Origin of the sequence: Streptomyces cavernicola, assembly GCF_029968035.1 — a bacterium.
Lineage (GTDB): Bacteria > Actinomycetota > Actinomycetes > Streptomycetales > Streptomycetaceae > Streptomyces > Streptomyces cavernicola.
The window spans coordinates 1-57,671 of sequence record NZ_JASCIQ010000033.1 but is presented as its reverse complement, the minus strand read 5'-3'; the positions used below and the strand labels follow the sequence as shown (position 1 = coordinate 57,671).

Here is a 57,671-nt window from a genome sequence, read left to right as displayed (position 1 = left end):
CCCGAAGAGGTCCACTTCTGTCGGATTGGCATTGGCCGTGGCCCGCCCCGCAGCCGTAGCGTCGGCGCCATGCGGATTCGAATCGTCGACGCCTTCACCGACCGCCCCTTCGCCGGGAACCCCGCCGGCGTGCTGCTCCTCGACGCCTTCCCGGCCGACGACTGGCTGCAGCACGTGGCTCTTGAGGTCAACCACGCCGAGACCGCCTTCGCCTGCCCGCTCCCCGAGGGCGGCGAGGCGGACTGGGCGCTGCGCTGGTTCACCCCGGCCACCGAGGTCGACATGTGCGGCCACGCCACCCTCGCCACGGCGCACGTACTGCGCTCCACCGGCGCCGCGGACGGGCCCGTCCGCTTCGCCACCCGCTCCGGCGTGCTGATCGCCACCGCCCGGGACGACGGCTCGATCACCCTCGACTTCCCCACCGCACCCCTCGCCGAGGTGCCCGTCGACCCCGCCGTCGGCACGGCGCTCGGCGCGCAGCCCGTCGCGGCCTTCGACACCGGGCCGAACGTCGGGGACCTGCTCGTCGAGCTGGCCGACGAAAAGGCCGTGCACGCCCTGCGCCCCGACCACAAGGCGCTCGTCGCCCACTCCGAGCGCGGCGTCATCGCCACCGCCCGCGCCGAAGACCCCTCCCGCGGCTACGACTTCGTGTCCCGCTGCTTCTTCCCCCGCGTCGGCATCGACGAGGACCCGGTGACCGGCAGCGCCCACACCGCCCTCGCTCCGTACTGGTCCCGGCGCCTCGGCCGGGACGAGCTCACCGGACTGCAGTCCTCCGCGCGCTCCGGCCGCGTACGCACCGCGCTGCGCGGCGACCGGACGCTGCTCACCGGGAATGCCGTCACCGTGATCGAGGGCGAACTGCACGCCTGACCGGCCGAGTCGACGGCCCCGAGCGAAAGGCCCGGCTGCCCACGCCCGTCAGGCCGTGGGCAGCCACCCCACCTTTCCCGCGAGCACCGCGTACCCCACGAACGCCCCCACGTCGAGCAGCGTGTGCGCGACGACGAGCGGGCCGACCCGGCCCCAGCGCCGGTACAGGCAGACGAAGACCACGCCCATCACCATGTTGCCGACGAGGCCGCCGATGCCCTGGTAGAGGTGGTACGAGCCGCGCAGCACCGAGCTCGCCACGAGCGAGGCGTTCGGCGACCAGCCCAACTGGTCGAGTCTGCGCAGCAGATAGCCGACGACGATGACCTCTTCGACGATCGAGTTCTGCGCGGCCGACAGGATCAGGACCGGGAACTTCCACCACACGTCCGGCAGCCCGTCCGGCACCACCGTCAGGTTGAAACCGAGCGCCCTGGTCGCCAGATAGAACGCGATGCCGGTACTGCCGATGCCCGCCGCGATCACCGCACCGCGCCCCAGATCCGGCCCCGGCCGCTGCCGGTCGAAGCCGATCGAGCGCAGCCCGGCCCCTTCCCGTACGAGGAGATGCGCGACGAGCGCGACCGGCACCAGAGCCGTCGTGACGCCGAACAGCTGCCAGGCGAGATCGAGCCAGGGGCGGCCGGGCGCGGCCGAGGAGTTGAGGGTGGCCGCCTGGTCCTTCAGGCCCCCCGGCTTGGTGACCGACCCGACGAAGCTGATCAGCGCCGACACCGCGCTCGCGCCGAGCGACAGCGCCAGCACGAGCACCGTCTCGTCCCGGAAGATCCGTCTTGTCGGTCGTTCCGGACGAAAAGAACCGGCCACCGGCCCTGCCTCCGACTGCACTCTGCCTCCATCTGTTCAATCCCGCCGCATCCCCATCCTCGCCCAGCTAGGGTCTCGAAAGCAGGTACGAAGATCGCGCGCGACCGGCCGAGGGGGAGCGTACGTCGACGCGAGGCGGGCCGCCTCGTTCCGCATCCCCCGCCGGCGCGCTCAAGGAGGGGCACCACCGCCATGGCACGTCACCCATCGCCCGACCCGTACGCGACGGACGCGGCGCGAGCGCGTCGCCGCGGCCGCCGCCGCACCGTGGCCATCGCGACGGCCCTGGTGGTCGGCGTGGCGACGGGCGCCGGGGTCGCCGCCCGCAGCGGCCTGCTCTCCTTCGCCGGCTCCTGCGAGGACGACGCGGTCCGGGTCGACGTCCTCGCCGCGCCCGACATCGCCCCCGCCCTGGACGAGGCCGCCGACCGCGCCCGCGAGCAGGACGTGAAGTCCGACGGCCGCTGTCTCGACGTACGGGTCGAGGCGAAGGAGCCGCACCAGGTCGCCGGGGCCCTGCAGAAGTCCGACGAGGCGCGGTTCGACGTCTGGGTGCCGGACTCCGAGCTGTGGGTGGACCGCGCGAGCCTCGGCGACAGCACGGCCCTGACCCCGGCGGGGAACGTCGCGGCGTCGCCGGTGACCATGGGCATGGTGCCCTCGGCCGCGAAGGCCGTCGGCTGGCCGAAGAAGCGGTACACCTGGGCCGAGTTGACCGAGCTCGCCACCGAGGGCGACAAGCTCCGCCTCGGCGCCGCCGACCCCGCGCGCAGCGCCGGCGGACTGCTCGCGCTCACCAAGATCGGCGCGTCCGCGGCCAAGACGGACGGCCCGGAGAGCGACACCCAGGTCGCCGCCACCGCGAAGCTCCTCGCCCAGCGCACGTCCGACAGCGAGAGCCGCGCCCTGGCGACCGTGGCCCGCGACGACTCCGGCACCGAGCAGGGCGACCCGCGGCGCAATCAGGCCCTCATCGTCTCCGAGCAGGCCGCGTTCAGGCACAACCAGGAGGCGGGCGCGGACGGCCAGTTGGAGCTGTTCTACCCGAAGGACGGCGCGCCCCAGCTGGACTACCCGTACACGCTGGTCGACGAGTCGCACATGAGCACCGACGAGAGCCGGGCCGCGCTGCGCTTCATGACGCTGCTCGGCGAGGAGGACAGCCGCTCCCTCCTGGAGAAGCACGGATTCCGCTCCGGCTCGGAGGAGCCCTCCGAGGAGCTGGTGACGGCGGCGGGCGGCAGCGAGCCCCAGCCGTACGCCACGGCGTCGGCCGAGCCGCCGACCCCCAAGGAGCTCCAGGCGACCCTCGGCATGTGGACCATCACGGTGCAGAGCGCCCGCCTCACCACCGTCGTCGACGTCTCCACCTCCATGGGCCGGATCGTGCCGAACCGCGGCGAGTCCCGCCTGGAGGTCACCAAGTCGTCGCTCGTGCAGGCCCTTTCGCAGTTCACGCCCGAGGACGAGATCGGCGTCTGGGAGTTCGCCACCTACCTCGACGGCACCCGCGACTACCGCAAGCTCGTCGAGACCCGCCGCCTCGGCGCGAGCACCGGCAACGGCGCCACCCAGCGCGAACGCCTCGTCGCCGCGTACGACGCCCTGCACACCAAGCCCGGCTACACCGGCCTGTACGACACCTCCCTCGCCGCGTACAAGGACGCCCAGAAGTCGTACGTGAAGGGCAAGTTCAACGCCCTCGTGATCCTGACCGACGGCGCCAACCAGGACCCGGGGTCCCTCAGCCGCCGCGCCCTGATCGACGAGCTGGAGCGGCTCGCCGACCCGAAGCGGCCCGTCCGGCTGATCGCGATCGCCGTCGGCCCGGACGCCGACCGGAAGGAGGTCAAGCAGATCGCGGCGGCGACGGGCGGCAGCGGCTACCAGATCGACGACCCGGCCCAGATGCAGGAGGTCATCCTCAAGGCGATCATCGCGGCGGGCGGCAACTGACCCTCATTGCGGGTCAGTTCAGGGAGCGGCGGCCGGTGCGGGCAGCAGCCCCACCGGCCACGTGTGCACCGGCTCCCCCAGATGCATCAGCTCGCTGTACCGGCGCGTGGTCGCCGCCAGCGCGTCCGCCCGCGAAAGCCCGCCGCGCACCGCCCGGTGGAACGTCGCCGCCTGCCAGGAGGCGCCGTTCGCGCGCCGTCTGCACCGCCCCTCGATCACCCCGAGGTACAGATCCCGGTCCCTCGGCTCCACCCCCCACGCATCGAGCCCGGCCGCGGCCAACGGCAGCAGCTCGTCCCGTACGAGATCGACCGCGGGCACCCTGTGCGTACCGCCGAAACGGCCCGCCCGCGGCCACTCCAACTCCGCCTCGATGCCGTAGCGGCAGGCCGCGTCGAAGTTCCGCGCGGCCGACGCGAACGGCAGCCTGGTCCACACCGGCCGCGCGTCCTCGGCGAGGGCCCGCACGACGCCGTAGTAGAACGCGGCGTTCGCGATCACGTCGACGACCGTCGGCCCCGCGGGCAGCACCCGGTTCTCCACCCGCAGATGCGGTACGCCGTCCACGACCCCGTACACCGGACGGTTCCACCGGTAGACCGTGCCGTTGTGCAGCGCCAGTTCGGCGAGGCCCGGCACTCCGCCGTCGTCGAGGACCCGCAGCGCGTCCTCGTCGTCGCAGATCGGAAGCAGCGGCGGGAAGTACCGCAGATTCTCCTCGAAGAGGTCGTACGCCGAGGAGATCCACCGCTCCCCGAACCACGTGCGCGGGCGCACCCCTTGGGCCTGCAGCTCGGGCGGCCGGGTGTCCGTCGACTGCAGGAACAGCGGCGGCCGCGACTCCCGCCACAGCTCGTGCCCGAACAGGAACGGCGCGTTCGCGCCCAGCGCTATCTGCACGGCCGCCACCGCCTGCGCGGCGTTCCAGACGTCCGCGAACCGGTCCGGGGTCACCTGCAGATGCAGCTGCACGGACGTGCAGGCCGCCTCCGGCGCGATGGACGTCGACGTGCACACAAGACGTTCCACGCCGTCGATGTCCAGGGTGAAATGCTCGCCGCGCGCGGCCACCATCTGGTCGTTGAGCAGCCGGTAACGCTCCACCGCGGAAAGGTTCGCGATCACCAGATCGTCCTCGCCGAGAGTCGGCAGAATACCGATCATCACTATCCCGGCGGCGACTTCGTTGGCCTTTCGATGGGCGTAGCCGAGACCGGTGCGCAACTCCTCGGCGAGATGATCGAAAACCCGGCGGTGAAGCCGGTGCGGGGCAATGTTGACTTCCAGGTTGAACATGCCGAGTTCGGTCTGGAAATCACCGCTCGCGATACGTTCAAGCACTTGCGCATTCAGCATCCTCGGCAGCCCGTCGGGCCCCGCGAGATTCAGCTCTATCTCCATCCCCATGAGATTCCGCGGCCGGTCGAAACGCTCCTCTTCGAGCAGTCGCCGCAGCGCCGCGAGGCACTGCTGCACCTTCCTGCGGTACCGCTGCCTGTCGGCCAGGTCGAACGCACCGGCCGCGACTTTCTCCCCCATCGAAGTGTCCCTCCTCGATTGGGCAGCCCACCGCATCCCGCTGCGCCACGGAGGATGATGCCCAGGCATGTGATCGACAACGCCCCGCACATGCCCACGGGCCGCTAAGCTCAACCCTGTTGTCGTACGGCACATTCATGGGGCAAGCGGCAAAGCGCAGTTGCACGCCGTACATGCCTGGTGAAAATCTCCGACGACATCAGGCCGACCCCGCACGGGAAAGACCGCGAGGTCAAGCGGACGGCCCCGGCAAAAGCCCGGGACACACCCCGAATTGAGCCGACCGAATAGCGCCTTGCAGGCCCCTGCGGATACGGCTAGACGAAACAACGCAGGAACACACGTCGTATAAACTCCGCGAACGAGACGGAGAGTTGGCGCCTCCGGGACGTCCGATGCCCGCCCCGCCCCTCCGTCCCCCAGAGCCCGACAGCGCCGTCCCGCTCTGCCCCGTGCGCCCGCCGCGTCCCGCGCACCCCAGCCTGTCGAACGAGAGGCGACCCACCATGCCGCTGCACCCCCTCACCGCCCCCGCGCCCGCCCTGCGCAGCGTCCTCGCGGCACTCGCCTCCCCCACGGCCCCGCGCCCCGCCCCGGGATCCGTACGACCTGAACTCCCGCTGCCCGTCCACGTGTTGGACCGGATAAGGCCGCACGCCGGCCCGCCCTCGGGCACGCTCCCTGGTCCGCCCCACACCCGGCTGACAGGATGGCGTTTCCTGCTGCACTCCGGTGAGCGAGCCGTGGCCGCGGCCGACACCGTCCTCACCCCGGACGGCTGGACGTTCTCGCACATCGTCGAGGGGCCGTACGTCGCCGCCGGCGAACGCGCCCTGCGCCAGGCCGAGGCCCTGCCCGCGCCCTACCAGCCGCGGCTCCTGTCCGTGCCCGAGCTGTACATGCTCACGCTCTGGCTGCACGGCGACCTCGACGCCGGACCGGCCGAGGGCTCGCCCCGGCCCACGGACCTCCTCGTGCCGCTCGCACCCGCCCCGCCCGGGATCGCCGCGCACCGGCCGCACCGCGTCGCGGAACTCCTGCCGGTCCTCACCCACCGGATAGCCCCGGCGCCACTCCTCGGCTCGCCCGCCTGACCGGGGGCCGCGAGGGCCGGCCGCGAAAGGCCGCCCGCCAACCGGACTAGCCCCATCCGGCCACCCCGAACCACCCGAAGAGACAACGGAGTTGGCCGAACCAGCCGCACGAGTGACGCGTCCTGCTCCGGTGTGGAGCTCTGCCGTCAAATGCCTGCGGAATCACGCCGGTAGGGCAACACTTGGATCGGACCGACACACAAACGGGGGGCGGAATGAACGCCGCATCGAGTCGCAGGACGCAGATCCCAACCACGACGGACCGAAAGAACACACCCATGTGCCAGCACCAGCCACCCTGCCCCACAGCCGACTCCGCCGACCGGGAGGCCGCGCTGCCCGTGGCGCACCACCCGGAGCAGGGCTGGAGCCTGCTGTGCAACGGAGTCCTGCTCTTCGAGGACACCGGTGAGCTGCTGCCGAACGGACAGATCATCGCCCCGCACCGACCCCTGGGCACCAGCCAGGTGGTGCGCGCCGCATAGAGCCCTGCTCAGGGCCCTGGGAACACCACCCGAGCGGAACGAACACAGCGGGCCGGCCCGGAGATCACTCTCCGAACCGGCCCACTTTTATGCCCAGTTACGCGTTGCTACTGGCCCGCTCAGCCCTCGTACGCGTCGATCGGCGGGCAGGAGCAGACCAGGTTGCGGTCGCCGAAGGCCTGGTCGATGCGGCGCACCGGCGGCCAGTACTTGTCGGCGGCGACGACACCGGCCGGGAACGCGGCCTCCTCGCGGCTGTACGCGTGCTCCCACTCGCCCGCGAGCACGGCGGACGTGTGCGGGGCGTTCCGCAGCGGGTTGTCCTCGGAGCTCCACTCGCCCGTGCCGACCTTCTCGATCTCCGCGCGGATCGCGATCATCGCGTCGCAGAACCGGTCCAGCTCCGCCAGGTCCTCGCTCTCCGTCGGCTCGATCATCAGCGTGCCGGCGACCGGGAACGACATGGTCGGCGCGTGGAAGCCGTAGTCGATCAGGCGCTTGGCGACGTCGTCGATCGAGACGCCCGTGGCCTTGCTGAGCGGCCGGATGTCGATGATGCACTCGTGCGCGACGAGGTTGCCGGGCCCGGTGTAGAGCACCGGGAAGTGCGGCTCCAGACGCTTCGCGATGTAGTTCGCGCCGAGCACCGCGACCTGCGTGGCGCGCTTCAGGCCCTCGCCGCCCATGAGCCGGACGTACGACCACGAGATCGGCAGGATGCCGGCCGAGCCGAACGGCGCCGCCGAGATCGGCCCGACGCCCGTCTCCGGACCGGCCGCCGGCTGCAGCGGGTGGTTCGGCAGGTACGGGGCGAGGTGCTCGCGCACACCGACCGGACCGACGCCGGGGCCACCGCCGCCGTGCGGGATGCAGAACGTCTTGTGCAGGTTCAGGTGCGAGACGTCGCCGCCGAACCGGCCCGGCTTGGCAAGCCCCACAAGGGCGTTGAGGTTCGCGCCGTCCACGTACACCTGGCCGCCCGCGTCGTGCACCTGCGCGCAGATGTCGGCGACGTGCTCCTCGAAGACGCCGTGCGTCGACGGGTACGTGATCATCAGCACGGCGAGCTCGTCGCGGTGCTTCTCGATCTTGGCGCGCAGATCCTCGACGTCGATCTCGCCGTCGTCGGCGGTCTTCACTACGACGACCTTCATGCCGGCCATCACGGCGCTCGCGGCGTTCGTGCCGTGCGCGGAGGACGGGATCAGGCAGATCGTGCGCTGCTCGTCGCCGTTGGCCCGGTGGTAACCGCGCACCGCGAGCAGACCGGCCAGCTCGCCCTGCGAACCGGCGTTGGGCTGCAGCGACACCTTGTCGTAGCCGGTGACCTCCGCGAGCCGCTCCTCCAGCTCACGGATCAGCGTCAGATAGCCCTGCGCCTGCTCGGCGGGCACGAAGGGGTGCAGCGCGCCGAACTCGGGCCAGGTGACAGCCTCCATCTCGGTCGTCGCGTTGAGCTTCATCGTGCAGGAGCCGAGCGGGATCATGCCGCGGTCGAGCGCGTAGTCCCGGTCGGAGAGGCGGCGCAGGTAGCGCAGCATCGCCGTCTCGGAGCGGTACTGGTGGAACACCGGGTGCGTCAGGTACTCGTCGGTGCGCAGCAGCCCCTCGGGCAGCGTGTCGGCGACGGCGGCGTCGAGCGCCTCGATCTCCGCCTCGACGCCGAACGCGGCCCACACGGCGGCCAGTTGGGCCCGTGTGGTGGTCTCGTCGCAGGCGATCGACACCTGATCGGCGTCCACGAGGTGCAGGTTGACGCCCCGCTCACGCGCGGCGGCGACGACCTCCGCGGCCCGCCCGGCCACGCGCACGGTGAGGGTGTCGAAGTACGCGCCGTGCACGATCTCGGCGCCGCCGGCCTTGAGGCCCTCGGCGAGGATCGTGGCGTAACGGTGGGTGCGCAGCGCGATGTCCTTCAGGCCCTGCGGACCGTGGTACACGGCGTACATACCGGCCATCACGGCGAGCAGCACCTGCGCGGTACAGATGTTGCTGGTCGCCTTCTCGCGGCGGATGTGCTGCTCACGGGTCTGCAGCGCCAGGCGGTACGCCTTGTTGCCGTCGGCGTCGACGGAGACGCCGACGAGGCGGCCGGGCAGGCTGCGCGCGAACTTCTCCCGCACCGCCATGTATCCGGCGTGCGGCCCGCCGAAGCCCATCGGCACACCGAAGCGCTGCGTCGTGCCCACCGCGATGTCCGCACCCAGCTCGCCGGGCGAGGTGAGCAGCGTCAGCGCCAGCAGGTCGGCGGCGACGGTCACGACCGCCCCCAGCTCGTGCGCCTGCTCGATCACCGGCTTCAGATCCCGTACGACACCGGAGGCGCCCGGGTACTGCAGCAGCACGCCGAAGACGCCGCGCTCGGCCACCTCGGCCGGAATGCCCTGCGAGAGATCGGCGACGACGACCTCGACACCGGTCGGCTCGGCGCGCGTCTCGATCACGGCGATGGTCTGCGGCAGCGCGTCCGCGTCGATCAGGAAGACGCCGTCCTTGACCTTGCCGATCCGGCGCGACAGCGCCATCGCCTCGGCGGCCGCGGTGCCCTCGTCGAGCAGCGAGGCGCCCGAGGTGGGCAGCCCGGTCAGATCGGCCACGACGGTCTGGAAGTTCAGCAGCGCCTCGAGCCGCCCCTGCGAGATCTCCGGCTGGTACGGGGTGTAGGCCGTGTACCAGGCCGGGTTCTCCATGACGTTGCGGAGGATCACCGGCGGCGTGAACGTGCCGTAGTAGCCGAGGCCGATCATCGGGGCCAGGACCTCGTTGCGGTCGGCGAAGGACCGCAGCTCGGCGAGGACCTCGGCCTCGGTGCGCTCACCGGGGAGGTTCAGGGCCTCGGCGCTCTTGATCACATCCGGGACGGCGGCGGCGGTCAGCTCGTCGAGCGAGCCGTACCCGACCTGGGCGAGCATCTTGGCGCGCGCTTCGGCGTCGGGGCCGATGTGGCGCTGCTCGAAGGGGATGCCGCGCTCCAGCTGGGAGAGCGGAATGCGAGGGGCGTTCATTGCGGAGGCCTCCTGGTCGATTGCGACCTACGAGGGGCACCACGGCGCGGGTACCCGGACGGCCTCCCCCTCTGTCATCTCAACCTGAGAGTTTCACCGGACCGCACATGCGCTGCGACCCGGCTTTCACCGTCGGTGAGAGCGGAAGCCGTCGACACCCGCCCTGCTTTCCAGAGTGACCTCGTCCGTGCGGTACAGGTGCCTGAGAGATTCCGGGGAGGATTTGCTCCTTCGGCGCCTCCGATCAGCGTCTTCGTCGACCGGAGAGCTCTCCCGCACGGGGTCAGCAGCCGTGGCCAGCCTACCAGCGCAGACGTTCGGCCAGTCAGGGTGAGCCCGCCCACTCAGGCCTCGAGTGGCCTTCGCCGGGAAACTGCTCTTTTGTAGTGATGAGGGATGTTTGTGCAGTGCTGACTGATGAGTCGCGACCTGCGGGAGGGACCGTGCAGACCGACATGGATCCGCGGAGCCTGATCGGCCGGAAGGCATTCGACCGCAACGGCTCCAAACTGGGCACGGTGGACGAGGTGTACCTCGACGACGCCACCGGCGCCATGGAGTGGGCGGCGATACGGACGGGCCTGTTCAGCCGGGACGCCTTCGTGCCCCTGGAACCGAGCGAGTTCAAGGAGGGCGCACTCCGCGTCCCCTTCGACCGCTCCCTGATCAAGGACGCCCCCGACTTCGGCGTCGGCCGCCACCTCTCCCCCGAGCAGGAACTGCAGCTCTACCACCACTACGGGATCGACGTCTCCGCCCCCATGGAGACCCCGCCCCCCTACCGCGACTTCGGCCGTATCGCCGGCGCCGACGACCCGGACTCCCCCGCCTGAGCCCCGTACGACGGCTCCTCCTCGCCGTCGTCCGCCCCGGCCACCAGCGGCAGCGGCTCCCCGGGCTCGAGCAGCGGATCGTCGCTCCTGAACGTCCGCACCCGCCCCGGCTCCGACCACGGCGTCTCGAACCGCACCGTGACCCGCCCGAGCCCGCTGCCCTGCACCCAGCCCGGCCCGAACTCCGCATGCCGAACGTCGTGCCCCGCGAGCCAGCTCCGCTCAGCCGGCGGCTCGACGGCCGCCTCCTGAACCGTCGCCGCCTCCGCCGCCTCCCGCACGCCGGCCTCCGCCGCGGGCTCCTCCAGCCCCCGCTCAAGCCGCTCCCGCTCCTCCTTCTCCTCCTTCGCGTGAGCCGCCTGCGCGAACAGGTCCTCCTGCGTGTAGTCGGCGAGCCCGGACACCCCGACCCCGAGCAACCGCACCCCGCCGGTGGTGTCCACCGCCTCCAACAGCCGCGCCGCCGCCTCCCGTACGACGCCGGGGTCGTCGGTGGGCCCGCGCAGCGTCTCGGACCTGGTCAGCGTCGAGAAGTCGTACCGCCTGACCTTCAGGACCACCGTCCGCCCCGAGTGCCCGCCCGCCCGCAGCCGCTGCACACACCGCTCCGCGAGCCGGTCCACCTCCAGACGCACCCGCACCCGGTCGTGAATGTCGACGTCGAACGTGTCCTCCACCGACACCGACTTCGTGTCCCGCTCGGCCACCACGGGCCGCTCGTCGCGCGCCAGCGCCATCTCGTACAGATGCACGCCGTGCGCCTTGCCGAGCAGCCGCACCAGCTCGTCCTGCCCCGCCTCGGCGATCTCGGCGACCGTGGTGATCCCGGCCCGCCGCAGATGGTCCCCGGTCACGGGCCCGACCCCGGGCAGCGTCCGCACCGACATCGGCCCGAGCAGCTCCCGCTCCGTGCCCGGCACGATCAGCCGCAGCCCGTCCGGCTTCGCCTCCTCCGAGGCGATCTTCGCGATCATCTTCGACGCGGCGAGACCCACCGACCCCGTCAGCCCCGTCACCGCCCGTATGTCCGCCCGCAGCCGCTCCCCCACCGCCCGCGCGGACACCGCGTCCGAGGCCACCCCGCCGGCCTCCAGATCGACGAAAGCCTCGTCCAGGCTCAGCGGCTCCACCAGCGGCGAAAGCCCCCGCAGCAACTCCATGACCTGCTCGCTGACGTCCCGGTAGAGCCCGAAGCGCGGCACCAGATACGCGGCGTTCGGCGCGAGCCTGCGCGCCTGCCCCATCGGCATCGCCGAGTGCACCCCGAACCGCCGCGCCTCGTACGACGCCGTGGCCACCACACCACGCGGCCCGAGCCCCCCGACGATCACGGCTTTCCCGCGCAGGCTCGGCTTGGCTGCCTGCTCCGCCGATGCGAAGAAGGCATCCATGTCCAGATGCAGAATCGTGGGCGCCGATCTCACATGACCGATGCTGCCCTACGCCACTGACAATGCGGCGCCCTCAAGACACCGCACCGTCGGCAAGTCCGCCTCAGACGGCGCGATTACGCCGCCGCGCCAGCTCATCCGCCGGGTTGTGGCCGATGAGCGTCTCACCGGTGTCGATGCGCTCGCCGTGCAGCTGCGACAGCGCCGCCTCCACGTCCCGCCACACCACGCCCACGGCGATCCCGAAGACCCCCTGGCCGCCCTGCAGCAGATCCACGACCTCGTCGGGCGAGGAGCACTCGTAGACCGTCGCACCGTCGCTCATCAGCGTCATCCGCTCCAGATCCGCGAACCCGCGGTCCCGCAGATGCTGGACCGTCGTCCGGATGTTCTGCAGCGAGACACCGGTGTCCAGGAAACGCTTCACGATCTTGAGGAGGACCACATCGCGGAAGCTGTAGAGCCGCTGGGTCCCCGACCCGTACGCAGGCCGCACGCTGGGCTCCACAAGGCCCGTACGCGCCCAGTAGTCCAGCTGTCGATAAGTGATGCCGGCCGCCGCGCAAGCTGTGGGCCCCCGGTACCCCACCGACTCCGGCGCGTCCACCCCGCTCAGCGCGGGCCGCTGCGGCCCCTGCCCGACTGCCCTGCCGTGGAGCGGATACGGCCCGCTCTCTCCCGGAATCCGTCCGGAAGCTCCCCCAGCCGTACCGTCGCCGCTGCTTCTCACGCCGACCTCCGTCCTTGACCTGCCTTCTCGACGGTAGGCAGTACCCAAGGGTGCGTCAACGAACGCCACACTCGGCATGCCGAGTGATAATCACCCTGAGAGTGGTTTCCGGTACGCCACCGCCGGGAAAGGCTAGCCGAATGGTCTGACAGGTCCGCCTGCGCGGCGCTTCACTGGCTGTTGGTGCCGAAATCCTCCGGCGAGATCTGGTCGAGGAACTCGCGGAACTTCTCCACCTCGTCCTCCTGCTCGTCCGGAATCGCGATCCCCGCGTCGTCGAGCACACCGTCACTGCCGTAGATCGGCGTACCGGTGCGCAGCGCGAGCGCTATGGCGTCGGACGGACGGGCGGAGACCTCGACCCCGCTGGCGAAGACCAGCTCCGCGTAGAAGACGCCTTCCCGCAGGTCCGTGATGCGCACTTCCGTGAGCTCCTGCCCCACTGCCTCCAGCACGTCCTTGAACAGGTCGTGCGTCAGCGGCCTGGGAGGCGCCATCCCCTGCTGTGCGAAGGCGATCGCGGTCGCCTCCCCTGGACCGATCCAGATGGGGAGGTACCGATCGCCTCCCACTTCACGCAGGAGCACGATCGGTTGGTTGGAGGGCATTTCGACCCGGACACCGACGACGTCGAGCTCATTCACACAGCAACCCTAGGACCTGCCCGGCCGGTTTGGGTAGTCGGGCCGTCTTCTCATCAGTGCAGCCGGACCCGCAACGCGGTCTGAACCAGCGCCGAATGCAGCCGAACCGTCAGCCCCGCCAGCTCTTTCGTACGGGCTTCCGCATGCGCTCTGGTCTGCGGATTACGGTGCCGGCGCAGCGGCGCGACGACCTGCTCGACCAGTCCCGCCTCACGCTCCGCCGAGGCCCGCATGGCCCGCAGATGCCGAGGCTCGATCCCGAAATCGCCCAGCTGCGCGATCAGCCGGGCCACCTGCACGGCCTCGATGTCGTACCCGCCGTCCGCCACCGGCGTGATCAGGCCGTACGACTCCCACTCGTCGAGCTGCTCCTCGCCGACCTCCGCGGCCGCCAGGAACTCCGCACGCCCGACCAGGGCCGCTGCGTGCACCACGACCTCCGCCAGGTCGTCCACGGCGTCTGTCGGGCCCCGCTGCGGCCCCACGGACGGCAACGCCATCTCCTCGCCGCGCTCGGCGGCGTCCAGGTGCTCCTTGATGACCCGCAGCGGCAGGTAGTGGTCGCGCTGCATGCGCAACACCTGAGCGAGCCGCTCGACGTCCTCAGGGCTGAACTTCCGGTATCCGGACGGCGTGCGCTGCGGCTCGACGAGCCCCTCGGACTCCAGGAAGCGAATCTTGGAGATGGTGACCTCGGGGAACTCGGCGCGCAGCTGATGGAGCACCGAGCCGATGCTCACCAGGCGACCGCCCGCGGTGGCGGTGCCGGAATCGGCACCGCCTCTCGGTGATTGACGCATGAACCTTCCCTGGAGTGCTCCCCCGGACGGAGCCAGGGGGTGGGTCAGATACTGCGCTGGCTCGCGTAGAACACCAGCCGGTACTTACCGATCTGCACCTCGTCGCCGTTCGACAGCAGGACCGAGTCGATCCGCTCCCGGTTGACGTACGTGCCGTTGAGGCTGCCCACGTCGGCGACGGTGAACGAGCCGTCGGCACCGCGGCGGAACTCCACATGGCTGCGCGACACCGTCACGTCGTCCAGGAAGATGTCGCTCTGCGGGTGCCGACCCGCCGTCGTCAGCTCGCCGTCCAGAAGGAAGCGGCTGCCCGAGTTCGGACCGCGCCGCACCACCAGGAGGGCGGAGCCGAGCGGCAGCGCGTCCACGGCGGCCTGGGCCTCCGGGGACAGCGCGGGCGACTGCGTCTGTCCCGTCGCCTCCGAGTCGTACGCCTCGATGCCGGAGATCGAGATCGTCGACGTCGTCTCCGAAGGACGCTCCGCGGCCGCGCGCAGCGGCGAACCGCAGTTGGAACAGAACCTGCTGGCCTCGGCGTTCCGATGCCCACACCTGGTACAAACCGGCAAGGCCGACATGGACGGATCCTCCTGCCGCGCGGCATCGGATGCGTACGGGTCGGAGGCAAACTCTCCACCCGTACTTGAGGTTGACGGTTCCCCGAAACCTATGCGGCCGGACGCCGCAGGGTCAACAGAAGACGCGCCAGGGCGGCCCGAAAGGTCACCGCTGCCGCCGGCGACCTCATCGCGGAACAACGGCCGGTCGGCGCCCTGCGCCCCGGCCTGGTGCGGCGCGCGGTCACGAGCGGTGGCGTCGCCACCGTCCTCTCGGCCGCTCTTGCCGAACAACTTCGCAAACAACTTCACGGGCGATTCCCCTTGACCGAAACAGACCCGCCCGTGGGGCAGGACGAACCCTGAATGCTCACACCGGCGTACATCGGGAACACGGACGTACTCATACTCACAACGTCCGTATCCACCCGACAGTTTCCACCACGCACCAAACTTCCGATGCGTCGACCCCCCGCTACTGCTTGTCCCTGCACAACTGCCCTCATGTACCCCCGCCTCCTTAGGAGGACGACCGAGCGTAGTCAGGACGATTCGCCCGTCGCAAGGCATCAACGACGATCTTCTCGGCCTGTGCCACCGCGACCGTGGCCTGCTCCTTCTCGAGCGTCTGCACCACGCCGCCGGGGATGTTGAGCGCCGGCTCCAGATCCTGCGGCTTGCCGATCACCTTGAAGCGGAACGGCGACGTCACCTTGCGCCCGTCCACCCTCACTCCCCCTTCGGCGTCCTCGAGATACGTGCCCGCGACCACCCGTACGTCGTTGATCTGAATCGCCTCTGCACCGGCCGCGCGCAGCTCCTGGATCGCGTCGAGCAGCATGTCCGCCTCGACAGCGCCGGTGGAGTCGGTCACGGTCAGGGTGATGCCCGGTCCCTGTGCCGCCACCGTGCCCGCGAGCACGCCCAGTTGCCGCTCCTTCTCGATCGTCTGCTTACGCGCCTCCTCGGCCTGGTCCGAGCTGTTCTCCAACTCGGTGCGCTGGTCGTCGAGACGCTGCTTCTCGTCCTCAAGACGCTGAGTACGGTCGTCGAGTTCATCGAGAATGCGCACAAGATCTTCCTGCCGCGCACCGCGCAGAGCACTGCTCTCGCTGTTGGACCGCACCTGGATCGCAAGACCGAGCCCGAGCACGAACAGCAGCAGCGCCACGATGAGTTGGGCCCGCGTCACCTTCGGCGGCCACAGGCTCTGCGCCAGGCGCCGCCGCCCGCTCAGCTGCTCCTCGGCACCGCGCTCCTCCGTCCCGCCCGAATCACCGTCCGGCTCGGATCCCGGCTCGGCACCGGCTTCGGCCTTCTTCTCCGCACTCGCGTCCGCGCTCTTGTCCGCGTTCTGCTCCGCATGCGCCTGCGCGCTCTTGGCGGTGGTCTCGCGGGTGCTCTTCTCAGCGCTCGACGGCTCCTGCGCGCTCTCCGCGCCTTCGCCGGACGGCTTCTTGGGCTCCTCGGGAGGCAGTGGGCTGCTCATCGGCCTCACGCCCGGAACACGTGCCGGCGGATCGCGGCAGCGTTGGAGAAGATCCGGATACCGAGCACGACCACGACACCCGTCGAAAGCTGCGCGCCCACGCCCAACTTGTCACCCAGGAACACGATCAGCGCGGCCACGACCACGTTGGACAGGAAGGACACGACGAACACCTTGTCGTCGAAGATCCCGTCGAGCATCGCGCGCAACCCGCCGAACACCGCGTCGAGTGCCGCCACGACAGCGATCGGAAGATACGGCTCGACCACCGCGGGAACCTCTGGCCGGACCAACAGTCCGACCACGACTCCCACGACGAGGCCCAGTACGGCGATCACGATGTGCCCTTTCCTGCTTGCGGCTCGGCATTGCGCACGGTCAGGCTCGGCGCGGCGGGCAGCCGCACCTCGTCCTCCACGTAGATGCGCGCCCTGATGTGGAAGTTCTCCTGCAGCGCGTGCAGATACTGACCGTCGACGCTGTCCTGGAACTCGGTGCTCAACTGCTGTCCGTTCCCCACCGCGAGCACCGTGTACGGGGGCACCAGCGGCTTGTTGTCGACCAGTATGGCGTCGCCCGCCGCACGGATGGCCGACAGCGACGTGAGCCGCTGGCCGTTGATGGAGATGGCCTCCGCACCGGACTGCCAGAGGCCGTTGACGACCCGCTGCATGTCTCGGTCGCGCACCCGGCCGTTGTCGGAGAAGCCGGTGCTCTCGCGGGGCCCGCCGCCGCCCTGCTCGGTGTCGTTCGCGTCGTCGACGACGAGGCGGATGCCCGGCCCGTACACCTCGGTCGCGCCGGCGAGCAGCGCCGTCAACTCCCCCTTGTCGCCGCCGTGCTTCTGCAGTGCGGCACGCTGTCGCCGACCGACGTCCTCGCGCAGCGCGTCCACCTCGGCCTCGATCTTCTCGGCGGCCTCGGTCTCGCGCTCGATGCGGTCGATGAGCTCCTCGCGCTCCTTCGCCACGACCGGCGCCGCGATCCGCGCCTCCGCCGCCCCGACCGTCACGATCAGAGCGGCGAGCACGAGGCCCGCGGCGAGGCCCAACTTGGCGCGCAGGGTGCGCGGAAGGCCTCCGTTGCCCTCCGCCTGCTTGCGCGCCGCGGCCTCCGCGTAACCGTCGTCGAGGCTGTGGTCCATCACGTTGGTGAGCAGCGACATCGAAGCGTCCGGGCGCGCGGGCGGGGAGGGTGTGCTCCGAACGGGGGGCTGCGGCATGCCGCACATCGTCGCACGTCGCGCCGCGTACCTCCGAATGGCCCCACCGAGCGTGGGGGGGGGGGGGGGGGGCGCCCCCCCCCCCCCCCCCCCCCCCCCGACCACGGCCACCTACGCGGACGGCCACCCCACCGGCTTCTCCGGCGGCCGCCGGACGAAGTGCCGCAGCACCCCGCTCCGCGTCTGGAACTCCTCCCGCAGCAGGAACTCCTCGTTCACGACGGTGAGTTTGGCCTGCTCGGTCGCGCTCTTCGGGTCCCACCCCGCGTTCGCCGCGTACGGCTCGGCGAACAGCCACACATGCTCCAGGTCCGCGAGCCGCCGCCGCAGCTCCCCGGCGCCGGTCTCCTCGCCGTACAGCGTTCCCGACGCGGCGGCGGTGCGTGCGAGGGCGATGTCGTTGGTGTTCCGGAACTCGCGCGGGTACGCGAGCGCGGTGCGCCGGCCGGCCGACGGCAGGTACAGCATCGCGTCGCCCTGCCCGATCCGCTCCTCCACGAGCCGGGCGACCGCACCCAGGTCGTCGGGCCGCTGCTCCGCCGTACGGTCGTCGCGGTGCAGCGGCAGCTGCCAGCAGAAGGCGAGGCCGACGACGGCCGCCCCGAAGAGCGCGCCGCCCGTCCGGCGGCCGGCCTTGGAGCGCATCATCCGCACGCCGCGGGCGATCCGCTCGGCGCCCGCGGCGGCACACAGCGGGGCGCCGGCGAGCGCGAAGAACAGATAGCGGTCGTGGTGCAGGGGCGTGTACTGCGAGACGGCCAGGAGGACCGCGGGCGGCAGCACCATCAGCGGCATCGCCACGGCGTTGAGGGAGAGCCGCCCGGTGCGTTCGAGGGGCGAGTTGAGGGAGACGCAGGCGAGCAACAGGGTTGCGGTGAGCACGAGTTCGGTCGGCCCGGCGAAGGCCTTGAGGAGCGAGCCGGAGCCGCCCTCGTCGGAGGCCGCGAGCCAGGCGGCGTGCTCGCTCTGGCCGAGCGTGAGCCGGGCGAGCGGCAGCAGCGCGGTGAGCGCGGCGCAGCCGCAGACGGCCCAGGAGCGCCAGGCCCGCGCGTCGAGCCGCCGCCAGGAGAGCAGCAGCGTGACGGCGTGCGCGAGCAGGATCAGCGCGGCGAGCTGGTGCAGCAGCACGGTCGCGGTGACGACGGCCCCGTACAGGCACCAGTCCTTGACGCGGCCCTGCCGCACGGCGCGGACCAGGAGCAGCGTGGCGCCGGTGACCCCGGCGGCGACGAGGGCGTAACTGCGGCCCTCCTGGGCGTAGTAGCCGGTGAGCGGGGTCGCCGCGTAGAGGAGGCCGGCCCACAGGCCGACGCGGGGACGGGCGAGGCGGACGCCGATGGCGGCGACGAGTCCCGCGGTGGCGGCTCCGGCGAGCACCGACGGCAGCCGCAGGGCGACCTCGCCGGGGTGCACGGAGAGCACGGCGTGCATCAGGAGGTAGTAGAGGCCGTGGACGGCGTCGGCGCTGCCGAGCAATCGCACGATCTCCGGGAGCGAGCGGGTGGCCACCTGGTGGGTGACCCCTTCGTCGCGCCACATCGAGTCGCGGTCCAGGCCCCAGAGGCCGAGGACGAGCATGGCGAAGGCGGGAACGAGCACGGCCGTTGCGGCCGGCCTGGCGGTGAGCGCCGCCCATGCGGTGCGGACGTGGCCCGGCGCGGCGGCCGTGGCGGACGGTCCGGCAGCGAGGGCCGCACGAAGAGTCGTGACCTGCATGCGCCACAGTTTGTGCTATTAACGCACCGATCCTGTGGATTGACGACGCCTCAGGCGGTTCGGGAGACCTACGCTGCTTTCGATGACGACCACACTCCTGCCGCCCCGGCCGGAACTCCCCGGACCCGGCCGCCGCACCGCCGCCCGCACCCGGCTCACGCTGTCCGCCCTGGTCGCGTGCTGGGCGGCGACCCGCGCCGTGATGCTGCTCCTGCTCGCCCGGGACGACAGCCATCCGCTCGGCGTCGGCGGCATCGCCCGCGAGGTGCACGCGCTCTACTTCCACTGGTTCGGAGTACTGGCGGAGGGCGGATTTCCGCTCGACGACCCGCTGTGGCAGTACCCGCCGGCGGCGGGCCCGGTGCTCCTCGCCCCCGCGCTGCTGCCCTGGCTGAGCTACTTCCAGGCCTTCGTGGCTCTCGCCGTCCTCGCGGACGCGGCCGTCGCCTGCGCGCTCGCGCTCGCGGGCCGCCGCCAGGGCCGCAGTCTCGCCGGGGCGGCGTTCTGGGTCGGCGGCCTCCCGCTGCTGCTGCACATCCCGCTCGCCCGGTACGACCTGCACGTCACCGCGCTCGCCGTGCTCGCCCTGCTCTGCCTGGCGCGCAGACCCCGTACGGCCGGGGTGCTCGCCGCGCTCGGGGCGCTCGTGAAGGTCTGGCCCGCCCTCACCCTGCTCGGCGCCCCGCGCGGGCGCGGCACGCGCGCGTCCTGGGGTGCCGGGATCGCCGCCGCCGGGGCGCTGCTGCTGGTCCTCGCGGCCGCCTTCGACCACGCCTTCGCGTTCCTTCGGCAGCAGGGCGGCCGCGGCGTGCAGATCGAGTCGCTCGGCGGCACGGCGCTCGCCCTCGCGCGGCACGCGGGCTGGCCGGGCCGGGTGGAGTACCGCTTCGGGGCGATGGAGTTCACCGGCCCGCAGGTCTCCGCGGTCGCCCACGCCTCGCTGTTCGCGACGGTGCTCGGCTGCGCGGCGCTGCTGCTGTGGCGGGTGCGGGCCCAGCGCTGGACCGAGGCCACGCCCTTCGACGCGGCGCTCTGCGCGGTGCTGCTCTTCACCGTCACGAGCCGGGTGATCAGCCCGCAGTACGTCATCTGGCTCCTCGGCCTCGCCGCGGTCTGCCTCACCTCCCGCGCGACCAGCCAGCGCCCGGCCGCGTTCCTGGTCACGGCCGCGGCGGCGGTCACCACGCTCGGCTATCCGCTGCTCTACGCGGACGTCATGGCCGTCACCTGGACCGGAACGCTCGTCGTGCTCGTACGGAACGCCCTGCTCGTCGGAGCCGTCTTGCTGTCCTGGCGGGGGCTGTGGCGGTCCACCGTGTCCGCCGCCGCGAGGGAGAAGCCGTGATCGACGCTGCCGGAACTGCCACTGGAACCACTAGCAAACCCCACTAGTCGGACAATTCCGCGTAACAGCTAAAATTCCTACCCATGAACAGCGCTCCGCCTCGGCAGCCCCAGGTCTGCATCGTCGTCATCGGCTACAACGACGCGGCGCACGTGGCGGACGCGGTGCGCTCGGCGCTCGACCAGGGCGCCGCCGTCCGCGAAGTGATAGCCGTAGACGACTGCTCCACCGACGAGAGCCCCGAACTCCTCGGCCGCCTGGCCGCCGAGGACAACCGCCTCAAGCTGCTGCTGCGCACCGCCAACAGCGGCGGCTGCGGCACCCCCCGCAACGACGGCATCGACGCCTGCACCTCGCCGTACGTGATGTTCCTCGACAGCGACGACGTGCTGCCGCCCGGCGCGGTCGACGCCCTGCTCGACGCCGCCCGCGCGCACGACGCCGAGGTCGCCGCCGGCCGCTGCGTCCGCCGCGAGCTGCCCTCCGGGCGCGAAGTCCCCTGGCAGCCCGAGCTGTACGAGACCGCCGCGGTCGTCGACCGCCCCGTGCGGCGGCCCCGGCTCGTGCACGACACGCTCTGCGTCAGCAAGCTCTACCGCACCGACTTCCTGCGCGAGCATCACATCCGCTTCCCCGACGGCCGGTTCGTCTACGAGGACTTCGTGTTCACCGCGCGCGTGCTCGCCGCCGCCCCGCGCCTCGCACTCGTCCCCGAGACGGTCTACGTCTGGCACGTCCGCCGCTCCGCCGCGCAGCTCTCCCTCTCCCTCGACCGGGCGGGCATCGCGAACTGGGAGGCCCGCATCGAGGCCCACCGCCAGGTCGTCGGCATCCTGCTCGACGCCGGCGAGAAGAAGCTGGCCCGCGCCGCCCGCGCCAAGTTCCTCGACCACGGCCTGCGCATGTACGCCAAGGAGCTCGACCAGCGCAGCGCCGGCTACCGCCGCGCCTGGTGGGACAGCACGCGCGCGTACCTGCGGACCTTCGACGACGCCGACTTCACGCTCGCGCCCGCGCCCGGCCGGGTCATCGGGCGCGCCGTCCTGGCCTCCCCCGACCCCGTCGACCTGGACCGCCTCAAGCAGATCGCGGCCCGCCCGGCCCGGCTCCTCCCGCCCTACGCACAGGCCGCCGACGGCACGCCGATCTGGTCCGAGGAGCTGCCCGGGGTGACGCTAGACCACCTCCTGGTCCGCCCGATGCGGCTGCTCCCGATCGCCGTCGACGCCGAACTGCACCCGCGCGCGCGTGCCTCCGCACTCCGGCTGCGCCTGCACGACCTGTACGCGAGGGCGAGCGCGGCCGAGCCGACCACGGTCGACGTCGAGCTGCGCCACCGCGACAGCGGCCGCTGCGGACTCCGCCGTACGGCGGCCTGGTCGCGGGAGCCCGGCGGGGCGGACGCCTCCTGGACGGCCCTGCTCCTGATCGACCTCGCCGCGCTCGACACCGGTGTGTGGGACGTGCGGGTGCGGGTGCGGTTCGCCGACGGGACGGCGCGCGACACGACGGTGCGCGCGGTCGGGGGCCCGGCCCTTCTGCACCCCACCGCCCGCCCGCACCCACGCCGCGGCGTCCTCCTCGTCCGCCCCTACGCCACCACCTCCGGCAACCTCGCCCTTCGCCTCTCCCTCGGCCCCCGCCACGCAGCGGGCCTACTGCGCCGCAGAGCCGTACGGGTGCTGGCATCAGTGGGCCGAAGAGGCTGAACCTGTGGCCCCGAAAGGGGCGCGGGGCTGTGACATCAGCGGCTCCGCCGCGGGGCGCGCCCAGCCACGACGGCGCAGCAGTCGAACGACAGCCGACGGCAGTCTTTCGGGAAGGGGCGGGGCGGGGAGAGAGCCCGAAGGGCGACCGCCCGGACAAGGTCGCGGAACCCCACCCATCGACCACGCGTTACCGTCGCAACAGCACACACATCGCACGCGGAACAGGGTGACCATGACCTGGCTGATCACCGGCGGAGCCGGTTACATCGGGGCGCACGTCGTCCGCGCCATGACCGAGGCGGGCGAACGAGCGGTCGTCCTGGACGACCTCTCCAGCGGCCTCGCCGAGCGCATCCCCGAGGGAGTGCCGCTCGTCCAGGGCTCCACCCTCGACCGCCCCCTCGTCGACCGCGTCCTCGCGGAGCACCGCATCACCGGCGTCGTCCACCTCGCGGCGAAGAAGCAGGTCGGCGAGTCCGTGGAGCAGCCGCTGCGCTACTACCGGGAGAACGTGGAGGGCCTGCGCACCCTCCTCGAAGCGGTGGTCGACGCGGACGTGCGCAGCTTCGTGTTCTCCTCCTCCGCCGCCGTCTACGGCATGCCGGACGTCGACCTCGTCACCGAGGAGACCCCGTGCGTGCCGATGAACCCGTACGGCGAGACGAAGCTCGCGGGCGAGTGGCTGGTCCGCGCGGTGGGCCGGGCGCACGGCCTGTCGACGGCCTGCCTGCGGTACTTCAACGTGGCGGGCGCGGCGAGCCCCGAGCTCGCCGACACCGGGGTGTTCAACATCGTCCCGATGGTCTTCGAGCGCCTCACCGCGGGCGAGGCCCCGCGCATCTTCGGCGCCGACTACGACACCCCGGACGGCACCTGCGTCCGTGACTACATCCACGTGGCCGACCTCGCCGACGCGCACGTGGTCGCCGCCCGCCGCCTCGCCTCCGCGCCCGACTCGGCGGACCTGACGGTCAACATCGGCCGCGGCGAAGGCGTTTCGGTGCGCGAGCTGATCGACCTGATCAACGACGTGACGGGGCACGGCATCGCCCCGCAGGTCGACCCGCGCCGCCCCGGCGACCCGGCGCGCGTCGTCGCCTCGGCCGAGCGGATCTCCACGGAGCTCGGCTGGAAGTCGCGGTACGACGTACGCGCGATGATCACGTCGGCCTGGGACGGCTGGGTGCACCGCCACCCGGAGGCCGCCCGCGGCTGACCCGAGCCACGGCTGGCTGAGCCACGGCCGGCCCGAGCCACGGCCGACCCGAGCCACGGCACGAACACCGGAAGGGGGCGCCAGGTCACAGACCCGGCGCCCCCTTCACGTACGAAAAACCATCCAGAACCGCCGCCGCGTCAAAGCTCCCGCAACGCCGCGGCAGTAGCCGAAGCCAGCTTCCCCAAGTACCCCTTCGGCAGGTCCGTCCGCACCACGACCGAGCGCCAGTAGAGCGGGCCCGAGACCAGGTCGAGGGCGAGGTCCTCGTCGATGCGGGAGCGCAGTTCGCCGCGGGCGACCGCGGCCTGCACGATGCCGCTGGCCACACCGTGCTGCCCCTCGCGCAGCGCCTTCTGCAGGGCCTGCGCGATCTCCGGGTTCCGGGCCGCCTCGGCCTGCAGGTCCGGGATGATCTGCCCGGCCACCGGGTGCTTCAGGGCGCGCGACGTGACCTCGTACAGCAGCCGCAGGTCGCCTTCGAGGGTGCCCGTGTCCGGCGCCGGGAGGCCCTGCACCGCCACCGCCGAGACCAGGTCGAGGACCAGGTGCAGCTTGGACTTCCAGCGGCGGTAGACCGCCGTCTTGCCGACGCCCGCGCGGCGCGCGATGCCCTCGATCGACATCCGCGCGTACCCGACGGCGGCGAGCTCCTCGAAGACCGCGCCGCGGATGGCCTCGGTCACATCCTCACGGAGTACGGCGGCGCCCGCGGGGGCTCTGCGGCGGGTTCCGCCGGGGCTTTCAGTCATGAGTCCAGCATAGGACGGGACGACGAGACGGTTGCGTCCCGACGTAGAACGGCTCTACTCTCGGCGTGACGACGATACGGGCCCGTCCCGACGTTGGTCCCCACGTAAGGAGCCGGTCGGCAGTGAGTCAGACACTGGACACCCCCCGTACACCCGCGCCCGCGCAGGCCCCCCTCGACGCCGCCGCGCTCGCCGCGCTGCACGGGCTCTCGGTGAGCAACGCGCGCCCCTCCCTGCCGCAGTACGTACGGCAGTTGTGGGCCCGGCGGCACTTCATCACCGCCTTCGCCACCGCCAAGCTCACCGCGCAGTACAGCCAGGCGAAGCTCGGCCAGCTGTGGCAGGTGATGACGCCGCTCCTGAACGCCGCCGTCTACTACTTGATCTTCGGCCTGCTGCTCGGCACCAGCCGCGGCATCGACGACTTCGTGCCGTTCCTGGTCACCGGCGTCTTCGTGTTCACGTTCACGCAGAGCTCGGTGATGGCCGGGACGCGTGCCGTCTCCGGCAACCTCGGCCTTGTCCGCGCGCTGCACTTCCCGCGCGCCTCGCTGCCGATCGCGCTCTGCCTGCAGCAGCTGCAGCAGCTGCTGTTCTCGATGGCGGCGCTCGCCGTGATCCTCTTCTGCTTCGGGGTGCCGCCCACCTGGTCCTGGTTCCTCGTCGTCCCGGCCCTCGCCCTGCAGTTCGCGTTCAACACCGGGCTCGCGCTCGTCATGGCGCGGCTCGGCAGCAAGACCCCCGACCTCGCGCAGCTGATGCCGTTCGTGATGCGCACCTGGATGTACGCCTCCGGCGTGATGTTCAGCATCAAGCAGGTGCTTCCCGAGCACGGCGTGCCGCAGTTCGCGAAGGTCCTACTCGAATGCAACCCGGCGGCCGTCTACATCGACCTGGTGCGCTACGCCCTGATCGACAGCTTCGACGCGGGTCAACTCCCGTACGGCGTGGGCGCGATGTGGGCCCTGGCGCTCGGCTGGGCCGTGGCGCTCTGCGTCGGCGGGTTCATCTACTTCTGGAAGGCAGAGGAGACGTACGGCCGTGGCTGACACCCTCATCGAGACCCCAACCGCCCCTGAGCTCGACGAGATCCACGAGGTCGACGAGACCGACGGGGAGACCCGCACGCCCACCGTCGTCGCGGACGGCGTCGACATCGTCTACCGCGTCACCGGCACCGGAGCCGGCCGCGGCAGCGCCACCGCCGCGCTCAACCGCATCATCCGGCGCAAGAAGCACGCCGCGCGCGGGATGCGCGAGGTGCACGCTGTCCGGAACGTCTCGTTCACCGCGTACAAGGGCGAGGCCATCGGCCTCATCGGCACCAACGGCTCCGGCAAGTCCACGCTCCTGCGCGCCGTCGCCGGACTGCTCCCCACCGAGAACGGCCGGATCTACACCAACGGCCAGCCCTCGCTGCTCGGCGTCAACGCCGCCATGATGAACGACCTGACCGGCGAGCGGAACGTCGTCCTCGGCGGCCTCGCCATGGGCATGTCCCGCGAGCAGGTCCGCGAACGGTACGACGACATCGTGGAGTTCTCCGGCATCAACGAGAAGGGCGACTTCATCACCCTGCCGATGCGCACGTACTCCTCCGGCATGGCCGCCCGGCTCCGCTTCTCCATCGCCGCCGCCAAGGACCACGACGTACTCCTCATCGACGAGGCCCTCGCCACCGGCGACCGCAAGTTCCAGAAGCGCTCCGAGGCGCGCATCCGCGAACTGCGCGCCACCGCCGGCACGGTGTTCCTCGTCAGCCACAACAACAAGTCGATCCGCGACACCTGCGACCGCGTCCTGTGGCTGGAGCGCGGCGAACTCCGCATGGACGGCCCGACGGCCGAAGTCCTCCAGGAGTACGAGAAGTTCACGGGCGCCGGGAAGTAACCCCGGCGCCCAGCGCCACAGTCAGCGGGCTCAGCGCTCCAGGAACGCGAACAGCTCCTCCCAGCGGCGCACGATCTCCTCCGTCGTGTACCGCTGGATGTTCTGCCGCGCCAGGTCGCCCATCTTGTCCCGCAGCTCCTTGTCGGACATCAACAGGTCCAGTTTGCGGGCCAGTTCACCGGTGTTGCCGAGCCCCGCGAGCAGCCCGTCCTCGCCGTCCTGGACGATCTCGTGCACGCCGGGCGCGCAGTCGAACGCGGCGCACGGCACGCCCGCCGCCATCGCCTCCATCAGCGCCAGCGGGAACCCCTCGCCGCGCGAGGACTGCACGAAGACCGAGCCGCCGCGCAGCGCCCCCGGCACGTCGCCGGTCCGCCCCATCCACTCCACCGAACCGTCCAGGCCCAGCTCTGTGCACTGCTGCTTGAGCTGCTCCTCGTCCTCGCCCGAGCCGTAGATCCGCAGGGTCCAGTCCGGGTGCAGCGGCGCGACCTCCGCCCAGGTGTCCAGGAGCATGTCGATGCCCTTCTGGTCGTGCAGCCGGCCGATGCTCGTGACGACCTTCTCGGTACGCGGCGACGGCGTCCCAGGCATGAACGGCAGCGGGTTCGGCATGAACGAGGCGTTGTCCATGCCGCCCTTGCGGATCCACAGGTCGGCGTCCTCGCGGGTGAGCGCGAGCATCCGGTCCACGTTCCGGTAGAACTTGCGCACCCGCCAGTAGCGCGAGCTGGACCGCGTGTACGCGTACGACTCGTGGCTCATGCCGATCACCGTCAGGCCCGTGGTGTCGGCGAGCCGCACCCACTCCATCGCCCACACCTGCGTGGCGATCACGACCGCGCCGGGCCGCGCCCGCCGGAACAGCGCGGTCAGCTTCGCCGCCTGCTCGCGCATGCCCGCGTCACGCGCGGCCCGCAGCCGCCGCTCGGCGATGTTCAGCCGGCCCTTGATGCCGCGGGCCGGGCGGACGCGCGGCGGATGCTCGTCGTAGAGCGTCGTCGTCGGGTACGGCAGGTCCGTGCCGATGTCCTGCGGCTCGGCCGGCTCGGTGATGCCGACGACGTGCACGCGGTGGCCGCGCTCGGTGAACAGGCGGGCCATCTGGTGCGACCAACTGGTCACGCCGCCCAGCTCGTTGACGCTGTTGCTGACGAAGAAGACGTCCCGCTCGGGGAAGGTCCGGGCGCTCATGAACGGCTCCAGTGGGAGAAGAACTGCTCGACGATGCTGCGGGCGGCGGTCCCCTTGTCGTACTCGCCGAACTCGGCCACGAACCGCCCGCGCTCCGGCTGGTACTTGGCACCGTCCTCCACCAGCGAGTCGAGCGCCCCGTACAGCTCGTCCTCGGTGCGCACGACCGGGCCCGGCGCGCGTTCGAGCAGGTCGAAGTAGGTGCCGCGGCCCTCGTGCGCGTACTCCTCGTAGTCGTACGCGAAGAACAGCATCGGGCGGTCCAGGAGCGCGTAGTCGAACATCAGCGAGGAGTAGTCCGTGATCAGGGCGTCGGACAGCTCCATCAGCGGGTTGACGTCGTGCCGGTCCGAGACGTCGACGACCGTCCCGCGCACGGACGGCGGGAGCACCACGTGGTTGAGGTAGTGCGAGCGCACCAACAGGACGTAGCGGTCGCCGAGTTCGGCCGCGAACCGCTCCACGTCGAAGGGCAGCTCGAACCGCCGGCTCCGCGCGCCCTGCTCGCGGAACGTAGGCGCGTAGAGCAGCACCTGCCTGTCCTCGGGGATGCCGAGCTCGGCGGCGAGCGGACCGCGGGTGCGGCGCCCCTCGGCGGCCTCGCGCTCCCTCGCGTGCACCAGTGCGTCGTTACGCGGATAGCCGACGCGAAGCAGCGTCTTCTCCTGCAGCCGGAACGCCCTGGCGAGGGTGCGCACATCGTGCTCGGAGCGGATCAGGAACCGGTCGAAGCGGTTGAGGTACCGCTGCTGCTCCTGCTGCCGGGCCTTGGACCTGAGCTTCCAGGCCGGCTCGTCGAAGCCCATCCGCTTGAGCGCCGAACCGTGCCAGGTCTGAAGGTAGGCGGTCTCCGTCCGCTTGGTGAGCTTCAGCGGATAGCTCTGGTTGTCGATCCAGAACTCCGCCTGCGCGAGCGCCTTGAGATACGGCAACGACCAGCGGCGTACGAGGGTCGCGTCCGCGGGGAAGCCCTCCGGGGACCCGGCGTACGACCAGACCGGCTCGAAGTCGAGGCCCTGACGGCGCATCTCCTCGTAGATCGCCTTCGGGCTGTCGCTGTACTGCTTGCCGAGCTGGCTCTCGAAGACGACCAGGCCCTTCTTCACCGGCAGCCGGCTGAACACCTCGTGATACATGCGGATCTTGGTCTCGCCCGAGGTGAGCTTCTTGCGGATCTGCCGGGCCCTGCGGATGCCCTTCTTGGCGAGCTTTCCGGGACGCCCGTGCACCCCGCGTACGACGAGTTCGCGCACCCGTTCCTTGTCCTCGACGCGGTCACGGGTGACAAGCCGGAAGGCGAGGTGCCCGCGCAGCGAGACCTCCGGTTCGACGTGGTCGGCGACCATCCGCGTCAGGCGCGGCCGCACCGGCAACAGGCCCTCCGCCAGGTCGACTTCGCCCGCGGTCAGCCGGGTCGTGGTGCGCACTCCGTCCACCGTGAGCCTCAGCCGTACGTCCCACACCTCGTCGACGATGCCCAGCGGGCGGAGCTTCGCGGCGAGGTCGGCCTCGGCCTCCCAGGCGACGGCCGTGCCCTCGTGGCGCAGCACGGCCACCGGGAAGCGGAAGCTCTGCAGGCTGCGGCGGCGGGCCCGGAACTCCAGCTCGCCGGTGAGCCGCGCGCCCTCGGGGATCACGCCGAGCGGGTTGACGATCCGTCCACTGAGCCGGACCGTGCCGCTGCGCTCCGCGTAGCCGCTCAGGGCGTTGCGCAGGAACATCTTGTCGATGGTCCTGGTGTGGTAACCGAGGTCGGTGACGTCCAGGACGTGCCGGCCGAAGGGGTCGTCGAGGTGCTCCGCGCACCAGTAGACACGCCCGTCGCGCTCCACGAGCCGGGCGGATATCTTGTCGCGGTTGAGCAGCGTGTCGACGGCCGGGAGCAGGTTCTTCCAGTCGTTCTCGCGCAGCAGATAGGCGCAGACGGCCTGGCTGGGCTGCACCTCGTCGTACGCCTCCGGGGCGAGCGAGTCGAGGTAGCCGCGGGCGATGCCGGCGAACTCCTGACGGTAGGAGTCGTCGCGGAACGGCAGGTCGCGCAGGTGGAGCACGAGGTCGTGCTTGAGGAACTTGACGTCCTTGGCGAGCTTGAGCTCAGCCTGCTCCCGCTCGGCGAGGAGCGCGTCGATGCGGCGGTGGATCTCCATCCGGTGCACGAAGTTGGTCATCTCGTTCCGCCGGTTGGATATCGACTTGGCGGCGGCCTTCTCGTACACGTGCCAGAAGTAGACCTGGTTGGGTATGAGGGTGATGCGCTCGGCGGCGAGATACGCCTCGGCGATGAACATCAGGTCCTCGTAGAACATCCCGCGCAGGAACCGGAGTTGCCTGTCCATGAGGAAGCCGCGGCGGTACATCTTGTTCGTGGAGAGCGTGTCCCACGCCAGCAGGTCGGGCAGCTCGGTGATCGACTCCAGGACCTGGGTGCGCGCGTAGAGCCAGGGGTACCACTCGTCGCGCTTCTTGTTCCGGCTGTCCACGTGGAGGCGTACGCAGAGGCCGGAGACGATGTCGGAGCCGTCGCGCTCGGCGGCCTCCAGGAGGTTGCGGCAGGCGTTGCGCTCCAGGACGTCGTCACTGTCGAGGAACATCACGTACCGGCCGCGGGTGTGGCCGATGCCCACATTGCGCGGCTCACCGCAGCCGCCGCTGTTCTCCGGCAGCTGGAAGACGCGCACCCGCTCCGGGTTCTCGGCGGCCAACCGTCGCGCCACGTCGTACGAGCCGTCGGTGCTGCAGTCGTCGACGATCACGATCTCGACGCCGCGCAGGGTCTGATCGAGCACCGACCGCACCGCGGCGGGCAGCCGGGCCTCGTCGTTGTAGACGATCACCACGACAGAGACGTCGGCTTCGGCTTCGACGTCCGCTTCGGCGTCCGGGCCTTCGGTCTCGGGCTCAGCTATCACACCCATGCGTCCCTCCAGGCAACCTGCACCGCTCGTTCAACATCCTCTCGATTGTCCGACATGCCCGGTACGCGAGCCCGGGTGCGTTCGGCCGTTCCGGCGACAGGAGTCAAATGTGCCATACCGGTGAATTCTTGAGAATTTGGGGTCGAATCGGTCGCGAGGTGGTGGTCGGGGCGGTCGTCGGGACGGTCGGAGCAGACAGCAAGACGCCCCGGCCTGAAGTTCAGGCCGGGGCGTCTTGGCGGGACTACCGGGTCGGGATCAGCCGACTCGGCTGGCTCCGCTGACTCAGCGGGCTCAGCTGACTCGACGGAATCAGCCGTGCGTACGCAGCAGCGTCCTCATCGTCCGCATCGCCACCGACAGGTTCGCGAGGTCGAAGGCGTCCGAGCCCTGGATCTCGTCGAGCGTCGACTTGGCGCGGCCGAGGATCGCGGCGTTCTGCCCCTCCCACGCCTTGTAGCGCTGCTCGGGCGTCGAGGTGCCGTTGCCCACCGCGAGCACGTCCGCGGTGAGGGCCGCGTGCGCCGCGTACAAGTCCTCGCGGATCGCCGCACGCGCCATCGACTGCCAGCGGTCGCTGCGCGGCAGCGCGCTGATGCGGTCCATGAGCTGGGTGATCGAGAGCCGGTCCGCGAGGTCGTAGTAGACCTCGGCGACGTCCAGCGGCGCCTTGTCCATCCGGTCCGCGATCAGCACCACGTCCAGGATCGGGAAGGCCGAGGAGAACCCGGCCACCCGCTGCGCCAGCTCCTCCGGCACGCCGGCGCCGGTCAGCTCCTCGAAGATCTGCTGGTACCACTCGAGGTCCGCGCCGCGCGCGAGCCTCGGCAGCTCCGACCAGACCTCCGTCACGCCGTCGCGGAAGAAGCCGATGGTCTCCGCCAGGTCGATCGGCTGCGGCCGGTTGTTGAGCAGCCAGCGCGTGCCGCGCTCGACCAGGCGCCGCGAGTGCAGCCTGATCCGGGTCTGCACATCCGCCGCCACGACGTTGTCCAGCGCCTCGACGGCGTCCCAGACCTCGCCGAGCCCGAAGATCGCGCGGGCCGCGGTGTGGGCGCGCACCACCTCTTCGAGCGAGGCGCCGGTCTCCTCGCGCATGCGGTGCAGGAAGCTCGTACCGCCGGAGTTCACCGTGTCGTTCACGAGGACCGTCGTGACGATCTCGCGGCGCAGCGCGTGCGCGTCGATCTGGTCGAGGAACCGCTCGCGCAGCGCCGTCGGGAAGTACGCGTGCAGCAGGCCCTGCAGGTACTTGTCGTCCGGCAGGTCCGTGCCGAGCAGCTCCTCCGCGACCGTGATCTTCGTGTACGCGAGCAGCACCGCCGTCTCCGGCTGCGTCAGGCCGAGCCCGGCGTTCAGCCGCTCCCGGATCTGGCGCTCGGTGGGCAGGAACTCCAGGGCGCGGTCGAGGTGTCCCTCGCGCACCAGCGTGCGCAGGAAGCGCTGCTGGGCGTGGAGCATGCTCGACGACTGCGCGAGGGCGTTGGCCAGGGCGGTGTTCTGCGCGTAGTTGTTGCGCAGGACCAGACGGCCGACCTCGTCGGTCATCTCGGCGAGCAGCTTGTTGCGCTGCTTCACCGTCATGTCGCCGTCCGCGACCACGGCGTTGAGCAGGATCTTGATGTTCACCTCGTGGTCGGAGGTGTCCACGCCGGCGCTGTTGTCGATCGCGTCGGTGTTGACCCGGCCGCCCGCACGCGCGAACTCGATCCGGCCCAGCTGCGTCGCGCCGAGGTTGCCGCCCTCGCCGAAGACCTTGACCCGCAGGTCCGCGCCGTCGACCCGGATGGCGTCGTTGGCCTTGTCACCGACGTCCGCGTTGGACTCGACGCTCGACTTCACGTACGTGCCGATGCCGCCGTTCCACAGCAGGTCGACGGGCGCCTGCAGGATCGTCTTCATCAGCTCGGCCGGGGTCATCTTGGAGACGCCCGACTCGATGCCGAGGGCCTCCCGGATGTGCGCGTTCAGCTGGATGGACTTGGCGCTGCGCGGGAAGATGCCGCCGCCCGCGGAGAGCAGCTCCTTGTTGTAGTCCGCCCAGGACGAGCGCGGCAGCTCGAAGAGGCGGCGCCGCTCGGCGTACGACGTCTCCGCGTCCGGCTTCGGGTCGATGAAGATGTGCCGGTGGTCGAAGGCGGCGACCAGGCGGATGTGCTCGGAGAGCAGCATGCCGTTACCGAACACGTCACCGGACATGTCGCCGACGCCGACGACCGTGAAGTCCTCGTTCTGCGTGTCGTGGCCGAGCTCCCGGAAGTGCCGCTTCACCGACTCCCAGGCGCCGCGCGCGGTGATGCCCATGCCCTTGTGGTCGTAACCGGCCGAGCCACCGGACGCGAACGCGTCGCCCAGCCAGAAGTTGTACGACTCCGCGACCTGGTTGGCGATGTCCGAGAACGTCGCCGTGCCCTTGTCGGCGGCGACCACGAGGTAGGTGTCCTCGCCGTCGTGCCGCACCACGTCGAAGGGCGGCACGACCTCGCCCGCGACCATGTTGTCGGTAATGTCGAGCAGCGCCGAGATGAACGTCTTGTACGAGGCGATGCCCTCGGCGAGCCACGCGTCCCGGTCCACGCTCGGGTCGGGCAGCTGCTTGGCGACGAAGCCGCCCTTGGCGCCGACCGGCACGATGACGGTGTTCTTCACCATCTGCGCCTTCACCAGGCCGAGGATCTCCGTACGGAAGTCCTCACGGCGGTCCGACCAGCGCAGACCACCGCGCGCGACCTTGCCGAAGCGCAGGTGCACACCCTCGACGCGGGGCGAGTACACCCAGATCTCGAAGGCGGGACGGGGCTCCGGCAGGTCCGGGATCGCCTGCGGGTCGAGCTTCATGGAGACGTAAGCGTGCGGCTTGCCGCCCTCCGCCTCCTGGAAGAAGTTGGTGCGCAGGGTCGCCTTGATGACGGTGAGGAAGGACCGCAGGATCCGGTCCTCGTCGAGCGACGCGACCTGGTCGAGCGCGCCGTCCAGCTCCTCGAGGAGGCCGTCGATCAGCTCGGTGCCGGCCCGCTGCCGGTCCGGCGACATCCGCGCCTCGAAGAGGCTCACCAGGAGGCGCGTGGTGTGGACGTTGGTACGGAGGGTGTCCTCCATGTAGTCCTGGCTGAACGTGGCGCCCGCCTGGCGCAGGTACTTGGCGTACGCGCGCAGCACCATCGCCTGCCGCCAGGTCAGCCCGGCGCCCAGGACGAGGGAGTTGAAGCCGTCGTTCTCGGCGAGCCCGGTCCAGACGGCGGCGAAGGCCTCCTGGAACCGCTCGCGGGCGTCGTCCGCCAGGTAGTCGCCGTTGCCGGCGGCCTTGGGCATGCGCAGACCGAAGTCGTAGATCCACGCGGTGGAGCCGTCGCTGGCGCGCAGCTCGTACGGCCGCTCGTCGACGACCTCGCAGCCCAGGCGCTGCAGCACGGGAAGGACCGCGGAGAGGGAGACCTGGCCGCCGGCGCGGTAGATCTTGAAGCGCCGCTCGCCGGGGCCCGCGCCCACGGGCTCGTAGAGCGAGAGCTCGAAGTCCTCGGGGCCGTGGGTGAGTTGCTCGACGCGCACCAGGTCGGCGACGGCGGACCGCGGCGTGTGGTCGGCCTTGTAGCCCTCCTGGAAGGCGTTGCTGTAGCGGCGCAGCAGCTCGGCGGCGCGCTCCTCACCGCACTCGGCGGTCAGCGCCTCCGCGAAGCCGTCGGCCCAGGAGCGCGCGGCCTCGACGAGGCGGGTCTCGATGCGCTCCTTGTCGGCGTCGGACAGCTGCGGCAGCTCGGTGCCGGGCGCGACGCGGACGACGAAGTGCAGCCGGGAGAGGATCGACTCGGTGTTCCAGGCGGTGAAGTCGACGCTGGTGCCGCCGAGCTCCTCCTTCAGGATGTCGATGATCCGCAGCCGCACACCCGTGGTGTAACGGTCCCGGGGCAGGTAGACGAGCGCCGAATAGTAGCGCCCGTACTCGTCCTTGCGCAGGTACAGCCGCAGCCGGCGGCGCTCCTGCAGGTAGAGGACGGACGTGACGATGGAGCGCAGCTCGTCGACCGGGGTCTGGAACAGCTCGTCACGCGGGTACGTCTCGAGGATCTGCAGCAGGTCACGGCCGTCGTGGCTGTTGGGCGAGAAGCCGGCGCCCTTGAGGACCTCGGCGACCTTGCGGCGGATCACCGGCACGCGGCGCACGGACTCGGTGTACGCGGCGCTGGAGAACAGGCCGAGGAAGCGGCGCTCGCCGACGACGTTGCCCTCGGCGTCGAACTTCTTCACGCCGACGTAGTCGAGGTAGCTGGGGCGGTGGACCGTGGCGCGGCTGTTGGCTTTGGTCAGGACGAGCAGCTTGTGCTCGCGGGCCTTGGCGCGGGCGTCGGCGGGCAGCCGGTTGAAGGACGGGCTGACGGGGTGGCCGTGCACGTCATCGCCACTGTGCTGCGGGTCGGAGCGCAGGATGCCGAGGCCGGTGCCGGGGACGGCGCCGAGCGAGTCGTCCTCGTTCAGCTCGTACTCGCGGTAGCCGAGGAAGGTGAAGTGGTCCGCGGCCAGCCACCGGAGCAGCTCGCGGGCCTCTTCGACCTCCTGGTTCTGCAGGTCGTCGGCGGTCGGCTCGCTGGGCAGCTCGTCGGCGATGCGCAGCGCGGAGTCGCGCATCTTGTCCCAGTCCTCGACGGCCTCGCGGGCGTCGGACAGGACGCGGAGGAGGTCGTTGGTGATCTGCTTGAGGTCGGCCCGGTCCGTCTCCCGGTCCATCTCCACGTGGATCCAGGACTCGGTGAGCGTGTCGTGCGCGTCGGCGGGCGCACCGGCCGGGAGCACCTCGATGAGCTTGCCGGTGAGGTCGCGGCGGACGACGACCTGCGGGTGGATCACGACGTGGATGCCGCGGCCCTGGCGGGACAGCTCGTTGGTGACCGAGTCGACCAGGAAGGGCATGTCGTCGGTGACGACCTCGACGACGGAGTGCGAGCACGTCCAGCCGTTCTCCTCCACCGTCGGGGTGTGCACCCGGACGTTGGCGGTGCCCTGCGGGCGCTCCTCCGCGAGGCGGTAGTGCGAGAACGCTGCGCCGAAGACGTCGACCGGGTCGCGGTCGGCGAGGTCCTCTGGCGCGGTGTGCAGGTAGTAGCGCTGGAGGTAGGAGAACACCGTGTCCTCGTCGGGACGGTCTCCGGTGTTGGCCCCTGTCGGAAGTTGCCCCCCGGCCGGGCTGTTCTCAGCTACCCGGGCGGCCCGTGCGAGCAGCTCGGCCTTTGCTTCGTCCAGCTTGGTCTGCATGTCCTCTGGCTCCTGTCGCGCGCCGTTGCGTGACGTTGAAGGAAGTGATTTTTACGCCGGAGTGGCGGGCAAGCGCACCACGCCGGGACTCGGCATTGCCGGTCCAGGTCGACGCTATGCCTTGATGAGATGTGACGGGGGCCGTCTCGACCGTTTTCGTCTGCGTGCCCAGAATCCGAAGCGCGAAGATCGCCCGAGCACGCCGACGTACCGGGCACGGGCCGGGGGCGGCATTGCCCCCGAGGGATATCGCGCTGATCACGGGTCCAGGCTATCTCCCCGCACCGGGGCCACGTCACGGGCTGTATGTGTACAAAAGAACTGCCGTTACTTTGACACTCTGGACAGGGACAACACTCACTGATTCGTGCGTCCGCCCTCGTGCCACCCCCAGGCTCCGCCGTCAGGCCGCGAGCCGGGTGGCCTCCGTGACCGCCTCCGCGAGCGTGTCCACGACCGGGACGCCCGCCTCGGCGAGGCTGGCGCGGCTGTGCGAGCCACCGGTGTACAGCACCGCGAGCGCCCCCACGTGCGCCGCGGCCACCGCGTCGTCCACCGCGTCCCCGATCACGACCGTGCGGGCCGGGTCGACGGTCGAGGCCAGCGCCGCGACGTGCCGCTCCATGTGCTCGGCCTTGCCGGAGGTCGAGTTACCCACGCGCCCGTCGACGCGTATGAAGTGGTGCTCGATGCCGTGCGTCCGCACTATCGGCAGCAGGCGGTCGTGCGGGGCGAGGGAGCACATCGACTGCGTGAGTCCTGCGGCCTGCCAGTCGGCGAGCAGCTCGCCCGCCCCGTCGGCGAGAGCGGCGCCTTCCGCCAGGGACCAGTAGTGCCGGTGGAAGGTCCCGTCCATGACCTCCCACTCCTCCTCGGTGGGCATACGGCCCATGAGCCGCTCGTAGAAGCGCGGCACCGGCACGCAGTACAGCTCGCGGTACCGCTCGAGGGTGATCGGTGGCAGGCCGATCTCCTCGAACGAGGCGTTCGTGGCCTTGATGACCACGTCGATGTCGTGGAACAGCGTGCCGTTCCAGTCCCAGACGATGTGCGGTGCTTGCTGCTTCCCCATGCCCAAGACGGTACCCGTCGGACGAGATCCGCCTCCGAGCCTGTGGATAACTCGACAGAACACCTGGTCAGAGGCTGCCCAGAGGCGGTGGCCGGGCTCGCTCACTCCACCAGGTTCGGGATCTCCTGCGTCGCGAACCACAGCAGCTCGTGGTCCTCCGCGCCGTCGACGGTGAACTGGGCGTCGTCGTCGCCCTGGTCCGCCGCGCCGAGGGCGTCCGCCGCGGCCCGTACGTCGGCCTCGGCGTCGCCGGAGTCGACGTGCACCGCGGCCGCCTTCGCCAGGGGCACGGCCCGCGCCAGGCGCACCTCTCCGAGCGTGCTGACGGTGAGGCCGCGGTCCGGGTCCACGGTCGCCTCGGAGTCCGCCACGTCCACGGCCACGACGACCCGGCGGCGCGCGGCCGCGGCGTTCCCGGCCAGCATCCGCAGCGAGGCGGACGCGGCCCGGTTCAGCGCCGCGTACTCCAGCTCCTCGATGTCGTCCGAGACGTACCACTCGCGCAGCGCGGGCGTCACGGCGTAGGCCGTCAGCGGGCCGGGCCCCAGCTCTCCCGCCTTGTGCGCCTCGGCGAGCCCGGGAAGGGTCAGGGGTACGTAGACGCGCATGGCCGCCGCTTTCTTCGTCGTCGGTGTGGGTTCGAAGACCCTCAGGATACGTGCCGGACGTCCCCTATCGAGGGGCTCCTCCGAGGCCGCCGACCATCCCTTACGTCTGGAATGTCACCGGAATGAACGGCTCCGAGCCCAGGCGCCCCTTGGCCTCTCACCCTGATAGGTGATCTTTTGCCGGGGCTTCACGGAGCGTGACGCCACGTTGCGCGACCGGGGTCCGCACCCGTACAAGAACTCTCGTAGCTACTGCCCGGTAGCCATCCCGGGCCCAGCAGATACGGGGAAAAGATCATGGACTTCACGCACAGCGACTCAGGCGGATCCAAGGGTTCCAGGGGCCCCGGCCGCTCGCGGACCAACGGCGGCTCCGGCCCCGGCGCTCGGGCCTTGACCAGGCCCGGCAACCGGCGCGACCAGCGCAGGCCCGCCGCCGTACCGGCGCAGCGGAGGCGGTTCAAGCCGCACGAGCTGTTCGCCGAGCGGCTCCTTGCCGTGCTGAGCGGCGACCGGCCCGTGCACTGGATGCTCAACCACACCGTCGGCCGCGGCTACCAGCAACTCGTCGAGCTCGCCCCGCACGCGCCGTTCCAGGCGCAGGGGCCGCGCCCCGTCGTCCGCACCTGCCGGGCGCTGCCGCTCAGCCCGGGTGTGGTCGAGGCCAGCGCCTGCATCGGCGCCGGCGACCAGGTGCGGGCGATGGCGTTCCGCCTGGAGCGCGGCGTCGACCTCCGCTGGCGCTGCGCCGCCGTGGAGCTCGGCGGGGAGCGCCAGCCGGCCTGAGGCCCTGAGGGGGCCCGGAGCGGGCCAGAAGGGCCGGAGAGGGCCCAAAAACGCGGGGCCGGAGCCCAGCATCCGCTGAGCCCCGGCCCCTACGACGTACGCACTATGTGCCGTCCCGCCTCACTTCTTGCGGCGGCGGCCGCCCTTCTGGGCCTTGCGGCGCTCGGCGCGCGTCATGCCGTCCGTGGACGAGCGCACCCCGTTCTCGTCGTCGTTGCTGAAGTCGCCCTCGACGACGCCGCCCTCGCCGTCGACCGTCGGCGCCGAGAAGTGCAGCCGGTCCGGGCGCTGCGGGGCCTCGAGGCCCTTGGCACGGATCTCCGGACGCCCGGCGCCCGCGGGCACCGCGTCCTCGACCGGAGCCTTCTCCAGGGACGGCGCCTTCTCCTCGACCGGGACCTCCTCGACCTGCTGCTCGACCTGGACCTCCAGGTTGAACAGGTAGCCGACGGACTCCTCCTTGATGCCCTCCATCATCGCGGTGAACATGTCGAAGCCCTCGCGCTGGTACTCGACCAGCGGGTCCTTCTGCGCCATCGCGCGCAGGCCGATGCCCTCCTGGAGGTAGTCCATCTCGTAGAGGTGCTCGCGCCACTTGCGGTCGAGGACCGAGAGCACGACGCGACGCTCCAGCTCGCGCATGATCTCCGAGCCGAGCTGCTCCTCGCGCGCGTCGTACTGCGCGTGGATGTCCTCCTTGATGGACTCGCTGATGAACTCGGCGGTCAGACCCGCGCGGTCACCGGCCAGGTCCTCCAGCTCGTCGATGGTGACCTGCACCGGGTAGAGCTGCTTGAACGCGCCCCAGAGGCGGTCCAGGTCCCACTCCTCGGCGAAGCCCTCGGCGGACTCCGCCTGGATGTACGCGTCGATCGTGTCGTCCATGAAGTGGCGGATCTGCTCGTGCAGGTCCTCGCCCTTCAGGACGCGGCGGCGCTCGCCGTAGATGACCTCACGCTGGCGGTTCAGGACCTCGTCGTACTTGAGGACGTTCTTGCGCGTCTCGAAGTTCTGCTGCTCGACCTGCGACTGGGCCGAGGCGATGGCGCGCGTGACCATCTTGTTCTCGATCGGGACGTCGTCCGGGACGTTGGCCATCGCCATGACCCGCTCGACCATCGCGGCCTTGAAGAGACGCATCAGGTCGTCGCCGAGCGAGAGGTAGAAGCGGGACTCGCCGGGGTCGCCCTGACGGCCGGAACGACCGCGCAGCTGGTTGTCGATACGGCGCGACTCGTGGCGCTCGGTGCCCAGGACGTACAGACCGCCCAGGTCCTTCACCTCGTCGTGCTCCGCCTTGACGGCCGCCTCGGCGCGCTCCAGGGCGGCGGGCAGGGCCGCGGCCCACTCCTCGATGTGCTCCTCGGGGTCGAGGCCGTGCTGGCGCAGCTCGGCCTCGGCGAGGTCGTCGGGGTTGCCGCCGAGCTTGATGTCCGTACCGCGACCGGCCATGTTCGTGGCGACCGTGACGGCGCCCTTGCGGCCGGCCTGGGCGACGATCGTGGCCTCACGGTCGTGCTGCTTGGCGTTGAGCACCTCGTGCGGGACGCCTCGCTTGGCGAGCTGCTGCGAGAGGTACTCGGACTTCTCGACCGAGGTGGTGCCCACCAGGATCGGCTGGCCCTTGGCGTGCTTCTCGGCGATGTCGTCGACCACCGCGTCGAACTTGGACTTCTCCGTGCGGTAGATCAGGTCCGACTGGTCGGCTCGCTGCATGGGCCGGTTCGTCGGGATCGGGACGACGCCCAGCTTGTAGATCTGGTGGAACTCGGCGGCCTCCGTCATGGCCGTACCGGTCATTCCGGAGAGCTTGCCGTAGAGGCGGAAGAAGTTCTGCAGGGTGATCGTGGCGAGCGTCTGGTTCTCGTCCTTGATGTCCACCCCTTCCTTCGCCTCGATCGCCTGGTGCATGCCCTCGTTGTAGCGGCGGCCGGCGAGGATACGGCCGGTGTGCTCGTCGACGATCATGACCTCGCCGTCGATGACGACGTAGTCCTTGTCCTTCTTGAAGAGTTCCTTCGCCTTGATGGCGTTGTTGAGGTAACCCACGAGCGGGGTGTTCACCGACTCGTAGAGGTTGTCGATGCCCAGCCAGTCCTCGACCTTCTGGACGCCGGACTCGTGGATGGCGACGGTGCGCTTCTTCTCGTCGACCTCGTAGTCGCCGGTCTCCTCGATGCCCTTGAGCTGGTTGCCCGCCTCGCCCTTGGTCAGGCGGGTGACCAGCTTGGCGAAGTCGCCGTACCACTTGGTGGCCTGGTCGGCGGGGCCGGAGATGATCAGCGGCGTACGCGCCTCGTCGACGAGGATGGAGTCAACCTCGTCGACCACCGCGAAGTTGTGGCCGCGCTGGACGAGTTCGTCCTGCGACCAGGCCATGTTGTCGCGGAGGTAGTCGAAGCCGAACTCGTTGTTCGTGCCGTAGGTGATGTCGCAGGTGTACTGCTCGCGGCGCTGGGCCGGCGTCATGTTGGCGATGATGCAGCCGACGGACAGGCCCAGGAACTTGTGGACGCGGCCCATCATCTCGGAGTCGCGCTCGGCCAGGTAGTCGTTGACCGTGATCAGGTGAACGCCCTTGCCCGAAAGGGCGTTGAGGTACGTCGGCAGCGTGCCGACGAGGGTCTTGCCCTCACCGGTCTTCATCTCCGCGACATAGCCGAGGTGGAGCGCCGCGCCACCCATCAGCTGCACGTCGTAGTGGCGCTGGCCCAGGACGCGCTTGGCGGCCTCGCGGACCGTGGCGAAGGCCTCGGGCAGCAGGTCGTCAAGGCTGTCACCGGACTTGCCTTCGCTGTCGACCCACTCCTGGTAGCGCTCTTTGTACTCGTCCGTGAGGGCGCGCAGCTCGGCGTCGGAGAGGTTGACGAAGTCCTCTTCGATGGAGTTGACCTGGTCCGCGATGCGGTGCAGTTTGCGCAGGATCTTTCCTTCGCCTGCACGCATGAGCTTGTTGAAGACGGACACGAGGGTTGGTCTCCTTGCCGGTCGGGCCTGGCTCGGTCGGTTTCTTATCCGGATTCGGTCGCGGTTCGGGCACAGCAGGTGGACCCCACCGCAACGGCCATCGTAAGCGAGGACGCCTGCGGCTCGGGAGGGTCGTCGTGACGAAGGCCACCCGCCATTCTCTTGGAGAACGCTTCAAGGTCCCGACAGGTGCCCATGCGGCCGGGAAAAGTTCTGGCGCCTGTTCTCGGAACGGTCGAGAATCGGCCGATGGAACCGGTCACACTCACCACTGAGCGCCTGCTTTTGCGTCCCCTCGGGCCCGAAGACACCGAGGACTGCTACGCCGCCTGCCAGGACCCCGACATCCAGCGCTGGACGACCGTTCCCTCTCCTTATGAGCGCGAACACGCCGAGCACTTCGCGCAGCGCTTCGCCCCGGACGCGTGGCGCGACAACAGGGAGTACACGTTCGCCGTCCGCACACGCGCGGAGGGCACTCTGGCGGCCGTGATGGGGATCATGCTGCGCGGTGCGGGCGCGGCCGAGGTGGGTTTCTGGTCGGTGAAGGAGCAGCGCGGCCGCGGCCATGTCACCGAAGCGCTCCGCGCGTTGTCCCACTGGTCGTTCACACGCGCGGCGATCGACCGTCTGGAATGGCGCGCCGAGGTGGGGAACATGCCCTCACGCGCGGTGGCGATCCGCGCCGGCTTCACCATGGAGGGCACGCTTCGCGCCGCGCTCCTGCACCGCGGTACGCGACGCGACTGCTGGGTCGGCTCGCTGCTTCCGTCGGACCTCGAACTGACGCCGCTTGACCCGTACTTGCCCGCGGATCCACCGGTCCAGGCCTGACTGTCAGTGGCGGGCCCTACGGTTACGGACATGACCTCCGCCGTGGCTCCAGCCGTCCCCCAAGTCGAGCTCTCCGCCGACGAGGCCCGCCGTATCGCCCTGCGCGCCCAGGGCTTCCTGGGCGCGCCCGACCGCCGCTGCGGGGTGCGCGGCGTCCTGCGCCACCTGGGCGCCGTCCAGCTCGACACGATCTCGGTGCTCGCCCGCTCCCACGAGCTGATCCCGTACGCCCGCCTCGGCGCCGTGGGCCGCAAGCCGGTGGAGGAGGCGTACTGGACGGACACCCACGCTTTTGAGTACTGGTCGCACGCGGCGTGCATCCTGCCCATCGAGGAGTGGCCGCACTTCTCCTTCCGCCGCCGCGCGTACCGCGCCCGCCCGCACTGGCACCACGACCTGAGCCAGTCGGCGTACGACCAGGTGGTCAAGCAGCTGCGCGCCGAAGGACCGCTCACGGCAACGGAGTTGGGCGGCGCGAAGAACAAGGGCGAGTGGTGGGACTGGTCCGAGTCGAAGGTCGCCGTCGAGCGCGCGCTGATGTACGGCGAGGTGGTGTGCGTCGAGCGCCGCGGCTGGAAGCGGGTGTACGACCTGGCGGAGCGCGCCGTGCCGGGCGAGCTGCTCCATGACGACCTGGACGACCTGGAGTGCCTGCGGCGCCTCGTGAGACTCGCCGGCGAGGCGCTCGGGGTGGGCACGCGCGCGGACATCGCGGACTATCACCGCCTGAAGGGCGAGCAGTTCGACTCCGTCGTCGCCGACTCCGGCCTGGTGCCCGTGCAGGTAGAGGGCTGGTCCAAGCCGGCCTGGGCGGACCCGGCGGCCCTTGCGAGCGCTCCTCGGGGCCGGCATCGGACGACTCTGCTCTCGCCGTTCGACTCCCTGATCTGGGAACGCGCGCGCACGGAGCGGATCTTCGGCTTCACCCACCGCCTGGAGGCGTACGTCCCCAGACCGAAGCGGGTGTACGGCTACTTCGCGATGCCGCTGCTGTCCGGGGGCCGTCTCCTGGGCCGGGTGGACCCGGCACGCGAGGGCGGCACGCTGGTGGCGAAGCACGCCTCCCTGGACACGCCGAAGGCCGTGGAGCCGATGGCGGTGGCGCTCCGGGAGGCTGCCGAGTGGGTGGGCTGCGATCAGGTCCGGGTGGAGCGGGTGACGCCGGCGAGGCTGCAGGCGCCGCTGACGGCGGCGCTCGCCTGAGTCACCGCCGCCGTCGCCACCTTCGCCGTCGCGGCAGCCATCGTTGTCACCGCCGCCGAACCGACGCTCACCGGATCTCGAGGATCTTCTCCCGCATCGCGTAGACCACGGCTTCCATGCGGGAGTGCAGCTGCAGCTTCTCCAGAATGTTGCGCACGTGGTTCTTCACGGTGTTCTCGGAGATGAACAACTCCTTGGCGATGTCACGGTTATTCATTCCGGTGGCGACGAGCTTCAGCACTTCGAGCTCTCGGTCGGTGAGCCTCGGTGCGGGCACGAGCCGGCGCTCGTCGGTGCGCTGGATCATGGATTTGAACTCGGTGAGCAGCTTCGACGCCATGGACGGGCTGATCTGCGACTGCCCGTCGGCGACGGCGCGGATCGCGGTCGCCACCTCGTCCGTGGAGATCTCCTTGAGGAGATAGCCGGTGGCGCCGGCCTTGATCGCGTCGTAGAGGTCGGCTTCCTCGTCGCTGATCGTCAGCATGATGATCTTGGCGCTGGGTGCGACTTCCTTGATGGCGGTGCACGCCTCGATGCCGCCCCGCTTGGGCATCCGGACGTCCATCAGGACGATGTCGGGCAGCAGGTCGGCTGCCTTGTCGACGGCCTCGGAGCCGTCCCCCGCTTCTCCGATGACCTGGATGTCCTCTTCCTGTGCGAGGACGATCTCCAGCCCTCGACGAAAGAGTGCGTGGTCATCCACCACGAGAACCCGGATGGGTTCCTTCCGTGGGGCTTCCGCCTCCATTCCGATGCCTACGACTTCGTCGTCCGCAGCATCGTCACGCAGTGGTCCAAACGTGGCCGCCATCGTTCCTCCCCCTGAAGGCCGAGGCCTGTTCAAGATGCCGCAACCCGCTTCCGTGACACACGGGTTGGCCTGCTCGGCCATGATTTCATGCCCCGACGGCGCACCAGCGCCGGAAGGGGTCGCACGATGGTGCCCCGGGGGCGCACATGCGCTCCAGGGGCACCGTCGTCGCTGTCATCGGAGGTCAGCCGCCGAGCGAGCCGCCGGGCGCGGTCGACTGGGCCTTCGACACCATTGGGTCCGTGCTGAGGTGGATGACGCCGTAGTCGTAGGCGTGCCGTCGGTAGACGACGCTGGGTTCCTTGGTCTCGGAGTCGACGAACAGGTAGAAGTCGTGCCCGACCAACTCCATCTCGTAGAGCGCCTGATCGAGTGACATGGGTGTCGCGACGTGGGTCTTCTCGCGTACGACGATGGGGCCGTCGCCCTGGATCTCGAGTGAACCGATCCGCTTCGTCGGTACGCCCTCTTCCTCACCGGTCGGGACGGGTGTGCCGTCGCCGTTGAGCGTCGCCGCACCGGGGACCCGGTCGGCGACTTCGGCCGCGGAGAGCCGGCCGTTGCCACGGCGCGTGGAGCGCTTGCTGTGCTGCTTGCGCAGTCGTGCTTCCAGCTTTTCCTGGGCCAGGTCGAGCGCAGCGTACGGATCGCTGGCCGAGGCCTCTGCCCGGATCACCGGGCCGCGTGTGCGCAGAGTGATCTCCACGCGGTCAGAACGGTCGGCCTGTCGCGGATTGGGCTCCTTGGACACCTCGACGTCGAGGTTGATCACCTTGGCATCGAGCTTCTGGATTTTCTCCAGCTTCAGCTTCTCGGCCACGTGCTTGCGGAACCGCTCGGGCACCTCTGTCTTGCGGCCCTTGACGACGATGTCCACGCAGAACTCCGTTCCCGGATCGCTCCGCATACTCGGGCGGAGCGTCTCCCTTTTGCACCAGACTCCGGTGACCCCAGAGTCTCGGACTTGGTGACTTCCACCTCCTCCTCCCCCGCGGGCAAGATCTCCACCCCACCGGTGCGGGTGATTGCAGAAAACCCATGCACCAGCATTCCGATATACGAGGTCAGGCGCTTGCCTTTCCTCACAACCGAACATATCTCGCCCGGACGGATGTCGTCACCCTCTACTGCGGCGTACCTCCGTTCAAGTGCATTTCCACTCTCACTACCTGCAACGATGCAAGTTCTCGCTCAGTTCCGGTTTATTTCGAAGGAATCCGGTGACGTGGCGATGACTGCTGCGGACAGCGGGAACATTCCCCGCTGTTCGATCGTTCTCGATGCTCCCGACCGGGCGTTGGGTGCGCTTGTGTCCACTGTTCCGCTCCGGCCTCTCTCCCGCGACCCGGCTTGTCCTCCCGGGGGAGTCCCTCGCGTTCTCGTGCCGCGTACCGGGGTCCCGGCCGTGCCTGATCTCGTCGGTGCCTCGGCCAGTGCGCGGGCCCCTTCTGCCAGGGATGCGCCCGTGGTCATCAGGTCGTCGACGAGGACCACACGTCGGCCGGCGAGGAGCCGCCCTGCTCCGGGCACGGTCTCGAGCGCGCCGCTCATGTTCGCCATCCGCTGCCGGGAATTGAGCCCCGACTGGTCCGCGACGGGACGCCCCTGCCGCAGGACCGGGAGGACCTGGGCCGTGATGTCCGAGCGCCGCAGTTCCCGGGCGGCCGCGCGGGCGATGCGCCGCACCGAGTCATGGCCACGCGCGGCGACAGCCCGCCTGGCCGACGGCATCGGCACCAGCAGGAGCGGAGCGTCCTGCTCGTACTGCTCAGGTCCCCCGTGTCGCGGGTGCCTGTGGTGCTTCTGGTGTCGCTGGTGCTGCTCGTACTCGTACCGCCGGCACCTCTCGTATGCATCACCTTCCTCGACTCCACCGTGTCCCCCGTTCTCGTCGCTCCACACTCTTTCCCCGCCGACTCTGAGCCCCGCTCGCACCGCACCCGCGAGGGCCAGCCCCAGGGCCTCTGCCAGGGCCAGCGCACCGCGCTCCTTGTGGGCGAGCAGCACCGAGCGCACCCCCTCCGCGTACGGCGCGGCCGCGTGCACGACCGGCAGTCCGGCCGGCGCATGGTTGGGTCGCGCCCGGCGCGGCTCCCTGCCGTACAGCGCAGCGCGGCATCTCTCGCACAGCAGCTCGCGGGGCCGCCCACAGCCCGCGCAGTCGGCGGGCAGCACCAGGTCGGCGAGGTCACGCCACCAACCCCGCATGCCCCTCACTGTGCCAACGGACTCAGCTCTCTGCCACCCCTGTGGATAACTCTCGGGAGAGCCCCGGAAGAGGTGCAGCGAGCAGGCTTCAGGGCATGCCAAGTCAGCTACGCTCAGCAGGTTTTGACGAAGAGTCAACTACCCGACAGGGGAGCGTCGGAGGGGTGGCCGTGCCGTGCCCTTCAGCCCGGATAGACCGGTGACGTTCCGTCCTTGACCACCGGCCGCCAGTTCGCCCCCGGAGGCAGTCGGACGATTCCGTCCTCCTCCGAGCGGGCCACCATCGGCAGCCGCTCGTCCTCCGAAGCCGCGATGTCCGTCACTCCGGTGAGAGCAGGCAGCGAGGAGCCCGGGACGACCGAGCCGTCGCTCTGCACGTACTGCAACTGCTGCACACCCCCGGCCTCCTTGCCGACCACCACGAGGCGGCTGCCGCCGGCCCACGACATGGCCGTGACGTCCTCCATCTGCGGTGCCCCCGGGCGCAGTTCGACGACCGAAACCTCCGGGTCCTCGGACGTGCCCTGCCGCTCCACCCGGCCGATCTTCAGCTCTGTCCTGCCCTCGTGCTCGACGATCAGCGCGACCCGCACGCCGTCCGCCGACACCCGTACGGCGTTGATCCTGGCGTCGCCCAGGCCGACGACCTTGACCTCCACGGGGTCGCCACCGCCCTGCGACAGCCACAGCAGCCGCTGGTCGCGCGGGTCCCGGTCGGCGACCCACAGATCGCCGCGGCCGTCCCAACTCGGCTTCGTCAGGCGGTCCTTCTCCTGTTTGGCGTGGCTGCGCACCTTCGTCTTCTCGAGCCGCTCGTCGGACAGCAGGGACCCCACGTACAGCGAGCGGCCGTCGTTCGACACCCCCGCCGCGTGGTCCTCCGCGCGTGACACCGCGGCCGAGCGCAGCTGCCGCTCCCCGTTGCCGAGCGGGCCAGGAACGGGCTCCACCTCGTCGCCGTTCTTCGGCATCCGCACCAGACGGTTCTTGTCGTCGATGAAGTACTGGTAATCCGCGCCGCTCAGCGAGCGGTTCGGCGCGCTGGCCTCCGCCTGGTCGGCGTCGAGCGAGCACAGCTCCTTGCCGTCCTCGCGCTGCAGCTCCACCTGCTCGATGCCTGTGGGAGTCAAGTCCCGCAGAGTGAAGAAGAGTTGGGCCGCCATCTTCGCGCAGCGATCCGGTTTCACCGCGTTCGCCCGCCCGTTCAGCGGGACCGTCAGACGGTTCTGGTCGTCGGGCGCCAGCGACTTGGTGCCCTTCTTCAGCGCGATGCCCGTCGGGAAACGCGAATACGCCACGTTGTCCAGCCAGTTGGTCGGGCCGTCGAGCAGCGAACGCACCGCCTGCGTCACCGGGTCTATCCGCTTGCGGACGTACACCGGGTCGGCGACCATCGCCGGCGCCGACCGCACCTCCCCGCCGTCCGACGGGGACGGCGCGGCGTAGAAGTACTTGCTGACCGGCAGATAGAGCCGCTCGAAGTCGGACTGCGCGAGCACCACGCCGTTCGGCGGCACGTCGATCCGCCACTCGTCGCCGTCCTGCCGGACGAGGTGGACGAGCGACGAGTACTTCCCCTGCTCCGACAGGTAGGCGTGCTCCTTGTCGACCGTCGCGATCATCCGCCCCGTCAGCGCGTACAGATAGCCGTCGCCGTCCGGGTCCGTCCTCGTACGCGTCGAGTCCGCGTTGGGCCCGTCGGCCAGGACCGTGGTGGCCCCTTCCGGCTCCCAGCGCTCCGACGCCTCCTTGGTCAGATACTTCCGCGCCGTCGAGAACTCCGGATCGTCGCTGGTCAGCGCCTCGAGGAAGCCCTCGACGATCTCCGAAGGACTGGCGTCCTTCTGCGGCGGCACAGCGAAGACCTGCACCTGCGGCTCCTGCGGAGAGGCATCCACATGCTCCACACCGCCGCTCTCCGGCATGGAGGCGCACCCGGCCAGCACGACCGCGGAGCATCCGAGCACCATGGAGGTACGCGTGCGGCGGAAGAGGCCGGATCGTCCACGATCAGCGCCCACGCGTGCTCTCCTCTTCCCCCGACGCCTGTGCCTGCGTTTGTGCCTGGGCGCGCGCCTGTGACTCTGCGGCTTCCACTTCCGCTGCCGCTTCCGATCCCGTTCCCGACTCTGCCTCAACTGACTTCTGTGCGCTGCCGGTTGACGCCTCCTCAGCAGGCGACCGCCCACCACGGAGCTCTCCGCCATCCGCACTATCGCTGTGCCTGGCGCGGCCACCCGCAAGCCCCTCCGGCGAGCTCACCTGACGCGGCACGACCCGCGCACCGCTGCCCGGCAGCGCCGTCGGATCCGCACTCGGCGGGGCCACGAGCACCGACGACGCGGTGGGCGGTACGGCCACGGGGGCCCGCTCGCTCGGCGACTGCGCCGGCACCGTCGCCTGCTTGCCCTGCTCGCCGTCCGCCAGGCGCGCCTCGTTCAACCCACGATTGCGGCGCGAGTCCTCCGGCTCCAACGGTATCGGCGAACCACGCAGCGCCTCGTCCGCAGTACGCGGCAGCGTCAGACGGAACTGCGAGCCACCACCCGGCTCGCCCCAGGCCTGCAGCCAGCCGCCGTGCAGCCGCGCGTCCTCCAGCGCGATCGACAACCCGAGACCCGTACCACCGGTCGTACGCGCGCGTGCCGGGTCGGCACGCCAGAACCGGTTGAAGACCCGCGTCGCCTCCCCCGGCTTCAGACCCACTCCGTAGTCACGCACCGCGACCGCCACCGCACCTCCGGCAGCGCCGAGCCGTACGACCACATCCTTGCCGTCCCCGTGCTCCACCGCGTTCACGACGAGGTTACGCAGGACCCGCTCCACCCGGCGCGCGTCCGCCTCCGCGACGACCGGCTGCTCGTCGCCGACGACCCGGATCCGGCCGCCCTTGGCCTCCGCCAGCGGCTCGGCTCCCCCGACCACTCTGCGTACGACATCCCGCAGATCCGTCGCCTCCGCCTCCAGCGCCGCGGCACCCGCGTCGAACCGGCTGATCTCCAGGAGGTCCGCGAGCAGCGACTCGAACCGGTCCAACTGATCCGCCAACAACTCGGCCGACCGCGCCGTCACCGGGTCGAAGTCGACCCTCGCCTCATGAATGACATCGGCCGCCATCCGCACCGTCGTCAGCGGCGTACGCAATTCGTGCGACACGTCCGAGACGAACCTGCGCTGCATCCGCGAGAGGTCCTCCAGCTGCTGGATCTTCAGCTGCAGGTTCTGCGCCATCTTGTTGAAGGCCTCACCGAGCCGGGCGATGTCGTCCTCGCCGGTCACCTTCATGCGCTCCTGGAGCCGCCCCGCGGACAGCCGCTCAGCGATCCCCGCCGCCATCCGCACCGGTGTGACGACCTGGCGCACGACCAGCCACGCGATCGCCCCGAGCAGCACCACCACGAACAGACCGGCCGTGGCCAAGGTGCCCTTGACCAGGCTCAACGACTTCTCCTCCTGCGTCAGCGGGAAGAGGTAGTACAGCTGGTACGGATCGTTGTTGATGTCCATCAGCCGCTTGCCGATCACCAGCCCGGCAACCGGTTCCGGCCCGCCGTTCACGTACTCGATCCGCGAGAAGCTCTGGTACGCGCCGTCGGCACGGTCGACCTGGGTGCGCAGCTCGTTGGGGACGCTCTCCAGTGCGTCGACATAGCCCGAGGCCCGCGGTCCACGGCCCCTCCCGGCGTCACTGCCCGCCGCGAGCGCGACCACGTGAAAGGCGCTCTGGCCGCCACTCGACAGCTGGGTGACCAGGTCGGAACGCCACAGCACGGCGTTCCGCCTGCCCACGCTGTCGTTGGTCGCACTGCCGCCCGCGCCCTGGCTGTCGGCCGCGTTGTCCACGGCGGCCTTGAAACCACCGGTCGCCTGGATCTGCGCGGCCTTCTCCTTCGCGTCGAGCAGGCCGTTTCGCACCTGCCCGATGACGACGAAGCCGAGCAGCAGCACCACGCCGAGCGACATGACCAGCGTGGCCGCGACCACCCGCAGCTGGATGTTGCGCCGCCACAGCCGCATCACCGGCAGCAGCGGCCGCCGCACCCAACGTGTGAACAGCCGCAGCACCGGACTGCCCTGCACACCATCCTGCAGCAGCAGCCCACCGTCGATCAGCCGCCCGAACCGGGAGGTGCGCCCTGACGGGCTCACCGGCCGCCCCTGGCAGTTCCCCGGCTCCCCGGGAGCCGAAGCGGCACTGTCCCGGGACACGTCAGCTCGGTCCGGCCTTGTAACCGACACCACGGACGGTCACAACGATCTCCGGACGCTCCGGGTCCTTCTCGACCTTCGAACGCAGCCGCTGCACATGCACATTCACCAGGCGCGTGTCCGCCGCATGCCGGTAGCCCCACACCTGCTCGAGGAGCACCTCACGCGTGAACACCTGCCACGGCTTACGGGCCAGCGCCACCAGCAGGTCGAACTCCAGCGGCGTCAGCGCGATCGACTGGCCGTCCCGCTTCACGGAGTGCCCGGCCACGTCGATGACCAGGTCACCGATGGCCAGCTGCTCCGGGGCAGGCTCCTCCGACCTCCGCAGCCGCGCCCGGATACGGGCCACGAGCTCCTTCGGCTTGAACGGCTTCACGATGTAGTCGTCGGCCCCCGACTCGAGGCCCACCACCACATCGACGGTGTCGCTCTTGGCCGTGAGCATCACGATCGGCACCCCCGACTCCGCCCTGATCAGGCGGCACACCTCGATGCCGTCCCGACCGGGCAGCATCAGATCGAGCAGCACCAGATCCGGCTTGGTCTCACGGAAGGCAGCCAGCGCCTTGTCGCCATCTGCTACGAACGACGGCTCAAAACCCTCACCACGAAGCACGATGCCGAGCATCTCGGCCAGTGCGGTGTCGTCGTCGACGACAAGGACTCGTCCCTTCATGACTGACATCATCCCATTAGCTAATCGTTACCTGGCGTGACCTGGCACACAGCTCCACGAGCCCGTCGGTGGTCACCGGCGAGACGGCCCCGTACTCGGTGACGATCGCCGTCACCAACTCCGCCGGCGTCACATCGAACGCCGGGTTGTACGCCTGCGTGCCCAGCGGCGCCACGGACCGGCTTCCCGGCACCCCGCCCGCCCCCGGCACCTGCGGCGCCATGAACTCCGTCACTTCCCGTCCCGCCCGCTGCTCGACCTCGATCGAGGCGCCGTCGGGCGTATCCGCGTCCACCGTCGTCACGGGGGCCACCACGATGAACGGCACGTGGTGATAGCGGGCGAGCACAGCGAGCGGATAGCTCCCCACCTTGTTCGCCACCGAACCGTCGGCCGCGATCCGGTCCGCCCCGATCACCACCGCGTCCACCTCCCCCGCAGCGAACAGCGAACCCGCCGCGTTGTCCGTCAGCAAGGTGTACGCCATGCCGTGCCGCGCCGCCTCGTACGCCGTGAGCCGGGCACCCTGCAGCAACGGCCGCGTCTCGTCCACCCACAGCCGCCGCAGCCGCCCCGCCCGATGAGCGGCGAGCGCCACCGCCAACGCCGTGCCCTCTCCCCCGGACACCAACGCCCCGGTGTTGCAGTGTGTCAGCAACCGATGTCCGCCACCGGGCAGCAGCTCGTCGAGGAGCGCCAACCCGTGCTCGGCCATCCGCCGGCTCGCCTCGGCGTCCTCCGCATGCAGCGCCTTCGCCTCGGCCAGCGCCACGGCAGCCGCCTCCGCCCACCCGGCCCCACCTGCGACGGCCGCCCGATACGCCTCATGCGCCCTGCGCACCCCACGACCGAGGTTCACTGCCGTGGGCCGCGCGGTGGCGATCGCCTCCGCCGCCTCGTCCACGTCGTGTCCCCGTACGGCGGCGAGCGCGAGGCCGTACGCCCCGGCGATCCCCAACAGCGGCGCTCCCCGCACGGCCAGCGACCGGATCGCCTGCACCAGCGTCGAGACGTCCTTGCACGCCAGCTCGACCTCCTCGGCCGGCAGCCGCGTCTGGTCGAGGAGGAGCAGCACAGGCCCCTCGGATGTTTCGTCCCAGCGGATCGAAGGCGTCCGTATCCGCCCACCGTCCTCATGGGATTCCGCGTACTGATCAGCCATCCGCCCAGTCTGCCCTTTCCCCGTCGGACAATTGAAGGTACGCAGCTCATCCGGCACCCCGTCCCCGAACAAGCACACCGTGGCACGATGGCAGCCAACCTGCCGCCGCGACCGCGGTCGTGCACCGTGAAGGAGCGACGATGAACGACACTCCGGGCTGGGCCTCGCCCGGATCTGCCCCCTCCGACGGACCGGACGGGGACAAGCCCCGCCCCGCCGAGCCGACCAGTCCCCAGGACGGCCCGGCCTCGAAGTGGTCCAAGGAACAACCGCCGCCCGCCCAGTGGTCCGCACCCGGCGCCTCCGGCCCAGGTCAGCCGACCCCGCCTCCGGGCCGGGCCGGTCACGGCGGCTGGGGCGGTGGCCCAGGAGTGCCTCCGGGCCGACCTCAAGGTGGCTGGGGCGGAGGCGGCTGGGGCATACCGCCCGCAGCGGCGAAGCCCGGTGTCATCCCTCTCCGCCCGCTCGGCGTCGGCGAGATCCTCGACGGTGCGGTCTCCACGATGCGCGCCCACTGGCGCACGGTCCTCGGCATCTCCCTCGCGGTGGCCATGGTCACCGAGGTCACCGTCGTCCTGCTGCAGGGTCTGGTCCTCAACACCCAGACCACCACCGACGCCCTCAGCGACCCGAGCGCCACCGTCGACGAACTGACCAGCGCCCTGGCGCAGGCCCTGCTCGACTCCGGCGTCATCCTCCTGGTGTCGCTGCTCGGCAGCTTCGTCGTCACCGCCCTGCTCACCATGGTCACCAGCCGCGCCGTCCTCGGAAAGCCGGTGACCACCGCCGAAGCGTGGCACGACGCACGCCCTCAGCTGCCGCGCCTCCTCGGGCTCACCTTCCTGCTGCCTTTGCTGGCCGCTGCCCTCGTCACCGTGGGAACCCTCCCCGGCATCTTGGTGACCGTGGCAGGCGCCTCCCAGGCCGGCGCCTCGCTTGCCCTTCTGGGCGGACTCGGCGGCCTGATCGTCGCCATCTGGCTGATGGTCCGGTTCTCCCTCTCCTCCCCCGCGCTGATGCTCGAGAAGCAGACCGTACGCAAGGCACTCGGACGCTCCGCCAAACTCGTCCAGGGCTCCTGGTGGCGGGTCTTCGGCATCCAACTGCTCGCCGCGATCCTCGTGAACATCGTCGTGTCGATCATCCTGGTCCCGTTCACCGTTCTGGCCGCAGCCCTCAGCGGCGACGGAGTCAGCGGCTTCCTCAACAGCAGCGCCGACAGCGTCGGTTGGACCTTCCTGATCATCACAGGCATCGGCTCCGTCATCGGCTCCATGCTCGCCTTCCCCATCACGGCGGGCGTCTCGGTGCTCCTCTACATCGACCTGCGCATCCGCCGCGAGGCCCTCGACCTGGAACTGGCCCGCGCCGCCGGCATCCAGGACTACGGCTCCCACACCCCCGGCACCACACCGGGGAGTTGATGCGGTGACGACGGGGGGACTCCACGGGGCGTGGGCCGCGCAGCCGCTGTCCGGCGACGAGCCGCCCGTCACGATCCCGCGTGTTCCCGCGCGGGAAGCCGCGGAACGCGAGCTGTCCAGGCCCATGTACCACGAGAACGATCCGAGCCTCCTCCAGCGGGCCCTGGACCACTTCTGGGAGTGGGTCGGCGACCTCTTCACAGCCGCCTCGGGAGCAACACCCGGCGGTGCACTCGGACTCGTGGTGCTGGTCCTGATGGTTTTACTCCTTCTCGGCGCCTTGTGGTGGCGGCTTGGAACACCCCACCGTGCCCCGTCGTCATCCGCACCCGTCTTCGACGACCGGCCGCGCAGCGCCGCCGAGCATCGGGCAGCCGCCGAGGCCCACGCCGCCGACCGGCACTGGAACCAAGCGCTCCAGGAGCGCATGCGCGCCGTCGTACGCTCCCTCGAAGAGCGCGCCCTCCTCGACCCGCGCCCCGGCCGCACCGCCGACGAGGCAGCCTCCGAAGCATCCCAGTCCCTGCCCTCCCACAAGGCGCGACTGCACACCGCGGCCCGCGACTTCGACGCCGTCACATACGGAGGCCGCAGCGCGGACGAGCACGCATATCGCCGCGTCGCCACCCTCGACCAAGACCTGGAGTGCACCCAGCCCGTCCTCACCTCTGCCTCGAGGACCAACCGATGACCGACACCGCAGCATCCACCTCGGTCTCCACCACCCCCCGCCAGGTCTGGACCCGTTCGCGCGGACTGCTGCTCGGCTTCGTCGTTCTTCTCGCCGCCGGCATCGCCATCGCCGCCGTCCGCTCCGGCGGTCACCACGGCCGCCTCGACCCTCGCTCGGCTGACCCCTATGGCAGCCGAGCGGTCTCCGAACTCCTCGCCGATCGAGGCGTCTCCACCCGCGTGGTGACCACGAGCAGGGCCGCCGAAGCCGTCACCGGACCTGACACCACGCTCCTGATCGCAACCCCCGACCTGCTCACAAAGAAGCAGCAATCCTCTCTCCGCAACGCTGCACAGCAAGCCTCCGGCCGAACCGTCCTGGTAGCCGCCGGAAAACCCTCCGTCGACACCCTCTCCCCAGGCGTACGCGCCGAACAGCCCAGCACCAAGACGACGCTGCGACCTGCCTGTTCGCTCCCAGCGGCCCAACGCGCAGGCAACGCTGACACCGGCGGCATCCGCTACAGCTCGAGCCTTCCTCGTACGACCTCCTGCTACAGCAGCGAGGGCCTCCCCACTCTGTTGCGGATCAGCTCCGGAAGAGGCGACACGGTGCTCCTCGGGGCCCCGGACATCCTCTACAACGACCGCCTCGACGAGCACGGGAACGCCTCCCTCGCCCTTCAACTTCTTGGATCCCGCCCTCATCTGGTCTGGTACCTCCCCTCGGTCGGTGACTCCTCGGCTGCCGATAGCGGCGATCGCAGCTTCTTCGACCTCATCCCCTCCGGCTGGAGCTGGGCCGCCCTCCAGCTCTCCGTCGCCGCCGTACTCGCCGCCCTGTGGCGTGGCCGTCGTCTCGGCCCTCTGGTTCAAGAGCGTCTCCCCGTCACCATCCGAGCCTCCGAGGCCGTCGAAGGCAGAGCCCGCCTCTACAGCAAGGCACGCGCCCGCGACCGCGCAGCGAAGGCCCTCCGGTCAGCCACCCGCACCCGCCTCGCCCCACTCGTAGGCGTCCCCCACGCCGGCGCCCACGCACCAGAGGCCCTGCTGCCCGCAGTCTCTGCTCAACTCCCCGACAGCTCCGAGGACCTCCAGTCCCTCCTCTTCGGACCTCCCCCACCCGACGACGCAGCTCTGATCACCCTCGCCGACCGACTCGACGCCCTCGAAAGAGAGGTACGCACCTCATGAGCGCCCCGATCGCAGACTCCGCAGGGAACGCGGACACCGCCGCCCGTTCCTCTCTGGAGGCCCTGCGCACCGAGATCGCCAAGGCCGTGGTCGGCCAGGACCCCGCAGTCACCGGTCTCGTGGTCGCGCTGCTGTGCCGCGGTCACGTCCTGCTCGAGGGCGTCCCCGGTGTCGCCAAGACACTCCTCGTCCGGGCCCTCTCTGCTGCCCTGGAGCTCGACACCAAGCGCGTCCAGTTCACTCCCGACCTGATGCCGAGCGACGTGACCGGTTCACTGGTCTACGACGCACGCACTGCCGAGTTCTCGTTCCAGCCCGGCCCGGTGTTCACGAACCTGCTGCTCGCCGACGAGATCAATCGCACCCCTCCGAAGACACAGGCTTCCCTCCTCGAAGCCATGGAGGAACGTCAGGTCACGGTCGACGGCAAGCCTCGTCCGCTCCCCGAGCCTTTCCTCGTAGCGGCGACGCAGAACCCGGTCGAATACGAGGGCACCTATCCGCTTCCCGAGGCACAGCTCGACCGCTTCCTCCTCAAGCTCAACGTCGCGCTTCCCTCACGGCAGGACGAGATCGCCGTACTCACACGTCACGCAGACGGCTTCAACCCTCGTGACCTTCAAGCTGCCGGCGCCCAGCCCGTAGCCGGTCCTGCAGACCTCGAAGCAGCTCGCATCTCAGTTGCCAAAACATCCGTCTCCCCCGAAATCACTGGCTATGTCGTCGATCTCTGTCGTGCCACTCGCGAATCGCCGTCGCTGACTCTCGGCGTCTCTCCCCGTGGGGCCACTGCGCTTCTGTCCACTGCTCGCGCTTGGGCCTGGCTCACCGGCCGGGACTATGTGACCCCCGATGACGTCAAAGCCCTTGCCCTGCCTACGTTGCGACACCGGGTTCAGTTGCGCCCCGAGGCCGAGATGGAGGGAGTCACCGCTGATTCAGTCATCAGCGCCATCCTCGCCAACGTCCCCGTACCCCGCTGAGGCCGATCCTCATGGCCCCCACCGGACGCGCCGCTCTGCTCGCGGCTCTTGGCACCATCCCCGTCGGCTTCATCGAGCCAAGCTGGACGGGGATCCTCGCCGTCAATTCCCCTCTCGCACTAGCCATGATGTGCGACTACGCCCTCGCCGCGCCAGTACGAACGCTGCACTTCACTCGATCCGGTGATACAAACGTTCGACTCAGTGGGAGTGCAGATATCGACCTGACCATCACGAACTCTTCAAGCCGCCCTCTGCGAGCTCAGCTACGGGACGCCTGGCCTCCGAGCAGTAGGGCAACGGGCTCGGAAGCCACCTCCTCACGCCAACACATCGTGGTCCCCCCGAGGGAACGACGCCGGATCACCACACGGCTTCGTCCCACTCGCCGCGGTGACCACCAACCTGACCGCGTCACGGTGCGCTCCACTGGCCCGCTGGGGCTGATCTCGCGCCAAGGCAGCCACAAGGTGCCGTGGACCCTTCGCGTCCTGCCGGCCTTCCACAGCCGCAAGCACCTGCCTTCGAAGCTCTCACGCCTGCGCGAACTCGACGGCCGCACCAGCGTGTTGACCCGAGGCGAAGGCACCGAATTCGACAGCCTTCGTGACTATGTCCCGGGCGATGACACCAGGTCCATCGATTGGCGCGCCACCGCCCGCCAATCCACTGTCGCCGTTCGTACGTGGCGTCCTGAACGCGACCGCCACGTGCTCCTGGTCCTCGACAGCGGCCGCACGTCGGCCGGACGAGTGGGCGACGTACCCCGCCTGGACGCATCAATGGACGCCGCACTACTGGTTGCCGCCCTGGCTGCCAAGGCCGGCGACCGCGTGGATCTCCTGGCTTACGACCGTCGCATTCGTGCTCTCGTCCAGGGGCGGTCCGGGAACGCCGTTCTTCCAGCGCTAGTCAGTTCGCTTGCTTCCCTCGAACCAACGCTTGTCGAAACCGATGCGCGCAGCCTGACCTCCACCATCCTGAAGACGGCCCCACGGCGTTCACTGGTCATCCTGCTCACCAGCCTCGACGCAGCCCCTATCGAAGAGGGCCTCTTGCCTCTGCTTCCGCGTCTCACCAAACGCCATACCGTGATCGCGGCATCCGTCTCAGACCCTCAGATCGAGACCATGGCGAAGGGCCGCGGCAACACTGAATCCATCTACGAGGCTGCAGCCGCCGCCCAAGCCCAGGACGAACGCCAGAACACCGCAGAACGGCTTGCCCGCCACGGCGTAACTGTCGTCGACGCGCCCCCGAACGAATTGGCCCCGGCTCTGGCAGACGCATATCTAGCACTGAAGGCCGCTGGCCGCCTCTAAAACCCACATAAATGAAAAGCGCGACTTGGAAGGGCCAGGAAAGGGTCGGTAAAGCAGGAAAGCCCCGCACCATCAGGTGCGGGGCTTCCCCAACAAAT

The 57,671-nt window shown here is 70.2% G+C and carries 44 protein-coding genes and 1 riboswitch; of the genes, 18 read left to right on the top strand and 26 right to left on the bottom strand.

Annotated features, from left to right (window positions below; translation table 11 throughout):
• The first annotated feature begins 69 nt into the window (after nucleotides 1-69).
• Nucleotides 70-879, top strand: coding sequence for a PhzF family phenazine biosynthesis protein (locus QIS96_RS27290; RefSeq protein WP_282545416.1), 810 nt, complete (start codon nucleotides 70-72; stop codon nucleotides 877-879).
• A 48-nt stretch (nucleotides 880-927) separates the two neighbouring features.
• Here the strand turns inward: QIS96_RS27290 and QIS96_RS27285 are convergent, their stop codons facing one another.
• Nucleotides 928-1,728 (bottom strand): CPBP family intramembrane glutamic endopeptidase, encoded by an 801-nt coding sequence (locus QIS96_RS27285; protein WP_282545415.1) that lies wholly within the window; start codon nucleotides 1,726-1,728, stop codon nucleotides 928-930.
• 171 nt (nucleotides 1,729-1,899) lie between these two features.
• On the opposite strand from QIS96_RS27285, the gene QIS96_RS27280 reads away from it, so the two are divergent.
• A complete protein-coding gene (locus tag QIS96_RS27280; protein WP_282545414.1) occupies nucleotides 1,900-3,663 on the top strand; it encodes a substrate-binding and VWA domain-containing protein in 1,764 nt (587 codons plus the stop codon).
• Between the two features lie 18 nt (nucleotides 3,664-3,681).
• On the opposite strand, the gene QIS96_RS27275 is transcribed toward QIS96_RS27280, so the two are convergent.
• A complete protein-coding gene (locus QIS96_RS27275; RefSeq protein ID WP_282545413.1) occupies nucleotides 3,682-5,202 on the bottom strand; it encodes a glutamate--cysteine ligase in 1,521 nt (506 codons plus the stop codon).
• Between the two features lie 506 nt (nucleotides 5,203-5,708).
• Between QIS96_RS27275 and QIS96_RS27270 the strand changes: the two genes are divergently transcribed.
• Together QIS96_RS27270 and QIS96_RS27265 are read left to right on the top strand one after the other, a co-directional pair.
• Complete coding sequence (locus QIS96_RS27270; protein ID WP_282545412.1) at nucleotides 5,709-6,296, top strand: hypothetical protein; 588 nt, start codon at nucleotides 5,709-5,711, stop codon at nucleotides 6,294-6,296.
• A gap of 278 nt (nucleotides 6,297-6,574) precedes the next feature.
• A complete protein-coding gene (locus QIS96_RS27265; RefSeq protein ID WP_282545411.1) occupies nucleotides 6,575-6,781 on the top strand; it encodes a DUF5999 family protein in 207 nt (68 codons plus the stop codon).
• Nucleotides 6,782-6,900: 119 nt separating this feature from the next.
• On the opposite strand, the gene gcvP is transcribed toward QIS96_RS27265, so the two are convergent.
• The gene (gene gcvP, locus QIS96_RS27260; RefSeq protein ID WP_282545410.1) at nucleotides 6,901-9,786 is read right to left on the bottom strand and encodes an aminomethyl-transferring glycine dehydrogenase; all 2,886 of its coding nucleotides are present in this window, start codon (nucleotides 9,784-9,786) and stop codon (nucleotides 6,901-6,903) included.
• Between the two features lie 180 nt (nucleotides 9,787-9,966).
• Nucleotides 9,967-10,072: riboswitch (glycine riboswitch) on the bottom strand.
• A gap of 157 nt (nucleotides 10,073-10,229) precedes the next feature.
• Between gcvP and QIS96_RS27255 the strand changes: the two genes are divergently transcribed.
• On the top strand, nucleotides 10,230-10,619 hold the full coding sequence (locus tag QIS96_RS27255; RefSeq protein WP_282545409.1) for a PRC-barrel domain-containing protein: 390 nt from the start codon (nucleotides 10,230-10,232) through the stop codon (nucleotides 10,617-10,619).
• On the opposite strand, the gene QIS96_RS27250 is transcribed toward QIS96_RS27255, so the two are convergent.
• The 9 genes from QIS96_RS27250 to QIS96_RS27210 form a co-directional block, all read right to left on the bottom strand.
• The gene (locus QIS96_RS27250) at nucleotides 10,565-12,043 is read right to left on the bottom strand and encodes a DNA polymerase IV (RefSeq protein ID WP_282545408.1); all 1,479 of its coding nucleotides are present in this window, start codon (nucleotides 12,041-12,043) and stop codon (nucleotides 10,565-10,567) included. The two genes, QIS96_RS27255 and QIS96_RS27250, sit on opposite strands and share 55 nt — an antisense overlap.
• Nucleotides 12,044-12,113: 70 nt before the next feature.
• Nucleotides 12,114-12,740 (bottom strand): MerR family transcriptional regulator, encoded by a 627-nt coding sequence (locus QIS96_RS27245; protein ID WP_408907265.1) that lies wholly within the window; start codon nucleotides 12,738-12,740, stop codon nucleotides 12,114-12,116.
• A gap of 170 nt (nucleotides 12,741-12,910) precedes the next feature.
• The gene (locus tag QIS96_RS27240) at nucleotides 12,911-13,384 is read right to left on the bottom strand and encodes a bifunctional nuclease family protein (RefSeq protein WP_073772208.1); all 474 of its coding nucleotides are present in this window, start codon (nucleotides 13,382-13,384) and stop codon (nucleotides 12,911-12,913) included.
• 53 nt (nucleotides 13,385-13,437) lie between these two features.
• Nucleotides 13,438-14,184, bottom strand: a complete 747-nt coding sequence (ftsR, locus tag QIS96_RS27235) for a transcriptional regulator FtsR (protein ID WP_282545406.1) — start codon at nucleotides 14,182-14,184, stop codon at nucleotides 13,438-13,440.
• A gap of 44 nt (nucleotides 14,185-14,228) precedes the next feature.
• Nucleotides 14,229-15,176 (bottom strand): FHA domain-containing protein, encoded by a 948-nt coding sequence (locus QIS96_RS27230; protein WP_282545468.1) that lies wholly within the window; start codon nucleotides 15,174-15,176, stop codon nucleotides 14,229-14,231.
• Nucleotides 15,177-15,261: 85 nt separating this feature from the next.
• Nucleotides 15,262-16,230: a DUF881 domain-containing protein gene (locus QIS96_RS27225; protein WP_282545405.1), complete on the bottom strand. Its 969-nt coding sequence runs from the start codon at nucleotides 16,228-16,230 to the stop codon at nucleotides 15,262-15,264.
• 5 nt (nucleotides 16,231-16,235) lie between these two features.
• Nucleotides 16,236-16,568: a small basic family protein gene (locus QIS96_RS27220; protein WP_019708255.1), complete on the bottom strand. Its 333-nt coding sequence runs from the start codon at nucleotides 16,566-16,568 to the stop codon at nucleotides 16,236-16,238.
• Entirely contained in the window at nucleotides 16,565-17,461 is an 897-nt protein-coding gene (locus tag QIS96_RS27215) for a DUF881 domain-containing protein (RefSeq protein WP_282545404.1), read from the bottom strand. Before QIS96_RS27215 ends, QIS96_RS27220 begins: the two co-directional genes overlap by 4 nt.
• 102 nt (nucleotides 17,462-17,563) lie before the next feature.
• Nucleotides 17,564-19,168: a glycosyltransferase family 39 protein gene (locus QIS96_RS27210; RefSeq protein WP_282545403.1), complete on the bottom strand. Its 1,605-nt coding sequence runs from the start codon at nucleotides 19,166-19,168 to the stop codon at nucleotides 17,564-17,566.
• Nucleotides 19,169-19,250: 82 nt separating this feature from the next.
• Here QIS96_RS27210 and QIS96_RS27205 point away from each other — a divergent pair, with 82 nt between their 5' ends.
• The 3 genes from QIS96_RS27205 (at nucleotide 19,251) to galE (ending at nucleotide 23,438) form a co-directional block, all read left to right on the top strand.
• Nucleotides 19,251-20,513 carry a glycosyltransferase 87 family protein gene (locus tag QIS96_RS27205; protein WP_282545402.1) on the top strand — a complete coding sequence of 421 codons (1,263 nt, stop codon included), beginning with the start codon at nucleotides 19,251-19,253 and terminating at the stop codon, nucleotides 20,511-20,513.
• A gap of 83 nt (nucleotides 20,514-20,596) precedes the next feature.
• Entirely contained in the window at nucleotides 20,597-22,222 is a 1,626-nt protein-coding gene (locus QIS96_RS27200) for a glycosyltransferase family 2 protein (protein WP_282545401.1), read from the top strand.
• Nucleotides 22,223-22,454: 232 nt separating this feature from the next.
• Nucleotides 22,455-23,438 carry a UDP-glucose 4-epimerase GalE gene (gene galE / locus QIS96_RS27195; RefSeq protein ID WP_282545400.1) on the top strand — a complete coding sequence of 328 codons (984 nt, stop codon included), beginning with the start codon at nucleotides 22,455-22,457 and terminating at the stop codon, nucleotides 23,436-23,438.
• 140 nt (nucleotides 23,439-23,578) lie between these two features.
• On the opposite strand, the gene QIS96_RS27190 is transcribed toward galE, so the two are convergent.
• Complete coding sequence (locus QIS96_RS27190) at nucleotides 23,579-24,190, bottom strand: TetR/AcrR family transcriptional regulator (protein ID WP_282545399.1); 612 nt, start codon at nucleotides 24,188-24,190, stop codon at nucleotides 23,579-23,581.
• Nucleotides 24,191-24,312: 122 nt separating this feature from the next.
• Here QIS96_RS27190 and QIS96_RS27185 point away from each other — a divergent pair, with 122 nt between their 5' ends.
• Complete coding sequence (locus QIS96_RS27185) at nucleotides 24,313-25,239, top strand: ABC transporter permease (protein ID WP_282545398.1); 927 nt, start codon at nucleotides 24,313-24,315, stop codon at nucleotides 25,237-25,239.
• 40 nt (nucleotides 25,240-25,279) lie between these two features.
• Nucleotides 25,280-26,080, top strand: a complete 801-nt coding sequence (locus QIS96_RS27180) for an ABC transporter ATP-binding protein (protein ID WP_282545467.1) — start codon at nucleotides 25,280-25,282, stop codon at nucleotides 26,078-26,080.
• A gap of 30 nt (nucleotides 26,081-26,110) precedes the next feature.
• On the opposite strand, the gene QIS96_RS27175 is transcribed toward QIS96_RS27180, so the two are convergent.
• From QIS96_RS27175 to QIS96_RS27155, 5 genes are all read right to left on the bottom strand, one after another.
• Nucleotides 26,111-27,274 (bottom strand): glycosyltransferase, encoded by a 1,164-nt coding sequence (locus QIS96_RS27175; protein ID WP_282545397.1) that lies wholly within the window; start codon nucleotides 27,272-27,274, stop codon nucleotides 26,111-26,113.
• Nucleotides 27,271-30,189: a bifunctional glycosyltransferase/CDP-glycerol:glycerophosphate glycerophosphotransferase gene (locus tag QIS96_RS27170; protein ID WP_282545396.1), complete on the bottom strand. Its 2,919-nt coding sequence runs from the start codon at nucleotides 30,187-30,189 to the stop codon at nucleotides 27,271-27,273. Before QIS96_RS27170 ends, QIS96_RS27175 begins: the two co-directional genes overlap by 4 nt.
• Before the next feature lie 312 nt (nucleotides 30,190-30,501).
• A complete protein-coding gene (locus tag QIS96_RS27165; RefSeq protein ID WP_282545395.1) occupies nucleotides 30,502-35,436 on the bottom strand; it encodes an NAD-glutamate dehydrogenase in 4,935 nt (1,644 codons plus the stop codon).
• Nucleotides 35,437-35,839: 403 nt separating this feature from the next.
• Nucleotides 35,840-36,508: an HAD family hydrolase gene (locus tag QIS96_RS27160; protein ID WP_282545394.1), complete on the bottom strand. Its 669-nt coding sequence runs from the start codon at nucleotides 36,506-36,508 to the stop codon at nucleotides 35,840-35,842.
• Nucleotides 36,509-36,609: 101 nt separating this feature from the next.
• Complete coding sequence (locus QIS96_RS27155) at nucleotides 36,610-37,116, bottom strand: DUF6912 family protein (RefSeq protein ID WP_282545393.1); 507 nt, start codon at nucleotides 37,114-37,116, stop codon at nucleotides 36,610-36,612.
• Nucleotides 37,117-37,413: 297 nt separating this feature from the next.
• Here QIS96_RS27155 and QIS96_RS27150 point away from each other — a divergent pair, with 297 nt between their 5' ends.
• Nucleotides 37,414-37,902 carry an Rv3235 family protein gene (locus QIS96_RS27150; protein ID WP_282545392.1) on the top strand — a complete coding sequence of 163 codons (489 nt, stop codon included), beginning with the start codon at nucleotides 37,414-37,416 and terminating at the stop codon, nucleotides 37,900-37,902.
• Between the two features lie 120 nt (nucleotides 37,903-38,022).
• Here the strand turns inward: QIS96_RS27150 and secA are convergent, their stop codons facing one another.
• Nucleotides 38,023-40,869 carry a preprotein translocase subunit SecA gene (secA, locus tag QIS96_RS27145; RefSeq protein WP_282545391.1) on the bottom strand — a complete coding sequence of 949 codons (2,847 nt, stop codon included), beginning with the start codon at nucleotides 40,867-40,869 and terminating at the stop codon, nucleotides 38,023-38,025.
• 249 nt (nucleotides 40,870-41,118) lie between these two features.
• On the opposite strand from secA, the gene QIS96_RS27140 reads away from it, so the two are divergent.
• Entirely contained in the window at nucleotides 41,119-41,703 is a 585-nt protein-coding gene (locus QIS96_RS27140) for a GNAT family N-acetyltransferase (protein WP_282545390.1), read from the top strand.
• A 30-nt stretch (nucleotides 41,704-41,733) separates the two neighbouring features.
• Complete coding sequence (locus QIS96_RS27135; protein WP_282545389.1) at nucleotides 41,734-42,906, top strand: winged helix-turn-helix domain-containing protein; 1,173 nt, start codon at nucleotides 41,734-41,736, stop codon at nucleotides 42,904-42,906.
• Between the two features lie 67 nt (nucleotides 42,907-42,973).
• Here the strand turns inward: QIS96_RS27135 and QIS96_RS27130 are convergent, their stop codons facing one another.
• The 7 genes from QIS96_RS27130 to mtnA all read right to left on the bottom strand — a co-directional run bounded on the left by QIS96_RS27130 (nucleotide 42,974) and on the right by mtnA (nucleotide 51,978).
• The gene (locus QIS96_RS27130) at nucleotides 42,974-43,720 is read right to left on the bottom strand and encodes a response regulator (RefSeq protein WP_282545388.1); all 747 of its coding nucleotides are present in this window, start codon (nucleotides 43,718-43,720) and stop codon (nucleotides 42,974-42,976) included.
• Nucleotides 43,721-43,904: 184 nt separating this feature from the next.
• Nucleotides 43,905-44,597, bottom strand: a complete 693-nt coding sequence (hpf, locus tag QIS96_RS27125) for a ribosome hibernation-promoting factor, HPF/YfiA family (protein ID WP_282545387.1) — start codon at nucleotides 44,595-44,597, stop codon at nucleotides 43,905-43,907.
• 314 nt (nucleotides 44,598-44,911) lie between these two features.
• Nucleotides 44,912-45,928 (bottom strand): ComF family protein, encoded by a 1,017-nt coding sequence (locus tag QIS96_RS37920; protein WP_282545386.1) that lies wholly within the window; start codon nucleotides 45,926-45,928, stop codon nucleotides 44,912-44,914.
• A 182-nt stretch (nucleotides 45,929-46,110) separates the two neighbouring features.
• Entirely contained in the window at nucleotides 46,111-47,949 is a 1,839-nt protein-coding gene (locus QIS96_RS27115; protein WP_408907264.1) for an LpqB family beta-propeller domain-containing protein, read from the bottom strand.
• The gene (mtrB, locus tag QIS96_RS27110) at nucleotides 47,939-50,137 is read right to left on the bottom strand and encodes an MtrAB system histidine kinase MtrB (RefSeq protein WP_282545385.1); all 2,199 of its coding nucleotides are present in this window, start codon (nucleotides 50,135-50,137) and stop codon (nucleotides 47,939-47,941) included. Before mtrB ends, QIS96_RS27115 begins: the two co-directional genes overlap by 11 nt.
• 1 nt (nucleotide 50,138) lies before the next feature.
• A complete protein-coding gene (mtrA, locus tag QIS96_RS27105; RefSeq protein ID WP_282537543.1) occupies nucleotides 50,139-50,828 on the bottom strand; it encodes a two-component system response regulator MtrA in 690 nt (229 codons plus the stop codon).
• Between the two features lie 4 nt (nucleotides 50,829-50,832).
• Nucleotides 50,833-51,978, bottom strand: coding sequence for an S-methyl-5-thioribose-1-phosphate isomerase (gene mtnA / locus QIS96_RS27100; RefSeq protein WP_282545384.1), 1,146 nt, complete (start codon nucleotides 51,976-51,978; stop codon nucleotides 50,833-50,835).
• Between the two features lie 140 nt (nucleotides 51,979-52,118).
• On the opposite strand from mtnA, the gene QIS96_RS27095 reads away from it, so the two are divergent.
• The 5 genes from QIS96_RS27095 to QIS96_RS27075 are packed head-to-tail and all read left to right on the top strand — an operon-like array spanning nucleotide 52,119 to nucleotide 57,573.
• On the top strand, nucleotides 52,119-53,402 hold the full coding sequence (locus QIS96_RS27095) for a glycerophosphoryl diester phosphodiesterase membrane domain-containing protein (RefSeq protein WP_282545383.1): 1,284 nt from the start codon (nucleotides 52,119-52,121) through the stop codon (nucleotides 53,400-53,402).
• A gap of 4 nt (nucleotides 53,403-53,406) precedes the next feature.
• The gene (locus QIS96_RS27090; protein WP_282545382.1) at nucleotides 53,407-54,093 is read left to right on the top strand and encodes a DUF4129 domain-containing protein; all 687 of its coding nucleotides are present in this window, start codon (nucleotides 53,407-53,409) and stop codon (nucleotides 54,091-54,093) included.
• Nucleotides 54,090-55,268: a DUF4350 domain-containing protein gene (locus QIS96_RS27085; protein ID WP_282545381.1), complete on the top strand. Its 1,179-nt coding sequence runs from the start codon at nucleotides 54,090-54,092 to the stop codon at nucleotides 55,266-55,268. The genes QIS96_RS27090 and QIS96_RS27085 overlap by 4 nt, the downstream gene beginning before the upstream one ends.
• Nucleotides 55,265-56,251 carry an AAA family ATPase gene (locus QIS96_RS27080; RefSeq protein WP_282545380.1) on the top strand — a complete coding sequence of 329 codons (987 nt, stop codon included), beginning with the start codon at nucleotides 55,265-55,267 and terminating at the stop codon, nucleotides 56,249-56,251. Before QIS96_RS27085 ends, QIS96_RS27080 begins: the two co-directional genes overlap by 4 nt.
• An 11-nt stretch (nucleotides 56,252-56,262) precedes the next feature.
• Complete coding sequence (locus QIS96_RS27075; RefSeq protein WP_282545379.1) at nucleotides 56,263-57,573, top strand: DUF58 domain-containing protein; 1,311 nt, start codon at nucleotides 56,263-56,265, stop codon at nucleotides 57,571-57,573.
• Nucleotides 57,574-57,671: the final 98 nt, after the last annotated feature.

Bases quoted from the DNA above. Each gene is read 5' to 3' on its own strand.
- QIS96_RS27290 (WP_282545416.1), top strand. From the start codon at position 70: ATGCGGATTCGAATCGTCGACGCCTTCACCGACCGCCCCTTCGCCGGG.
- QIS96_RS27280 (WP_282545414.1), top strand. From the start codon at position 1,900: ATGGCACGTCACCCATCGCCCGACCCGTACGCGACGGACGCGGCGCGA.
- QIS96_RS27275 (WP_282545413.1), bottom strand. From the start codon at position 5,202: ATGGGGGAGAAAGTCGCGGCCGGTGCGTTCGACCTGGCCGACAGGCAG.
- QIS96_RS27270 (WP_282545412.1), top strand. From the start codon at position 5,709: ATGCCGCTGCACCCCCTCACCGCCCCCGCGCCCGCCCTGCGCAGCGTC.
- QIS96_RS27265 (WP_282545411.1), top strand. From the start codon at position 6,575: ATGTGCCAGCACCAGCCACCCTGCCCCACAGCCGACTCCGCCGACCGG.
- gcvP (WP_282545410.1), bottom strand. From the start codon at position 9,786: ATGAACGCCCCTCGCATTCCGCTCTCCCAGCTGGAGCGCGGCATCCCC.
- ftsR (WP_282545406.1), bottom strand. From the start codon at position 14,184: ATGCGTCAATCACCGAGAGGCGGTGCCGATTCCGGCACCGCCACCGCG.
- QIS96_RS27225 (WP_282545405.1), bottom strand. From the start codon at position 16,230: ATGAGCAGCCCACTGCCTCCCGAGGAGCCCAAGAAGCCGTCCGGCGAA.
- QIS96_RS27215 (WP_282545404.1), bottom strand. From the start codon at position 17,461: ATGTGCGGCATGCCGCAGCCCCCCGTTCGGAGCACACCCTCCCCGCCC.
- QIS96_RS27210 (WP_282545403.1), bottom strand. From the start codon at position 19,168: ATGCAGGTCACGACTCTTCGTGCGGCCCTCGCTGCCGGACCGTCCGCC.
- QIS96_RS27205 (WP_282545402.1), top strand. From the start codon at position 19,251: ATGACGACCACACTCCTGCCGCCCCGGCCGGAACTCCCCGGACCCGGC.
- QIS96_RS27200 (WP_282545401.1), top strand. From the start codon at position 20,597: ATGAACAGCGCTCCGCCTCGGCAGCCCCAGGTCTGCATCGTCGTCATC.
- galE (WP_282545400.1), top strand. From the start codon at position 22,455: ATGACCTGGCTGATCACCGGCGGAGCCGGTTACATCGGGGCGCACGTC.
- QIS96_RS27190 (WP_282545399.1), bottom strand. From the start codon at position 24,190: ATGACTGAAAGCCCCGGCGGAACCCGCCGCAGAGCCCCCGCGGGCGCC.
- QIS96_RS27175 (WP_282545397.1), bottom strand. From the start codon at position 27,274: ATGAGCGCCCGGACCTTCCCCGAGCGGGACGTCTTCTTCGTCAGCAAC.
- QIS96_RS27170 (WP_282545396.1), bottom strand. From the start codon at position 30,189: ATGGGTGTGATAGCTGAGCCCGAGACCGAAGGCCCGGACGCCGAAGCG.
- QIS96_RS27165 (WP_282545395.1), bottom strand. From the start codon at position 35,436: ATGCAGACCAAGCTGGACGAAGCAAAGGCCGAGCTGCTCGCACGGGCC.
- QIS96_RS27160 (WP_282545394.1), bottom strand. From the start codon at position 36,508: ATGGGGAAGCAGCAAGCACCGCACATCGTCTGGGACTGGAACGGCACG.
- QIS96_RS27155 (WP_282545393.1), bottom strand. From the start codon at position 37,116: ATGCGCGTCTACGTACCCCTGACCCTTCCCGGGCTCGCCGAGGCGCAC.
- QIS96_RS27150 (WP_282545392.1), top strand. From the start codon at position 37,414: ATGGACTTCACGCACAGCGACTCAGGCGGATCCAAGGGTTCCAGGGGC.
- QIS96_RS27140 (WP_282545390.1), top strand. From the start codon at position 41,119: ATGGAACCGGTCACACTCACCACTGAGCGCCTGCTTTTGCGTCCCCTC.
- QIS96_RS27135 (WP_282545389.1), top strand. From the start codon at position 41,734: ATGACCTCCGCCGTGGCTCCAGCCGTCCCCCAAGTCGAGCTCTCCGCC.
- QIS96_RS27130 (WP_282545388.1), bottom strand. From the start codon at position 43,720: ATGGCGGCCACGTTTGGACCACTGCGTGACGATGCTGCGGACGACGAA.
- QIS96_RS37920 (WP_282545386.1), bottom strand. From the start codon at position 45,928: ATGCGGGGTTGGTGGCGTGACCTCGCCGACCTGGTGCTGCCCGCCGAC.
- mtrA (WP_282537543.1), bottom strand. From the start codon at position 50,828: ATGATGTCAGTCATGAAGGGACGAGTCCTTGTCGTCGACGACGACACC.
- mtnA (WP_282545384.1), bottom strand. From the start codon at position 51,978: ATGGCTGATCAGTACGCGGAATCCCATGAGGACGGTGGGCGGATACGG.
- QIS96_RS27095 (WP_282545383.1), top strand. From the start codon at position 52,119: ATGAACGACACTCCGGGCTGGGCCTCGCCCGGATCTGCCCCCTCCGAC.
- QIS96_RS27085 (WP_282545381.1), top strand. From the start codon at position 54,090: ATGACCGACACCGCAGCATCCACCTCGGTCTCCACCACCCCCCGCCAG.
- QIS96_RS27080 (WP_282545380.1), top strand. From the start codon at position 55,265: ATGAGCGCCCCGATCGCAGACTCCGCAGGGAACGCGGACACCGCCGCC.
- QIS96_RS27075 (WP_282545379.1), top strand. From the start codon at position 56,263: ATGGCCCCCACCGGACGCGCCGCTCTGCTCGCGGCTCTTGGCACCATC.